Below are 54,282 nucleotides of genomic sequence, written 5' to 3' on the forward strand. Positions count from 1 at the left end.
CCGCCGCGTCGGCCTGCGCGCCGAGGGCCGCGCCCCGGTTCGCGCCGGCGCAGTCCTCGCGACCGACCCGGAGGGGCAGGATATCGTCGGCACCGTGACATCGGGCGGCTTCGGCCCTTCCGTCGATGGACCCGTCGCCATGGGCTATGTCGACGGCAAGGCGGCCGCTCCCGCAACAGAGCTCTATGCGGGCGTGCGCGGCAAATTCCTGCCCGTCACCGTCACCGCCATGCCTTTCGTCAAGAACACCTTCAAGCGCTGATCGGCGCGCACCATTCCCATTCCAGAGAGGAACAAACATGCTGAAATTCACCGAAGAACATGAATGGCTGAAAATCGAGAACGGAGTCGCCACCGTGGGCATCACGACGCATGCCGCCGAACAGCTCGGCGACCTCGTCTTCGTCGAACTGCCCGAAGTCGGCGCGAGTTTCGAGAAGGGCGGCGACGCGGCGACGGTCGAATCCGTGAAGGCGGCTTCCGACGTCTATTGTCCGCTTGACGGAGAGATCGTCGAAATCAACGAGGCGATCACCGCCGATCCCTCGCTCGTCAACAGCGACCCGCAGGGTGCCGGCTGGTTCTTCAAGCTGAAGCTCGCCAATGCGGCCGATGCCGACAGCCTGCTGGACGAAGCCGCCTACAAGGAGCTTGTCGGCTGATGAACCTTCCCAAGGACTTCGCCTTTACCGATTACCAGCCCTACGATTTCGCCAACCGTCGCCATATCGGCCCGTCGCCGAAGGAAATGGAGGCGATGCTGAAGGTGATCGGCTATGACAGCCTCGATGCGCTGATCGACGATACCGTGCCGAAATCGATCCGCCAGACGAAGGCGCTCGAATGGGGTGCGGCGATGACCGAGCGCGAGGCGCTCGACAAGCTGCGCGAGACCGCCAACCGCAACAGGAAGTTCGTCTCGCTGATCGGCCAGGGCTACTATGGCACGATCACGCCGCCGGTCATCCAGCGCAATATCCTGGAAAACCCGGCCTGGTACACCGCGTATACGCCCTATCAGCCGGAAATCAGCCAGGGCCGCCTCGAGGCGCTCCTGAACTACCAGACCATGGTCTGCGACCTGACCGGCCTCGACGTGGCGAATGCCTCGCTGCTCGACGAGGCGACGGCGGCGGCCGAGGCGATGGCCATGGCGCAGCGCGTGGCGAAGTCCAAGGCGACCGCGTTCTTCGTCGACGAGAACTGCCACCCGCAGACGATCGCGCTCCTCAAGACCCGTGCCGAGCCGCTCGGCTGGCAGATCATCGTCGGCGACCCCTTCACCGATCTCGATCCCGTCGACGTCTTCGGCGCGATCTTCCAGTATCCCGGCACCTATGGCCATGTGCGTGACTTCACCGGCCTGAACGCGCGCCTGCACCAGACCGGCGCGATCGCCGTCATGGCGGCCGACCCGCTGGCGCTGGCGCTGCTCAAGTCGCCCGGCGACATGGATGCCGACATCGCCATCGGCTGCACGCAGCGCTTCGGCGTCCCCGTCGGCTATGGCGGGCCGCACGCGGCCTATATGGCGGTGAAGGATGCCTACAAGCGCTCCATGCCGGGCCGCCTCGTCGGCGTCTCCATCGACGCGCGCGGCAACCGTGCCTACCGCCTCTCCCTCCAGACCCGCGAACAGCACATCCGCCGCGAAAAGGCGACGTCGAACATCTGCACCGCGCAGGTGCTGCTCGCCGTCATGGCCTCGATGTATGCCGTCTTCCACGGTCCGCAGGGCCTGAAGGCGATTGCCCAGAGCGTTCACCAGAAGACGGTGCGCCTCGCCAAGGGCCTGGAAAAGCTCGGCTTCACCGTCGAGCCCGACATGTTCTTCGACACGATCACCGTCCATGTCGGCAAGCTGCAGGGCATCATCCTGAAGACGGCGGTGGCGGAAGAGGTGAACCTGCGCAAGATCGGCAACGACCGCATCGGCATCAGCCTCGACGAACGTTCCCGCCCCGTCACGCTGGAGGCCGTCTGGCGCGCCTTCGGCGGCGACTTCGAGGTCTCGGAGTTCGAGCCGGATTACCGCCTGCCGGGCGATCTGCTGCGCACCAGCGAATACCTGACGCATCCGATCTTCCACATGAACCGCGCCGAAACCGAGATGACGCGCTATATCCGCCGCCTCTCCGACCGCGACCTCGCGCTCGACCGCGCGATGATTCCGCTCGGCTCGTGCACGATGAAGCTCAACGCGACGGCGGAAATGCTGCCGATCACCTGGCCGGAGTTTTCCGAAATCCATCCCTTCGTGCCGGCCGACCAGGCGCAGGGATACCGGCATCTCATCGAGGACCTGTCGCAGAAGCTCTGCGACATCACCGGCTACGATGCCGTCTCCATGCAGCCGAATTCCGGTGCGCAGGGCGAATATGCCGGACTGCTGACGATCCGTGCCTATCACCTCGCCAACGGCGACACACATCGCGACGTGTGCCTCATCCCGACCTCCGCGCATGGTACCAACCCGGCTTCCGCGCAGATGGCCGGCATGAAGGTCGTCGTCGTGAAAGTGTCCGAGAACGGCGATATCGATATGGAGGATTTCCGAGCGAAAGCAGAGCAGTACGCGCAAAACCTCTCGTGCTGCATGATCACGTATCCGTCGACCCACGGCGTGTTTGAGGAGAATGTGCGCGAGATTTGCGACATCGTGCACAGCCATGGCGGCCAGGTCTATATCGACGGCGCCAACATGAACGCCATGGTGGGCCTCGCCCGCCCCGGCGATATCGGCGGCGATGTCTCGCATCTCAACCTGCACAAGACCTTCTGCATCCCGCATGGCGGCGGCGGCCCGGGCATGGGACCGATCGGCGTGAAGGCCCATCTGGCGCCCTACCTGCCGGAAAGCCCGCTGACGGGCGAGGCCGGTGCGGTTTCGGCAGCCCCCTTCGGCTCGGCCTCGATCCTGCCGATCTCCTGGAGCTACTGCCTGATGATGGGCGGCGCCGGGCTGACGCAGGCGACGAAGGTGGCGATCCTCAATGCCAACTACATCGCCGCCCGTCTCAAGGGCGCCTATGACGTGCTCTACAAGTCCGCCAAGGGACGTGTGGCGCATGAATGCATCATCGACACGCGCCCGCTGGTCGACAGCGCGGGCGTCACCGTCGATGACGTGGCCAAGCGCCTGATCGATTGCGGCTTCCACGCGCCGACCATGAGCTGGCCCGTTGCGGGCACCCTGATGATCGAGCCGACCGAATCGGAGACGAAGGCCGAGATCGACCGCTTCTGCGATGCGATGCTGGCGATCCGCGAGGAAGCCCGCGCCATCGAGGAAGGCCGGATGGACAGGGCCAACAATCCGCTGAAAAACGCGCCGCACACGGTGGAAGACCTCGTCGGCGAATGGGATCGCCCCTATTCGCGCGAGCAGGCCTGCTATCCGCCGGGCGCCTTCCGCGTCGACAAGTACTGGTCGCCGGTCAACCGCGTCGACAATGTCTATGGCGACCGCAACCTCGTCTGCTCCTGCCCGCCGCTGGAGGACTACGCGGACGCGGCGGAATAGCCCGCCAAACGCATTCGAACCCCGGCCGATCGATCGGCCGGGGTTTTCCGTTTCGGGCAGGGAAAGGTCAGGGCGAGACGGCGACGTCCACCCAGAAACGCGTAAAGCCCTCCGCGAACTCGCGGTAGCCGCTCAGCGTCGAGGGTTTCACGGCATACGCATTGGCGCCGCTTTCATAGGCGCGGTTGATGTCGGTCATACTCGACGAAGAGGACAACATGATGACGGGCGTGACCGCCGTGCGCGGCCGGCTGCGCAGCCGCTTCAGGAGATCGACGCCGCTGGTGCCGGGCATGTTGATGTCGAGCAGGATATAGTCGAAGACCTCGGCATCGAGACGGTCGCTTGCCGCCTTCGCATCCGAGACATGGGTAATATCGAGCGTGCTGCCGGCGTCGCTGAAGGCGCGCAGCACGAAACGCACATCCACGGGATCGTCATCGACGACGATCATCTTCCTCGCCAGGCCTCCCACGATCGTTCCCCCTTGGCTTCGCGGTTTGCGGAAACGTCACGACGAAGCGTGCGCCCGGACCATAGGTCGTGTCAAGGGTGATCAGGCCGTTGTGGCTTTCCGCGATCCGGCGCGCCAGCGCCAGGCCGATGCCGGTGCCCTGGTAGACGGCTTCGTTGCGGTGCAGCCGCTGGAAGACTTCGAAGATGCGGTCGACATGCTGCGGATCGATGCCGATGCCCTCGTCCTCCACGACGAAATCGAGCCCCGCCTCGTTTTCCCGGCAGTAGACGCGCACGACCGGCGCGCATTCGGGGCGGCGGTATTTCAATGCATTGCCGATGAGATTCTGCGCGAGGCGCTTCAGGAGTTCGCGGTCACCCATGACCGCGGGCATGTCGGCGACTTCCACGGTTCCACCGCTTTCCTGCACGTGGCTTTCGAGCAGCGCCAGCGCATCGTGTACCACGCCGGACAGGTCCACCGGCTTGGGCGCGGCGATGCGATAGGCGATCTGCGAATATTCCAGCAGACTGTCGATGATGCGCCGCATGCGCGCCGCGCTCTTGCGCACATGATCGGCATAATGCGGCAGCTCGGCGAATTCCCCGCGATGCAGGTCCTCCGAAATCATCTCCGCGAACATGGAAAGATGGCGCAGCGGCGCCTTGAGATCGTGCGAGACCGTGGCGGTGAACTGGTCGAGCGCCTCGTTCTTGCGGCGCAGCTCGTCCGCCTGCGCTTCCACCCGGGCCTGCTGCCGCTTCGTCTCGGTGATGTCGCGGCCGACCGCCACCACCTCGCAAACGCCGTCGTCGTCGAAGGTCGCCACGGCCGTCCAGAGCATCCAGTCTTGCTGGCCATCGGCGCCCTGCGTGCAGATCTCCCGCGTCCTGACCGGCTGTTCCGGGGTATAGCCGGCGATATCGATCAGGGCGGCCGTCTGCTCGGGCGCACAGGCGACATCGCGCAGGCAGGCCCCGATCAGCGCATCGGCGGTCGCGCCGACATGCTGCGCGTAGCTGTCATTGGCGAAGAGGATGGAAAGGTTGCGGTCGAACCGCACGATCATGTCGGGCAGGATCTGCAGCAGCGAGAAGTACTCGCGCCGCTTTTCCTCCAGCGCCGCCTCCGTGCGCTTGAGCTCCGTCACGTCGATGCGCAGCGCCACGATATCGCCGGTCTCCGCCACATGGCTTTCGGCGCGAAGCCAGCGGTCGTCGCCGAAGCTGAAGACATCGCCGCCGCTGCCCGCGCTGCGGTGGCTGGCCAGACGCTCGCGCACCATCGCCTCGGCCTCCGGCGTGCCCTCGCGGATGCCCGGGAACATGCCGGCGCGAACATTGGCGCGCACGATGCTCTCGAAGGTCGCGCCGACGCGCACGGCCTCGCGCGCCTTGCCGCAGCGCTCGCGATAGGAGCGATTGAACAGGACGAGCCGCTCGTGCCGGTCGAAGATGGCAAAGCCCTCCTCCATCGTGTCGAGCGCGGAGGCGATGCGCTGGCCAAGCAGGATCTGCTCGCCGTGGCTGCCGCCGCTGAGCAGGCTGCGCAGGAGAAGCGCGTAACGCGGGCCGTCCGTCTCGCCGGGCAGCGCAATGACATGGGCCGTGGCTTCGAGCCCGGCATTCCTGTCGACCTTGAAGAGGAAAGGATGGGCGTTCTCCCGCCCGCCGGCTGCATGACGCGCGAGCGTATCGGCAATGGCGGGGTCGTCTATGACGGGCGAGCCCGGCGCGCTTGCATGGCCCGCGACCCGGGCGAAGACGCGGGCGGCCGCATCGTTGCAGGACAGGACGCACGCCTGCGCGTCGACGATCAGAACGGGAAACGGCAAATCCTGGTAAAGTGCGGCGGCAAAATCCATCATCGCCCGCCCTCCTTCGCGCTCAGGCCGGCATCAAGCCCTTCGCCGGCTGCGGGAGCCTAGGCAAAACGGCGGACGAAGAAAAGATGCAGGCAGGGCGTTTTTGCAGGTCAGGCGCGCACGGTTGGCTGGCCGGCGGCCGCCAGCGCGGCAAGGTCGGCGGGCTTCAGCTCGACCGATTCGCCGCAGCCGCAGGCGGAGGTCTGGTTGGGATTGTGGAAGGTGAAACCGGAGCGCAGCGTCGTCACCTCGAAATCCATCTCGGTGCCGAGCAGGTAGAGCACGGCCTCCGGCGCCACCCAGACGCGGGCGCCGTTCTTTTCGATCAGGTCATCCTTGGCATTGGGTTCGGTGACGAGGTCGATGGAATATTCCATGCCTGCGCAGCCACCCTTCTTGATGCCGACGCGAATGCCCGAAGCGCCGTCGCCGGCATTGTCGACAATGGCTTTCACCCGGTCCGCCGCCGCATCCGTGAGGGTCATAACTGCAAAGGCCATGGTCATTTCTCCTTCGGCCTGACGGGTTCAAGGCCCGACGGTTCCGACTCTGAATCTAGTGCCGCCGGCCGCCGCGATCAATAGCGGAGCGCCGCCCGGCCTCGCCCTCAATACCAGCCGACGGCGACCTGCGCCTCTTCCGACATGCGGTCGGGCGTCCACGGCGGATCGAAGGTCATGGAAACCTCGACGCCGGACACGCCTTCGACGGCGCCCACGGCGTTTTCCACCCAGCCCGGCATTTCGCCGGCGACGGGGCAACCCGGCGCCGTCAGCGTCATGTCGATCTTGACCATGCGGTCGTCTTCGATGTCGATCTTGTAGATCAGGCCGAGTTCGAAGATATCGGCCGGGATTTCCGGATCATAGACCGTCTTCAGGGCGGCGATGACATCGTCCGACAGGCGCGCCAACTCATCGGCCGGGATGGCCGAATGCACGATGCCTTCACGGACGTCGATCTTGTCTTCGGTTGCGTCGAGGGACATGTTCCACCTCCTCAGGCGAAGAATTTGCGGGCATGGTCGAGCGCGTCGGCCAGGGCATCGACTTCGGCGCGCGTGTTGTAAAGGCCGAACGATGCCCGGCATGTGGAGGTCACGCCGAAGCGTTTCAAGAGCGGCTGCGCACAATGGGTGCCGGCGCGCACCGCAACCCCTGCCCGGTCGATGACCATGGAGACGTCGTGGGCGTGGATGCCTTCAAGCTCGAAGGAGAAGATCGAGCCCTTGCCGGGCGCCGTGCCGAAGATCTTCAGCGAATTGATCGCGGACAGCCGCTCATGGGCATAGTCGCGCAGATCCGCTTCATGCGCGGAAATCGCAGCGCGGCCGACGCTCTCCATATAGTCGAGCGCATAGCCGAGCCCGATCGCCTGCACGATGGGCGGCGTGCCGGCCTCGAAACGATGCGGCGGGTCGTTGTAGGTGACGATATCCTCGGTGACGTCGACGATCATCTCGCCGCCGCCCTGGAAGGGACGCATCTCCTTCAAGCGGTCCGTCTTGCCGTAGAGCACGCCGATGCCGGACGGGCCGTAGAGCTTGTGGCCGGTCATGACATACCAGTCGCAATCGATGTCGCGCACGTCGACCGGCATGTGCACCGCGCCCTGCGAGCCATCGACCAGGACCGGAATGCCGCGTTCGCGGGCGATACGGCAGATTTCCTTCACCGGCACGATCGTGCCCAGCGCATTGGACATATGCGTGATGGCGATGAGCTTGGTGCGCTCGGTGAGGCACTTCTCGAAGTCTTCGATGTGAAAGGCGCCCGCATCGTCCACCGGCGCCCAGACGAGCTTGGCGCCCTGCCGCTCGCGGATGAAATGCCACGGCACAATGTTGGAGTGGTGCTCCATGATCGACAGCACGATCTCGTCGCCTTCGCCGATCTTCGGCATCCCGTAACCGTAAGCGACGGTGTTGATCGCCTCGGTGGAGGATTTCGTGAAGACGATCTCGTCGACCGAGGAAGCGTTCAGGAAACGGCGAACCTTCTCGCGCGCCGCCTCATAGGCGTCGGTCGCCGCATTCGACAGAAAGTGAAGGCCGCGATGCACGTTGGCATATTCGTTCGAATAGGCGCTGGAGATCGCGTCGATCACCGACTGCGGCTTCTGCGCGGAGGCGCCGTTGTCGAGATAGACCAGCGGCTTGCCATAGACCGTCTTCGACAGGATCGGGAAATCCTTGCGGATCGCCTCGACATCATAGGTCTTTGCCGGCACATGTTCCATCTCGATGATCCTTGCTTAAGCAGTCCCGCAGGCAAGCGACGCCCGCCTGCCGGGATTGCCCAGGGTTACGCGTGCTTTTCGAGCCAGGCGGCGATCACGCCTTCCAGGGCTTCGACCAGCGGCTCGTCTTCCAGCTCCTCGACGATCTCGGCGACGAAGGCGTTGACCAGCATGGCGCGTGCCTTGTTTTCCGGGATGCCGCGCGCCATCAGGTAATAGAGCTGCGTGTGGTCGATATCGATCACGGTCGCGCCGTGGCCGCACTGCACGTCGTCGGCGAAGATTTCCAGCTCCGGCTTGGCCGAGAAGTCGGCCTCGTCGGACAGGAGCAGCGTGTTGCACGACATCTTCGCGTCGGTCTTCTGGGCATCGGGCGCCACACGGATCTGGCCCTGGAAGACGCCCTTGGCGCGATCGAAGATCACGTTGCGGATGACTTCCGTGGAGGTCGTGTTCGGCACGTCGTGGCCGACCGTGAAGGTCACGTCGTTGTGCGTCTCGCCGCCCAGCAGGTTGATGCCGCGCAGCACGAGATCAGAACCCTCGCCCGACACCACGACATGGATTTCCTGCCGCACGAGCTTGCCGCCGGCATTGATCACGTAGAGGCGAAGCTTCGCGTCGGTGCCCAGCGTGATGCGGATCTGGCCGAGATGGGTATCGGCTGCGCCCTGCGCCTGGAGAATGATCCAGGTGACCTCCGCGCCATCCGAAAGCGTGATGTCGCTGACGGTCGTGACGAAAGCGGCGTTCTCGCCGGTCGCCACATGACGCTCGATCACGGTCGCCTTGGAATTGGCGCCGAAGGTCGCCGGGAAACGCGTATGCGTCTGGCCGGCATTCTGCGTCGTCTGGATTTCGACGGGGTTCCCAAGTTCGGCACCGGCAGGAATGTCGAGCACGAAACCGTCGCGCACGAAGGCGCCGTTGAGGCGGCCGATCGTGTCGTCGCCATCGCGGGCGATGAGGCCGGCGGCGGCGGAGCCGTCGATGAGGGCATCCGCAAAGCGGGTCACTGACACGCCATCGGCGGACGCCCGCTTGTCGGCGACGCCGTTGACGACCGACAGCACGTTTGCGCCCTCGACGAGCGGCTCGATCCGGTCGGCGGCGGCCGCCGGATCGAAGGCCGGAACGGCGCGCAGCAGAGCCTTGAGGTCGGTGTAATGCCACGCCTCGATGCGGCGCGTCGGAAGGCCGGCTTCCTTGAAATCGCTGATCAGCACATCGCGCGCCGCCAGCACGGCGCCATCGCCCGGCAGTTCGCCGATGGCCTGGTCATAGGCGGCGCACAGCGCCGTTTCGGCGACGGAAAGCGTCTTGCCTGTCTGCATGTTCATGAGATCACTCCTTCGCCATGCTTCAGGCAGCAGCCCCGATGATGTCGGCATAGCCGTTCGCTTCCAGCTCATGCGCCAGCGTCTTGTCGCCGGACTTGATGACCTGGCCCTTGTAGAGGACATGGACCGTATCGGGCACGATATAGTCGAGCAGGCGCTGGTAGTGGGTGATGACGATAACGGCCCGGTCGGGCGAACGCAGCGCGTTGACGCCGTCGGCCACGATCTTCAGCGCGTCGATGTCGAGGCCGGAATCGGTCTCGTCGAGAACACACAGCTTCGGCTCCAGCAGCGACATCTGCAGGATTTCGGCGCGCTTCTTCTCACCGCCGGAGAAGCCGACATTGAGCGGACGGCGCAGCATTTCCGGCGCAATCTTGAGTTCGGCGGCGGCTTCCTTGACGCGGCGCATGAAGTCCGGCGTCGTCAGCTCGTCCTCGCCGCGCGCCTTGCGCTGCTCGTTCATCGCGACCTTGAGGAACTGCATGGTGGCGACGCCGGGGATTTCGACCGGATACTGGAAGGCCAGGAAGATGCCCTTGGAGGCGCGCTCGGCCGGGTCGAGTTCCAGAATGCTCTCGCCGTTGTAGAGGATGTCGCCCTCGGTGACTTCATAGTCCTCGCGGCCGGACAGGATATAGGAGAGCGTCGACTTGCCGGAGCCGTTCGGCCCCATGATGGCGGCGACTTCGCCGGCCTTCACAGTGAGGTTCAGGCCGCGGATGATCTCGGTGCCGTCTTCGGCGATGCGGGCGTGCAGGTTCTTGATTTCAAGCATGGACATATCCTTTTCGGACGAATTCGTGGTGTGGCGCGCGGATCTCGCGCGCCTGAACTTCAATGAATGGAGGTCAGCCGACCGAGCCTTCCAGCGAAATCCCGATGAGCTTCTGCGCCTCGACGGCGAATTCCATCGGCAATTCCTGGATGACTTCCTTGACAAAGCCGTTGACGATGAGGGCAATGGCCGCTTCCGTCGGGATGCCGCGCTGCAGGCAGTAGAACAGCTGGTCCTCGGAGATCTTCGAGGTGGTCGCTTCGTGCTCGAACTGCGCCGTCGCGTTCTTCGCCTCGATATAGGGCACGGTATGCGCACCGCACTTGTCGCCGATCAGGAGCGAGTCGCACTGGGTGAAGTTGCGCGCGTTCTCCGCCTTGCGGTGGGCCGAAACCTGGCCGCGATAGGTGTTGTTGGAGAAACCGGCGGAAATGCCCTTGGAGACGATGCGGCTCGACGTGTTCTTGCCGAGATGGATCATCTTGGTGCCCGAGTCGATCTGCTGATGGCCGTTGGAAACGGCAATCGAGTAGAACTCGCCGCGCGAGCCATCGCCGCGCAGGATGCAGGACGGGTACTTCCAGGTGATGGCGGAGCCGGTCTCGACCTGCGTCCACGAGATCTTGGAATTCTTGCCCCGGCAATCGCCGCGCTTGGTGACGAAGTTGTAGATGCCGCCCTTGCCGTCCTTGTCGCCCGGATACCAGTTCTGGACGGTGGAATACTTGATTTCGGCATCATCCAGCGCGACCAGCTCGACGACGGCGGCGTGCAGCTGGTTTTCGTCGCGCTGCGGCGCGGTGCAACCTTCGAGATAGGAGACGTAGGCGCCCTCTTCCGCGATGATCAGCGTGCGCTCGAACTGGCCGGTGTTCTTCTCGTTGATGCGGAAATACGTCGACAGCTCCATCGGGCAACGAACACCCTTGGGCACGAAGACGAAGGACCCATCCGTAAAGACGGCTGAGTTGAGCGTCGCATAGAAGTTGTCGGTCGTCGGTACGACGGTGCCGAGATACTTCTTCACGAGATCGGGATACTCACGGATGGCTTCGGAGATCGACATGAAGATCACGCCGGCCTTCTTCAGCTCTTCCTTGAAGGTCGTGACGACCGAGACCGAATCGAAGACGGCATCGACGGCGATCTTCGACGTCTGCACGCCAGCCAGGATTTCCTGTTCACGCAACGGAATACCAAGCTTTTCGTACATCTTCAGAAGTTCCGGATCGACTTCGTCGATGGACTTCGGGCCGGTCTGATTCTTCGGCGCGGCATAATAATGGAGATCGTTGAAGTCGATCTTCGGATAATTGACGCGCGCCCAGGTGGGCTCTTCCAGCGTCAGCCAGCGGCGATAGGCCTCAAGACGCCATTCGAGCATCCATTCCGGCTCGTCCTTCTTCGCCGAGATGAAACGGATGATCTCCTCGGAAAGACCCTTCGGGGCCTTTTCCATTTCGATGTTCGTTTCGAAACCGTATTTGTACTGGTCGACGTCAATCTGACGGACCTGATCGATCGTTTCCTGCACCGCAGGCATGTCGTTCTCCAATCTTGCCGGATCCAAGGTCCGGCAGTTTGTCAACGTGTGGCGGTCTACCGCCGGTTATGTAAGGGCCAAAGGGCGCTTTTCACACCTTTTGGCAAGCAAAAACTTGCGTTCCCGCAAGTTTTGCCTCAGGCGGCACGCCGGCGCGACACGACGCGCGAGAATGCCGCCAGAAAGCGTTCCACATCCGCCATAGTCGAGCCCGGGCCAAGCGACACGCGAAGCCCGCCAAGCGCGGCATCGAACCCCATCGCCGTCAGCACATGGCTCTGGCCGACCTTGCCGGACGAGCAGGCCGAACCGGCCGAAAGCGCGATCCCCTCCAGATCGAAGGCGATCTGGCCGGTTTCGGACTTCAGGCCCGGCAGGCTGAAGAACGAGGTGTTGGCCACACGCTCGACCTCCGCGCCGTGAATGATCACGTCGTTGGTCGCCGCGCGCATGCCCTTTTCAAGCGCATCGCGAAGGCCGGCAATGCGGCTGTTGCGCACGGCCGGCTCATCGGCGGCACTGCGCGCGGCAGCGGCAAAACCGGCAAGCGCCGCCGGGTTCTCCGTGCCGGAGCGATGCCCCTTTTCCTGGCCGCCGCCGCGGATCAGCGGCACCGGCATCAGCACCTCGCCGCGCGAGACGAGCGCGCCAGCGCCCTTGGGACCGCCGAGCTTGTGCGAGGACAGGATCAGGAAATCGGCATCCAGCGCCTCGATATCCACGGGCATGCGGCCGACGGCCTGAACCGCATCGACGACGAGAAGGCCGCCATGGCGCCGAACGATCTCCGCCACGGCCTTCACCGGCTGGACGATGCCGGTCTCGTTGTTGGCAAGCATGACGGCGACCATCGGCAGGCCGCTTGCCTTGTCGTGGTTCTGCAGCAATGTCTCGAGCGCATCGAGATCCACGACACCGGCGGGTGTCACTGGGATGCTCGTCACGGCCTCGCGGGAAAAGCGGCCGCCTTCGCGGATCGCGGGATGCTCGATCTCGCTTGCATAGAGATGGCCGATGGCGAGCGGCGTGCGCCCCATGCGATAATTCGGCGTGAGGACGAGGTTCGCCGCCTCGGTCGCGCCGCTCGTGAAGATGACATGGGCCGGCGCGGCATTGACGAGCGCTGCCACGTCCCGGCGCGCGGCTTCCACGAGCATGCGCAGCGCCCGGCCCTCGCCGTGCACGGAAGACGGATTGCCAACCAGATCGAGCGCCACGACAAAGGCGTCACGCGCCGCCGGCAGCAAGGGCGCCGTCGCGTTCCAGTCCAGATATGTGCGCTCGGTTCTGGTCATTCTTTATCCGTGCCCGGCAATCAAGGTCCATGCGCGTGCATTTTTCTTGAAATTTCCGTCGGGCTTGCCTTATGACACCAAACTCACGGCGCCAACCTGGCGCCCTACAGTTTCGAATGGTTCTAAACTAGGTTCTAGAAAAGCTGACTGCTTTCGTCAAGACTTCAGTTGACAAGAATCCGTTTTCGGACCCGAGCTTGCCGGAGTAAGAATGCCCGAAATCATCTTCAACGGACCCGCCGGTCGCCTTGAAGGCCGTTACCAGCCGTCCAAGCAGAAGAACGCCCCGATCGCCATCGTGCTGCACCCGCATCCGCAGTTCGGCGGCACGATGAACAACCAGATCGTCTACCAGCTGTTCTACATGTTCCAGAAGCGCGGCTTCACGACGCTGCGCTTCAATTTCCGCGGCATCGGCCGCAGCCAGGGCGAATTCGACCATGGCGCGGGCGAGCTGTCGGACGCGGCGTCGGCACTCGACTGGGTGCAGAGCCTGCATCCCGATTCCAAGAGCTGCTGGGTCGCCGGCTATTCCTTCGGTGCGTGGATCGGCATGCAGCTCCTGATGCGCCGCCCGGAAATCGAAGGTTTCATGTCGATCGCCCCGCAGCCGAACACCTACGACTTCTCGTTCCTCGCCCCCTGCCCGTCGTCCGGCCTCATCATCAACGGTGAAGCGGACAAGGTTGCACCGGAAAAGGACGTCAACGGCCTCGTGGAGAAGCTGAAGACGCAGAAGGGCATCCTCATCACGCACAAGACCGTGCCGGGCGCCAACCACTTCTTCAACGGCCAGACAGAAACGCTGATGGCCGAATGCGAGGATTACCTCGACCGCCGCCTCGCCGGCGAACTGACACCGGAACCGGCCGCCAAGCGCATCCGCTAAGCGGCCGACAGGTGCACAGACAAAAGCCCGATGCTTCGCCATCGGGCTTTTTTGTTGGGCGCCTAGTTGGAGGTGCGCACGATTTCCAGGACGACGGAGGGCGGCTCGGCTTCCCGCACGCAATCGCGTCCGGCGCTCTTGGCGGCGTAAAGCGCATCATCCGCCCGGCGCATGGCAAAGCGCGGAAGCTCCCGCTCTCCGAGTTCCGCAACCCCGAAGCTTGCCGTGATGCGCAGATGCGGCGGCAGGCCCGGCACGGGCGAGAGCGCGCGTGTCGCCCGCAATGCCTGCGCAAACAGCATGGCCGCATCCCTGCCGGTATGCGGCAGGAAGAGCGCGAACTCCTCGCCGCCGATGCGTGCGACGAGGGCATCCTTCGGTGCCGCCGCCGCCAGCATCTCGCCGAAGGCCCGCAGCGCGGCGTCGCCGCCCGAGTGGCCGTAGGTGTCGTTGACCGCCTTGAAATGATCGAGATCGCACAGGATCAGGCTGTGCACGCCGCGCTTCGCCATGAGGGCCTGGAACCGGTTGTCGAAACCGCGCCGGTTGAGGAGGCCGGTCAGCGCATCCATCTCGGCATTGACCTTCTCGCGCGACGGTGCGGGGCGTAATGCTAGGCGCTGACCGCGAAGAAAATATTAACCGCGGCCTACAGATTTGTGGAGGACCCCGCCCGTCACCGCGGCCTTCACGCCCGTCGTCGCGGGAAAGGTGAGCGGCAGGCCGGCAAGCGACCGCACCGCCAGATAGGCCCACGCTTCCGCCTCCATACTGTCTCCGTCGAGCCCCAGCGCCTCCGCAGCGACGACCTCGGCCTCCTCCCGTTCGGCAAGCGCGGCAAGGTCCTCCATGATGACCCTGTTCAGCCGGCCGCCGCCGCAGATCACGTAAAGCGCGGGACGTTCCGGCAGATGACGCGCGGAGCGCAGGATCGCCGCCGCCGTGACATGGGCGAGCGTGCGTGCGCCGTCCTCGAGGTTCGCGTCGGTGTCCGACGGCGGGCGGAAATCGTTGCGGTCGAGCGAGCGGCGCACCGGATCGCTGAAGAAGGGAAGATCAAGATAGCGCGCCGCAAGCACGGGATCGATACGGCCCTTGGAAGCGATCGCCCCACCTTCGTCGAAAGCGATGCCGGCGCGCGCTTCGACCCATTGGTCGATCAGCGTATTTCCCGGTCCGGAATCGTAGGCGACGATCTCTCCGCCGCTGCCGATGAAGGTGATGTTGGAGATGCCGCCGATATTGACGAAGACGACGGCCTTGCCGCGCGCATTGGCGTGGCTTGCGGCGAGTGCGGCATGATAGGCCGGAACCAGCGGCGCGCCCTGCCCGCCATGCACCATGTCGTTGGCGCGCATGTCGCAGACGACTGCGATGCCGGTCTCGGCGGCCAGCAGTCCGCCATCGCCGAGCTGCACGGTCAGGCCGTCATCCGGCCGATGCAGCACGGTCTGGCCGTGAAAGCCGATGACATCGATATCGGCGGCGGACAGGTCGTTCTGTGCGAGGAACGCTTTCACGGCCGCGGCATGGCGCAGCGTCAGCTCCCGCTCGACCGCGGCCAGATCGCCCGGCCGGTCCCCGCGATCGCGGATCGCCCTGGCCGTTTCAAGCGCATCCTGCAGGCGAAGGCGGAAGGCGGCGTCATAGGCCTGCGCCATGGCGGGCCCACGCTCCACGCGCCCCTCCCCATCGGTGCGCAACAGAGCGACATCTATGCCGTCGAGGCTCGTTCCGCTCATGAGGCCGATGGCCGTTTTCACTGCTGTCATGCGTCCTCTCCAGACTCACTTTTAAAGTGATTATGCCTGCAAACGATGTTAAACGCCCCGCTGTCCACCGGAAAACGATGTCCGGTCATCACGATTACACCAGAGAGACAGGCCATGTCCGAATTCAAATCCGATTTCCTTCGCACGCTGAAAGAGCGCGGCTTCATTCATCAGATCTCCGATGAAACGGGCCTCGACGACCTTCTCGCCAAGGAAACCGTGACGGCCTATATCGGCTTCGATCCGACGGCGCCCAGTCTCCATGCCGGCGGGCTCATCCAGATCATGATGCTGCACTGGCTCCAGAAGACGGGCCACCGCCCGGTTTCGCTGATGGGCGGCGGCACCGGCATGGTCGGCGATCCCTCCTTCAAGGACGAGGCGCGCCAGCTGATGACCCCGCAGACCATCAACGATAACATCGCCAGCATTAAGAAGGTCTTCTCCAATTACCTCACCTATGGGGACGGCCCGAAAGACGCGTTGATGATCAACAATGCCGACTGGCTGCTCGGCATCAACTACCTCGAATTCCTGCGCGACGTCGGCCGGCACTTCTCGGTCAACCGCATGCTGGCCTTCGACAGCGTGAAGATGCGCCTGGAGCGCGAGCAATCGCTGTCCTTCCTCGAATTCAACTACATGATCCTGCAGGCCTACGATTTCGTCGAGCTGAACAAGCGCCATGACGTGCGCCTCCAGATGGGCGGCTCCGACCAGTGGGGCAACATCATCAACGGCATCGACCTCGGCCACCGCATGGGTTCGCCGCAGCTCTATGCGCTGACCTCGCCGCTTCTGACCACGGCGTCGGGCGCCAAGATGGGCAAGTCGCTTTCGGGCGCCGTGTGGCTGAACCCGGACATGCTGTCGGCCTATGATTTCTGGCAGTACTGGCGCAACACGGAAGATGCCGACGTCTCGCGCTTCCTGAAGCTCTACACGACCCTGCCCATGGACGAGATCGCCCGCCTTTCGGCGCTTGGCGGCTCGGAAATCAACGAGGTCAAGAAGATCCTCGCCACCGAAGTCACGGCGATGCTGCATGGCCGCGAGAATGCCGAGCAGGCGGCCGAGACGGCGCGCAAGACCTTCGAGGAGGGCGCGATCGCCGAGAACCTGCCGTCGATCGACGTTGCCACGGACGAACTCGAGGCCGGGGTCGGCCTGCTCGCGCTGATCGTCAAAGCCGGCCTTGCCGCCACCAACGGCGAGGCGCGCCGCCACGTCCAGGGCGGCGCGGTGCGCATCAACGACACCGCCGTCTCCGACGAGCGCCGTATCGTCGGCACCGCGGATGTTTCCGCCGATGGCGTCATCAAGCTCTCGCTCGGCAAGAAGAAGCACATCCTCGTGCGCCCGGCCTGAGCGCCCACAATCTGAATCACGATCGAGGCCGCCTCCGGGCGGCCTTTTTCATTGGAATTCGAAGATGTTGCGGAAGACGCCCGGGGCGATGATCGACAGCGGGTTGATCGTGAGATTGGGGTGCTCCAGCGAGCCGGCCAGCTTGAAGGTGATGCCGATCAGGCCGCGGTCGTTGCCGTTGCCGAGGATGACGCCGATCAGAGGCAGTTCAGCGAAGAGCCGGTTGAGGCCGTAGGCCGGCATGAAGGTGCCCGTCATGTCGATATTGCCGTTGGCGTCGCGCACGATGCCCTGGAATGTCGCGCCGACCGTTTCGCCTCGCACGACGCCATTCGCCACACTGAGCGCACCGCCGGAGGCACGCACCTGGGCAAAGCCGCGCGAGAACTTCACGGCACTGACATCGATCTCCCGGCGGACCGCCTGGTTGAGGCTGCGGCCGTTTTCCCCGGCCGGTGTCGAGACGAGCGAATGCAGCCGCTCCTCGCCCACCAGCGCGAAGTTGCGGATATCGACCGAACCGAGCCAGCCGTTCGCACCCGTGTCACGCAGGCGTACATTCAGCAGCCCGCCCCGCATATGGCGGTAGACATCGGCAAAGCGCGCAACGGCGCCTGCATCGCCGCTGGTCAGCTGGATCACGTCGACGCCATCGGTTTTCACCACCTGGGCCACGACAGGCGCGCCACCCGATGTCACGCCGGAGAGGTTCAGCCCCGAAATGCGCCCGCCGGCCGTGTTGTAGCTGAACTGCACGTTGGACAGGCTCTCGCCGTTGAAGCCCACGGCACGCGAGAGGCTCGCATCCACGCTGACCGATTGCTTGTCGCGGCCGCTGCCCCCGGTCGCGTTCTTGAGCCGGGCGAGCACCTGGCGCACATCCGCCGCCTCGCCATTGGCGGCGACCCGGTAACCGGACTTCGAGCGGTCGACCTTGATGCGGAAACTGTCATCGGCCGACAGGCGGACGGTCGAGAAATTCGCCGAATCGAGCGAGGCGCCGCGGAAATTCAGCGCACCGGCGACATTGAAGCCGTCACCGGCGAACCGGAAATCCGAAATCTTCGTCACGCCATCGGCCGTGCTGGCGGTCAGCGTCACCTTGCCGCCGATGCCCGCGCCCTTCGTCCAGCCCAGCCAGGGCACGGACACCGCCGCCTTGCCCATGTCGGCCTCGACGCTGCTCGTTCCATCGCCCCCCTGCTCGACGCGGATGTCGACAGGCCCCTCGACGATCTCGTCGAGACCAGGCAGCAGCGAACGGCGATCCTTGTTGCCGATGGTGCCTGACAGTGTCGTCTTGCGCTTGGCGCCGCTGGATTTGTCGACGGGCTCGACCAGCGCGATGTTGAGGCCGACGCCGTCGACATCGCCCTTCGCATCGAGCACCGCCTGCCGCGGATCGATCGTCAGGACACCGTGCAGGTCGGTCACCTTGCGGCCGGCGACCGGCTTGCGCACGTCCACGCCGTCGAGCGTCAGCGCCGCATTCCATTCGGGCGGCGGCGGCTTGTGCGCGGGGATCACGCCGAAATGCGCCTTCACCTTGGCCTTCACCGGGCCGGAGAAATCCTCGGGCACGAAGCCCGTCGCGGGCAAGGCGCGGATCGGGCGATAGGTGACGAGTTCGGCGATGGCATCCGCATCGCCGGAAACGTCGATGTCCATGTCGGCCATCAGCGGCCTGGTGTAGTTGTCCGGCAGGATGAAGGTGCCGCCGGTCAGCGCGACGGATCGGCCCGACGGGAAATAGGCCGTGCCGCCCTTGATGGAGATTTCGGCGCGCGGCCCACGCAGGCGGAACTGGCCGGATGTGTCACGCAGCGGCGGGATTTCCCCCGCCACGTTCATGCGCGCACCCTCGATATCGAAATCGATCTTCAATTCGTCTTCGGTGAGGCGCATCGGCACGCCCGGCGTTCGCTCGCGCCCCTCGGCGAGATAGAACTCGATGCGGCCGTTCGTGACCGTGCCGCCGAAAATGTTCTTGATCACCCAGCTGCGCGCCGTCTTGGCCATCCAGAACGGCCAGAACTGCTTGACGGCAGCCGATTCCAGCTCGCTGGCGATCATCACGAAGCTGATTTCCGGCTGCCGGTCGCCGAAGCGCATGGCAAGCGAGCCCGCCACGTTGCCCTTTTCGCTCGACACCGCCATTTCGTCGAATTGCAGCTTCTTCGTCTTCGTCAGGTAATAGCCGCTCGCCTTCGCGTCGAAGCGGATCGGCGCCTCGGTGGAATCGACCGGACGGCTGATCGCGTTGCTGAAGACGAGATCGATGGCGAAACCCTTGTTCGGCTTGTCGGAGACGCGGTCGAGATCGATGAGGCCGCCGGTGAAGGGGAAATGCGACTGGCCGACGCTCGCATCCTTCGACGCGAGCTCGATCGACCCCTTGTCGAAATTATAGCTCGCCTTGATTGTCGACGGGCGCAGTTCGGCCGGCACGCCGTCGCCATAAACCGTGCCGGCGGCAAGGCCGATGTCCACCACCAGCCGGGGCTTTGCGGCTTCGCCTTCGCGTCCGGCGCTGACGGTGACATCCATGGTGGTGTCGACACCCGCATGAATGTCTCCGTCAGGGGCGTGGCTCAGCAAAAGATTGCCGAAGGCGACGTTGCGGATGACGCCGTCAATCGTGCGCACCGAGCCGCCCTGCGTCGCCGCGGTCAGGTCGATCTCGCCCTCCTTGTCGTTCAGCAGAAACCGGCCGTCGATGGACATGGTGCCGGACGCATCGCGCGAGAACTGGAGATCCGCAATGGACAAGACGACAGGACGCCCGCCCGGTCCCTGGAACGTCGCCCCGAAATCCGACAGGTTGACGGCCTGCATGCCGCTCGAATCGATCAGGCGGTCCATGCCGTCCAGCCGCTCGAACGCCGTTTCGAGATAGTCGGGCACATCGGAAATGCGCAGGTCGTCGAGATCGAGCGGCTTGCTTTCGGGCAGGAGCGCCGCATTGATCATGACGCCATCGACATCGAGCCGCGAAATGGCGACGCGGCCGACGACAAGCGCCGTCGGATCGAGCACCAGGCCGACCGCCTCGGTCGTCGCCATCTCCTTCTGCGACTGCACATCGACGATGCGCACATTCTCCGCCTTCAGGACGAAGCCGCGCAGGCCGGCGACGCGCAGCACCGTGTGATCCACCGAGGCCCGGTAACGCGGCCCCAGCGCATCGTTGAGGGCGGTGACGGCGCGGGCGTTCAGGGTGCTGTCGAAGACGCCCGCCTCCACAAGCGCGACAAGCCCCGCGCCGATGAACAGGACGAGCGCGACCACACCGGCAAGGATACGGCACAGAAAGCCGGTTCGCCCGGTTTCCACGGCGTGCAGGACGATCGGCTCATGGGCCCGCGCGGACGGCAGTTCGTGCAGCGGAACGATATCCTGCTTGCGGAACACAACTTTCTCGCCGCGGATCTCTCCCATGAAGCGTTTGCTTTCCCCTGCCCTGGTTCGCCGTGCTATCCCGTGGAAAGGTGGCGTGCCGTCCGCTCTGCGCTGGACGATTCTGCCCGTCACTATATATGCGGAAAGCCCGGTCCCTGACTCAAAAAGCCGGCCAAAGAAAGGAAATCCCATGGCAGAACTGGCCCCCGGCATGAAAGCCCCCGATTTCACGCTGCCACGCGATGGCGGCGGCACCGTTTCCCTGCAGGATTTTCGCGGCAAGCCCGTCGTGCTGTTCTTCTATCCGAAGGACGACACAAGCGGCTGCACGACGGAGGCGAAGGATTTTACCGCCGCCCGGCCCGATTTCGACGCCGCCGGCGTCGCGCTGATCGGCATGTCGCCCGACCCGGTCAAGAAGCATGATTCGTTCGTCAAGAAGCACGGCCTCGACGTGCCGCTCGCCTCCGACGAAGGGCTGGAGACCTTGCAGGCCTATGGCGTTTGGAAGGAAAAGAGCATGTACGGCCGCGCCTATATGGGGGTCGAACGCACCACGGTTCTGATCGATGCCGAAGGCAAGATCGCCGAGGTCTGGAACAAGGTGAAGGTCCCCGGCCATGTGGCCGCCGTCCTGGACGCTGCCAGGAAGCTTTAAGCGACGCGATCAAGGCCCTGGAATGACTCACACCCCGCACATCGAAAGCCTGCGCGGCGGCGCCACCGCCGCGATCGCCTCGGCCGATCTCGACATGAAGGCGGATCTTGCGCAGGAAACCGCGCGCCGCTGGTTTGCCCGCACGCTCTCGATACGCTCGCCGCGCGATCCGGTCCTGCCCGCGCGGCCGGGCCGGCCGGACAAGCCGGACCTCGTGCCGCCGCGGAACATGGAAAAGCGCTCGCTGCACACCGAGAAGGGCCGCATCGCGCTCCTGCACGCGCTCGCCCATATCGAGCTCAACGCCATCGATCTCGCCCTCGACATCGTCGCGCGCTTCACGACCGAGCGGGTGCCGCATTCCTTCTTCGACGGCTGGATGCAGGTGGCCTTCGAGGAAGCCAAGCATTTCCGGCTGATCCGCGACCGCCTGCGCGAGCTCGGCGCCGACTACGGCGACCTGCCCGCCCATGACGGCCTGTGGCAGGCCGCGCACGACACGCGCAACGACCTGACCGCGCGCCTTGCCGTCGTGCCGCTCATCCTGGAGGCCCGCGGCCTCGACGTGACGCCCACATTGCAGATGAAGATGCGCGAGACCGGCGACCACGCCAGCGCCGATATTCTCGACATCATCTACAACGACGAGAAAGGCCATGTCGCCGTCGGCGCGAAGTGGTTCCGCTTCCTCTGCGCGCGGGAAAAGAAAGACCCTTCCGCCACCTTCCAGCATCTGGTGCGCACCAATTTTCGAAGCCCGCTCAAGGCGCCGTTCAACGATGTCGCGCGTGCAGAGGCGGGGCTGACGCCGTCATTCTACCGCGCCCTCGTTTCCGTAAGCCAGAGCTGATATTTCCGGCCGAAACGAGCCCCACGAAAGGCTTTATTAACCCTAACAGAGTGTAATCCCCGCCAAGAGCACGGCAGCGCGAGTCACCGGATGACGCGCCGGTAGCGTAGCTGAAACGTCTGGGGGTCATCTGTGGCGGAGCGTCCTGAAAACCGCGTCTTCGGAAAACGCGCGCAGCAGCATGTCGTTATCCTGGCGAGCGGCGACAAGATCCGCCACATGACCATCCGTCCCTGGATGGCGGCCGTCACATTCTGTTTTGCCGGCATGTTCACCGTCGGCTATCTCGCCGCCACCTCCTATCTTGTCCTGCGCGACGACCTCATCGGCGCCACGATGGCGCGCCAGGCGCGCATGCAGCACGATTACGAAGACCGCATCTCCGCGCTGCGCGCCCAGGTCGATCGCGTGACCAGCCGCCAGCTCCTCGACCAGCAGGTCGTGGAAGAGAAGGTCGAGAAGCTGATGCAGCAGCAGCTGGCGCTTTCCGCGCGCCATGGCAAGCTCGACGCCCTGCTCAACCGCGCCGAAACCGTGCCCCTGCCCGAAGAAAAGCCGGTGACGGACGGCCGCCGTGCCGACGCCGTCGGCGCGATCAACGCCATCATGGGCAACGTGGCCCCGCAAAAGACCACGCAGCTCGCCTACGCTTCGACCGGCGAATCGGTCGCCGATCGGGCCGACCGCCTCTTCTCGCGCGTCACGCTGTCGCTGAAGGACCTCGAACACGACCAGCTGAACCGGATCCAGTCTCTGACGGCAGGCGCATCAGAAACCGCCGACGCCATCCAGACGATCCTGCGCCGCACCGGCTTCGATGTCACCGAGACGCCCGCCGCCGACGATCAGGCTGCCCAAGAGGGCGCGCAGACCGCCATCGGCGGCCCCTTCGTTGAGCCCGAAACCCTTTCCAATCCCTTCGAGGAATCCATCAACGACCTCGACGATGCGCTCGATCGTCTCGATGCGGCCCGCCGCACGGCGCGCAAGCTGCCCTTCGGCAACCCCTCGCCGGGCAGCAACATCACCAGCCGCTTCGGCAACCGCACCGATCCGTTCCTCGGCCGGCTGGCGCTGCATGCCGGCATCGACTTCCGCGCGAGCACGGGCACGCAGATCCGTTCCAGCGGTGCTGGCACCGTCACCGTTGCCGGCCGCAACGGCGGCTACGGCAACATGGTGGAAATCGATCACGGCGACGGCCTGACCACGCGTTACGCCCATCTTTCCCGCGTTCTCGTCAAGGTCGGCGATCACGTCGAGGCGTCCGACCCGGTCGGCCTTTCGGGCACGACGGGCCGCTCCACCGGCCCGCATCTGCACTACGAAGTGCGCCGCAACGGCAAGGCGATCGACCCGATGCGCTTCCTCACGGCGGGCATGAAGCTGACCACCTACATGGATTGACGAACGCCAGATCCGTTTCCCTTCGTATGACAAATTTGTCGTCCGGCAGCAGCAAATAGGCCGCCGGTTTTGTAGAAAAGCTGATTTCCTTGACTTTCCGGCACTTTCGGCATAAGTGCGCTGCATCCTAGCGGCGCATCGACCGCTACAACTCATTGTGTTCGCGAGAACCGGAACGGAAACTGTTTTTCCTTTGACCACTTTTGCTGATCTTGGCCTGAGCCAGAAAGTCCTGTCCGCCGTCACCGATTCGGGCTACACGATCCCGACCCCGATCCAGGCCGGCGCCATCCCGCCGGCGCTTGCGCGGCGCGACATTCTCGGCATTGCCCAGACAGGCACCGGCAAGACCGCCTCCTTCGTGCTGCCGATGCTGACCCTTCTCGAAAAGGGCCGTGCCCGCGCCCGCATGCCGCGTACGCTGATCCTCGAGCCGACCCGCGAACTGGCCGCACAGGTTGCCGAGAATTTCGAAAAATACGGCAAGAACCACAAGCTGAACGTGGCGCTCCTCATCGGCGGCGTCTCCTTCGACGAGCAGGACCGCAAGCTGGAGCGCGGCGCCGACGTGCTGATCTGCACGCCCGGCCGCCTTCTCGACCATTGCGAGCGCGGCAAGCTGCTGATGACCGGCGTCGAAATCCTCGTCATCGACGAGGCCGACCGCATGCTCGACATGGGCTTCATCCCCGATATCGAGCGCATCGCCAAGCTCATTCCCTTCACGCGCCAGACGCTGTTCTTCTCGGCCACCATGCCGCCGGAAATCCAGAAGCTGGCCGACCGCTTCCTGCAGAACCCGGAGCGCATCGAGGTGGCCCCGCCGTCCTCCACGGCAAAGACCGTGACGCAGCGTTTCGTCGCCACCCACAGCAAGGATTACGAGAAGCGCGCCGTGCTGCGCGATCTCATCCGCGCCCAGGACGATCTCAAGAACGCGATCATCTTCTGCAACCGCAAGGTCGATGTCGCGGACCTCTTCCGCTCGCTGGACCGCCACGGCTTCTCCGTCGGCGCCCTGCACGGCGACATGGACCAGCGGTCGCGCACGACGATGTTGGCGAATTTCAAGGAAAACAAGCTCACGCTACTCGTGGCGTCCGATGTCGCGGCCCGCGGCCTCGACATTCCCGATGTGAGCCACGTCTTCAACTTCGACGTCCCGATCCATGCCGAGGACTATGTCCACCGCATCGGCCGCACCGGCCGTGCCGGCCGCTCGGGCGCCGCCTTCACCCTCGTGTCCAAGCGTGACGGCAAGTTCGTCGACGCCATCGAAAAGCTGATCGACCAGAAGATCGAATGGCTGAACGGCTCGCTCGAGGACCTGCCGCAGCAGGCCGAAAGCGAAGAGCGTGAACGCCCGCGCAACGGCCGTGATCGCGGCGGGCGCGACCGTGACCGCTCGCGCGGCCGTGGCAAGAGTGAAGCCCGTGCCCCGGAACCCCGGGTCGAGGCAATCGAGACCGAAGAAAAGGTGGACGTCGTGAAAGCTGAACGCAAGGCGGACGTACGGCCGCAGAATCCCGCACGCAATCCCCGCGCAGCAAACCACGCCGCGCCGCGCCCGGCCAACGACGACAGCCGTGACCGCCGCAACCGCTATCGCCGCGACGACGATGACGGCCCGACGCCGCTCGGCTTCGGCGACGACGTCCCGGCCTTCATGCTGATTGCCGGCAAGGCCTGATAGCGCCGGATTTGCGCATTCCGGCGCGAAACCACACCTGCTGGATTTCCTGAATGTCCACTCCTGGGATAGACGTGCCGGGCCTCGGTTGCGGCCTGGCTGTTTTGCGTGACGGCAAGCTGCTGCTCTACCGCCGCGTCAAGGCGCCGGAGGCCGGGTGCTGGAACATCGTGGGCGGCAAGGTCGACCACATGGAACGCGCCATCGATGCCGCCCGTCGCGAGGCAGAGGAAGAAACGGGCATCGCGACGCGCACCCTCGATTTTCTCTGCATCTCCGAGCAGATCATCACGCAGGAGCGGCAGCACTGGCTGTCGCTTATCTACGTGACCGACGATTTTTCCGGTGAGCCGCGTGTCATGGAGCCGGAAAAGCTGCCGGAATTCGGCTGGTTCGCGCTCGATGACCTGCCGAGCCCGCTTTCGCGCTTTGCCGCGGATGCAGTGGACGCGCTCATTCGGCGTCAGCCGGCGCGCAACGCCGCCTCGTAGGCGCGCCGCACCCAGATCGCCATCTCGTCGGGATCGTCAAAGGCCGCTTCCGGCACCGACCAGTAGGGCATCTTCACCGGCGTGCCCTTCTTGCCCTCATAGGTCCATTGCCGGCACCCGGCCGCCTCGAATTCGGGCGCGCTGACCGAATCGGCCTTGAGCAGGATCTCGTCGCGAAAATCGATCGCGAGGATGCGGCCCTGATGGTAGATGCCCTTGCCGCCGAACATGCGCCGGATCGTCACCGGCCCGAGCGCCTGGAACATCTCTTCAATCCCGTCGCGATCCAAGTTCCGCTCCTGTTTCTCGCCGCGCCTTATAGCGTATGATAGCCCCGATCCTTGTAGATGAGCGCCGGACGATGGTCGCCGAAGGAAACGCCCATCACCTCGCCGATCAGCACCATATGGGTCGCCATGACCGTGACTTCGACGAGCCGGCAATCGAAGGCCGCCAGCGCATTCTTCAGCACCGGAGCACCCGTCGCAAGCTCCTGCCAGTCGCCAAGGGCGAAACGCTCTTGCGGTGTCATCGCAGGGTCACGGCCGGAAAAGGCGTTGGCGAGATGGATCTGGTCCGCAGCGAGCGCGTTCAGCGCGAAATGGCCGCTCTTCTCGAAGATCGCGTTCTTGGAATTCGAGGCGTTGACGCAGGCAAGCACCATGGCCGGGCTGTCGGAGACCGAGCAGGCGGCGGTGATCGTGACGCCGCGTCTTTCGCCGTCATGCGCGGTCGTGACGATCTGAACATGGCCGGCATAACGGCTCATGGCATCGCGATAACGCGACGGATCCAGCGTCGATCTGTCCAACACGGCATTCTCCTTTGACACTGGAGATACATGGCGAAAATGAACGCAAATGTAACCCCCGAACGCCGAATTTTCCTGTCTCTTTCAGGACAATGGCCGGGTTTGGGACTTTTCCCTTTGACGCCCGAAGCCCGATCCGTACAAAGGAAACGATCGCGATCCATGGGTTGAAGATGAAGAGCGCCGTCCTTGCCAGCGTGTTTGCCGCCGTCGCCTCGCCTGCCTTCGCGGCCGGCCTGACCTTCGCCGTCGTGGCCCCCACGGAAGGCCCGCTCGCCATTCTCGGCCAGCAGGTGCGCGATGGCGCCCGCTTTGCCGCCGCCGCCAATGGCGACACCGTGGTCGAGATCGCGGAAGCCTGCGACGAAACCGATGGCGAAGGCATCGCCGGGCAGATCATCGCCGCGGACGCACGCGCCGCCATCGGCTTCCTCTGCACGGAAGGGCTTGCCGCCGCGCTGCCGGCGCTTGCCGAAGCGAAGATCCCCGCCATCACGCTCTCCGTGCGCTCCGGCATTCTCATGGAAGATGCCCTAAAGAAAAAATGGCCGCTCTTCCGGCTGGCGCCCGGCCCGAAGGCGGAAGCGGAAAAGGCCGTCGAGGTCATCACGCGCCACTGGAAATCGGAACCCTTCGCCCTCATCGACGACGGCACGATCCATGCGCGCGAACTGGTGGAGGCCGTGCGTCTCCAGCTGGAAGAGATCGGCATGAAGGCCACCTTCGTCGATACGTTCCGCCCCGCCCAGGAACAGCAACTGACGCTGGTGCGCCGGCTTGCCAAAACGGGCGTCACCCGTGTCTTCGTCGGCGGCGACCGGACCGATGTCGCCGTGATCGCCCGCGACGCGAAGGCGGAGAAGATCTCGCTCGCCCTGCTGGGCGGCGAAGCGCTCCTGGGCGCCGATCCGCTGGTTCCGATGACGGACGGTGTGCAGGCGATCGCCCTGCCCGATTACCAGACCCTGCCGGAGGGAAGGCCCGTGGCCGCTGCCATGCAGGCCGAGGGCATCGTGGCGGAAGGTTATGTGCTGCCGGCCCATGCCGCCGTAAGCGTGGTGGCTGCGGCCGCGGCCGAAGGCGGCGACCTCATCGAAAAACTCACGGCCGGCAGCTTTGCCACCGCTCTCGGCCCTGTCGCCTTCGGCAGCGATCACGAATTGCGGGACAATCCCTATCGCCTGCTGGTGTGGCGCGACGGCGCCTTCACGCCGGCCGATGCCGAGAAGGAAGGCGAATAGATGCACCCCGGCCCGAAAAACCGCATTACGGATGTCGCGGGCCTCATGGTTGGCAATGCGACGGACCACGCGCTGCGCTCCGGCGTGACGGTCGTGCTCTGCGAAGAGCCGGCAATCGCGGCCGTCCAGGTGCTGGGCGGCGCGCCCGGCACCCGCGAGACGGACCTTCTCGAACCGCACAACACGGTGCAGACGGTCGATGCCGTGGCGCTTTCCGGCGGCTCCGCCTTCGGGCTCGATGCCGCCTCCGGCGTGCAGGCCGGGCTGCGGGAGGCCGGCCGCGGCTTCGCCGTCGGCCCGCACCGCATTCCCATCGTGCCGGCCGCCATCCTGTTCGATCTCATGAACGGCGGTGACAAGGACTGGGGCCGCTACCCGCCCTATCGTGAACTTGGCTATGCGGCGCTGGCCGCCGCGGCGGAGGAGTTCGAGACCGGCAGCGCCGGCGCCGGGACCGGGGCGCTCACCGCCACCTTCAAGGGCGGGCTCGGCTCCGCATCCAGCGTGCTCGACAGCGGTTTCACCGTCGGGGCGCTTGTCGCGGTCAATGCGCTCGGGTCCGCGACGGTCGGCGATAGCAGGCATTTCTGGGCAGCACCCTTCGAGGAGGACGGCGAATTCGGCGGGCTCGGCCTGCCCGCGCCTTTTCCCCCGGAAGCAAGGCTGCCACGGACGAAAATGTCGCGCAACCCGACCGGCACGGAAAACACGACCATCGCCGTCATCGCAACCGACGCCATCCTGACCAAGGCGGAGGCGAAGCGTCTGGCGATCGCCGCCCATGACGGCCTTACCCGCGCGCTGTGGCCGGCGCATACGCCCTTCGACGGCGACCTCGTCTTCGCGCTCGCCACCGGCCGCAGCGGGCGCACACCGGCACCGGAGGATTTCGTCGAGCTGGGCGCGGCCGCCGCCTCGACCATGGCCCGCGCCATCGCGCGCGGCGTGCACGACGCCAAGCCGATGGCGGGCGACGTCATGCCGAGCTGGGCGACGGGCTAATTCGCCCGTTGTTCCCCCCTGCCGGGAATGATATGGCCACGCGCATATCCTGCCCTGTCCTTTTCCGAGGAGCCTGACATGACCCTTCCCATCCGGATCGCGCCCTCCATTCTCGCCGCCGACTACGCCAGGCTCGGCCAGGAAGTGCGCGACGTCGTTGCCGCCGGCGCCGACTGGGTCCATCTCGACATCATGGACGGGCATTTCGTGCCGAACATCTCCTTCGGCCCCGATGTCATCAAGGCGCTGCGCCCGCACACCGACGCCTTCTTCGACTGCCACCTGATGATCTCGCCGGCCGACCCGTATCTCGAGGCCTTCGCCAAGGCGGGCTGCGACAGCATAACCGTGCATGCCGAGGCCGGGCCGCATCTCGACCGCTCGCTGCAGGCGATCCGTGCGCTCGGCAAGCGCGCCGGCGTATCGATCAACCCGGCGACCTCCGAAAGCGTGCTGGACTACCTCCTAGACAAGATCGACCTCATCCTCGTCATGACGGTCAATCCCGGCTTCGGCGGCCAGAAATTCATTCCGGCGATGCAGGAAAAGCTGCGCCGCGTGCGCAAGATGGTCGGCGACCGGCCGATCGACATCCAGGTGGATGGCGGCATCGCGGTCGATACGATCGCCATTCCCGCGGCGGCGGGCGCGAATGTCTTCGTCGCGGGCTCGGCCATCTTCGGCGGCGGCCACATCGACGCCTATCGCAAAACCATCGAGACGCTCCGCGCCAATGCGGAGGGAGCCCGCGATTGAGGATCGTGCGCAACGCCGCGACGGCGCTTGCCGCCTGTCTCCCGATGGCGACGGGCGCCTTGGCCGGGGACTTTTCCACCTTCCAGTCCATCGGCTTCTCGTCCGACGGCAAGGTCTATGCCTTTGAGGAATTCGGCGTTCAGGACGGCTCCGGCTTTCCCTATTCCACGATCTATTTCATCGACACGGAAAAGGACGCCTATCTGCCCGGCACGCCGGTGCGCGTGCGCATCGATGACGAACAGGCCGGGATTTCCAAAGCGCGGGCGGATGCAATGGCCAAGGCCGCACCGATGATCGAGGAGAACAGGCTTCTCGACAATCCCGGCGTGCTCGCCGCGTTCAACCCGATGGGGCAGCTCGGCGTGGACCGCAGCCGCATCGAATACTACCCCTTCGCCATCGAGCCCATGCCCGGTGGAAGCTATGCCCTTGCGCTCGACGAGATCGCGCTGCCGCTGCCGGAAAAATGCCGTGACGTGACGCCCCACGGTGGCAAGGGTTTTCGCCTGCGCCTCGTGCAGGATGACGGGAAGCCCGTCGATCGGACGGTCTACGAGGACAGGCAGGTTCCCGACAGCCGCAACTGCCCGCTGACCTACCAGCTCTCCGGGGCGCTGACCTTCCCTGTGCAAAGCGGCAAGCGGGTGCATGTGGCGCTGGTGCTGGTGCGCAGCGTCGGTTTCGAGGGCGACAACGGCCGGTGGATCGCCGTGCCCTTCCGGCCCTGACATGAAGCAGACGGCATCCGTGACGGGCTGGAGACATTCGGGGGCCGGCCATCCCTTGCCGCCGGTTTTCCCATCGCCGGCTCTCTGTCTCGGCGGGGCGCTGTGCTGGGGCATCGCGATAGCGGCATGCGCCTACGTCTCGCTCGTCATGCACGACCGGCTGCCGTCATTCCACCTCTGGCGACTTCTCGCCATCTATTTCGCCGGCGGCACCGTTGCATGGCCGATCCTGCTGCCGATGGCACGCCTCCTCTCGCGCCGGCGTGGCATCGAGGCCCGCTTTGCGGCCCATTTCGCCCTGCTGAGCGTGGGAACCGTCGCGGTCACGGCATTTGTCTTCGCGCTGGACTACCGCCTGTTCTATGCCCAATGGCACGAACCCTTCGGCACGGTCATCTGGGCCTTCCAGTTCGCATTCACCACGGCGGGCGCGATCTACCAGTTCCTCGTCATGGGCCTGGGGCTTTATCTTCCGGTCGGGCTGCCGGTGCTTGCCGGCGCCAGTCTGTGGCTTGCCCGCTCCATGTCGACCGCCATGCGTTGAGCTTGCCGCCCATCTTTGCTAAAGCGGCGGCAATTCCCACCTTCCCAAGGAAAGTCTAGAGCCGATGATCCCTCGCTATTCCCGACCGGACATGGTCGCCATCTGGTCGCCCGAAACGAAGTTCCGCATCTGGTTCGAGATCGAAGCCTATGCCTGCGATGCGCTGGCAGACCTCGGCGTCATCCCGAAGTCGGCCGCCGAAACGATCTGGGAAAAGGGTGGCAAGGCCGAATTCGACGTCGCCCGCATCGACGAGATCGAGGCCGTCACCAAGCATGACGTCATCGCGTTCCTGACGCACCTTGCCGAGTTCGTCGGTCCCGACAGCCGCTTCGTGCATCAGGGCATGACCTCCTCCGACGTGCTGGACACCACCTTCAACATCCAGCTCGTGCGCGCTGCCGATATCCTGCTGGCCGACATGGACCGCGTTCTGGCGGCGCTGAAGGCCCGCGCCTTCGAGCACAAGGACACGATCCGCATCGGCCGCAGCCACGGCATCCACGCCGAACCCACCACGATGGGCCTGACGCTCGCCCGCTTCTATGCCGAGATGGACCGCAACCGCGCCCGTCTCGTGGCCGCCCGCGCGGAAATCGCGACCGGCGCGATCTCCGGCGCCGTCGGCACCTTCGCCAATATCGATCCGCGCGTCGAGGAGCACGTCTGCGAAAAGCTCGGCCTGGTGCCGGAGCCGGTCTCCACGCAGGTCATCCCGCGTGACCGTCATGCCATGTTCTTCGCCACGCTGGGCGTCATCGCGTCCTCCATCGAGAATGTCGCGATCGAAATCCGCCACATGCAGCGCACGGAAGTCCTGGAAGCCGAAGAGTTCTTCTCGCCCGGCCAGAAGGGTTCGTCGGCCATGCCGCACAAGCGCAACCCGGTTCTCACGGAAAACCTGACGGGTCTGGCCCGCCTCGTGCGCATGGCCGTGACGCCCGCCATGGAGAACGTCGCGCTGTGGCACGAGCGCGATATCTCGCATTCCAGCGTCGAGCGCGGCATCGGCCCGGACACCACCATCACCCTCGATTTCGCGCTGAACCGTCTGGCCGGCGTCATCGAGAAGCTGGTGATCTATCCGGACAACATGCTCAAGAATCTCGACAAGTTCCGCGGCCTTGTTCATTCGCAGCGCGTCCTGCTTGCCCTTACGCAAGCCGGAACCTCGCGCGAGGACGCCTATCGCCTCGTGCAGCGCAATGCCATGAAGGTCTGGGAACAGGGCAAGGACTTCCTCGAGGAGCTTCTGGCCGACGCGGAAGTGCGTGCAGCGCTTTCCGAGGAAGAGATCCGCGAAAAGTTCGATCTCGGCTATCACACCAAGCACGTCGACACGATCTTCCGCCGCGTCTTCGGCACGGTCTGATCGTCCTGACGGGTACGAGAGGGCGATGGCGCAGCACGCGTCATCGCCGCCACCCCTTGAATTCAGCACGCACCGACAGCACATCCGCGCCCATGAAAGTTTCGGAAGCAGACATCCTCATCATTCCCGGCTACACGAATTCGGGCCCGGACCACTGGCAGAGCCGCTGGGAGCAGAAGCTCTCGACGGCGCGGCGCGTCGAGCAGGCGGAATGGACAAAACCGGTGCGCGAGGATTGGGTTCAACGCGTCGTGGAAGAGGTGGCGGCCGCCACGAAGCCCGTCGTGCTCGTCGGCCATTCGCTCGGCGTGACGGCAGCCGTCCACGCCGCGCCGCACTTCGACAACAAGGTCGCAGGCGCCTTCTTCGTCGCACCGCCTGATGTCGCCAACCCCGAAATCCGCCCTAAGCATCTCATGACCTTCGGCCCCTACCCGCGCGATCCGCTGCCCTTTCCGTCCGTCGTCGTAGCAAGCCGCAACGATCCCTTCGGCACCTATGAACATGCCGACGACATCGCCGCCGCCTGGGGATCGCTCCTTCTCGACGCCGGCGAAGCAGGCCACATCAATGCGCAGTCCGGTCACGGCCCCTGGCCGGAGGGTACGATGGTCTTCGCGCAGTTCCTCAGCAAGCTGAAAGCTTAGCAACTCGTCATTAAGAGGAAATTCATAGAAATCCGCCAATCTTGCGCCCCTGAGTTGATAACAGGCGCTTTTTATGGCCAAACCGTCCGGTTCGCCCCCCGATACCGTGCGAAAAACGGATAACGAGCCGTTCTATCGCAGACTTTTTGCGCGTTCCAGTTTCGGATTTGCTGCGCTCGATGCAGAGCGGCGCATCATTGACGCCAATGATGCCCTGCTGCGTGCCTTTGGCATTTCGTCCATTGCGGAACTCCCGACCTTCGACGCCTGTATTTCTGCGTGCGACCGGGCGATCCTGCCCTTCGCCATGCGCAAGGAGCTGACCGAGCAGGCCCCGTGGGAAATCCGCCTGCAACGTCCTGACGGCGATGAATTCTGGGTGCTCGCCTCCTTTATCGAACCGCCTGCCCTGCCCGGTGACGACCTTGCGCCCGACATGATCGTGCAATTCCTGGATGTGGACGAGCGCAAGCGCAATGCTCTTGAACTGACCGAGCGCGAGAGCCGCTGGAACCACGCGCTCGAATCGGCCGGCCAGGGTGTGTGGGATCACGATTTTGCGCGCGACCAGCGCTTCTACTCCCGCCAGTGGTGCACGATACGGGGCCGGCAACCGCACGAGACCTACGATTCCGCTCTCGACGAATGGATCGGCAACGTGCATCCCGATGATCGCGAGCACGTGCTTGCCGCCATCGCCCGGCAGGAAAGCGGCGAGACTTACTTCAGCGCCTTCTCCTACCGCGAACGCCACAAGGACGGCCGCTGGGTCTGGATCGAAAGCCGCGGCGCGGTGGTGGAATACGGACAGGACGGCAAGCCGAGCCGCATCGCCGGCACCGATACCGACATCACCGATCGCAAGGAAGCGGAAGAACGGCTTTCACAGATGTCGCGGCGCCTGGAACTGGCGCTCGACGTCTCGCGCGTCGGCGTGTTCGAGGTCGATCTCAAATCCAATACGGTGAACTGGGACGACCGCATGATCGAGATGTACGACCTGCGGGAAGCGCCCGATATCGGCAGCTGGGAGAGAGCCCTGCATCCCGACGACCGGCATGTGGCGGAGAATGCCGTCGCCAACGGCCTCGCGAACAACGCGGATTTCGCCAATGCATTCCGCATCATCAGGGGCGATGGCGAGATCCGCCATCTGCGCGGCCGCGCCGCCCCTTACACGGACATGGCCGGCGTACCCCGACTCATCGGCGCGAACTGGGACGTGACCGAGGATGTCCAGATCCAGGAAGAACTGAAGCGTGCGAAGGACCTCGCGGAAGCTCGCAACGAGGCGCTGGAGATCGCGCGCGCGCGGATCGAGTACACGTCGCTGCACGATCACCTGACGGGCCTGCCGAACCGGCGTTATCTCGATTCCACGATGGAAGATGCTGCCCGACGGGCGGAGCTGGACGGCAGCCGGCTTGCGGTACTCCATATCGACCTCGACCGCTTCAAGGAGATCAACGACACGCTCGGCCATGACGCCGGCGATCAGATGTTGATACATGCCGCCGGCGTATTGTCAGATCTGAAATCCGCCAGCGATTTCGTCGCCCGCATTGGCGGCGACGAATTCGTCTTTCTTTCCGCAGGGCCGGCGCCACGCAACCTAGCTTCGCTCGCCGAAGCGATCGTCACGGACATGCGCAAACCCGTCACCTTCAACGGGCATATCTGTCGCTTCGGCGCCAGCGTCGGCATCGCCAGCCAATCGGGCGCGGCGATAGATGCACGGCAGTTGCTGGTCAATGCCGACCTCGCGCTCTACCGCGCCAAGAACCGCGGCCGAAGCCGGCATGAATTCTTCACCAGCGATTTCCAGGCGCAGATCATCACCAACAAGCAGACGGCCGACGACATTCTGTCCGGTGTCGAACAGGGCCGCTTCCTGCCCTACTACCAGCCGAAATTCTGCGCCCGCACGCTCGATATCGTCGGCGTGGAAACGCTGGCGCGCTGGAATCATCCGACACGCGGCATCCTGACCCCGGACGCCTTCCTCAAGATCGCGGAAGACCTGGACTGCGTGGCGACGATCGACCGCATCGTGCTCGACAAGTCGCTTGCCGACTTCGCGCAATGGCGGCGGCTCGGCCTTGGGATAGAACAAATCTCGGTCAACGTCTCATCCAAGCGCCTGCACGACCCCGAACTCGCACGCGCGCTCCGCACGCTGGATATCGCGCCGAAATCGCTGTCCTTCGAGCTGCTGGAATCCATCTTCCTGGATGACTGCGACCATGTCGTTCTGGAAAACCTCGCGGAAATCCGCAATCTCGGCATCGACATCGAAATCGACGACTTCGGCACCGGCCACGCCTCCATCGTCAGCCTGATGAAGCTCAGGCCACGCCGCCTCAAGATCGACCGGCAGCTCGTCAAGCCCGTCAGCCGGTCGCCTGCGCAGCGAAAGCTCGTCGGCACGATCATCGAGATCGGCCGTTCGCTGGATATCGAGGTGATTGCGGAGGGTGTCGAGACGCCCGCCCATGTCACCATCATGCGCGACCTCGGCTGCGACAGCCTGCAGGGCTATGCGCTGGCGCGTCCCATGCCGGCAGAGGCGATGCCGGATTTCGTGCGCCGAAAGGACTGGCGGAAACTGGCGGGCGGCGCCCGTGACATGCACGACGCTTCCCCGCACCCCGTCAGCTAGACAGCAAAAAGCCGCCGGGCGAGAGGCGCGGCGGCTTTCAAACGCTGTTTGCGGCCAATCGCTCAGCCGGCTTCGATCTGCGACACGGCGACGGCGAGAAGCTCGACCATCTGCAGGCGGATCTCGTCTTCGCTGCGCGCAACACCGGCTGCGTCGAAGTCGGCCTTGACCTTGCGCACGACATCCTCGTGGCCTGCTTCTTCGAAGTCGGCGGCGACGACCTCCTTGGCATAGGCGTCGGCATCGTCACCGCTCTTGCCCAGCAGGCCGGCAGCCCAGAGGCCGAGCAGCTTGTTGCGGCGTGCTTCCGCCTTGAAGCGAAGCTCCTCATCAAGCGCAAACTTGGCTTCGAAGGCCTTTTCCCGATCGTTGATGCTGGCCATAGATTACTCCCGTCGATTCTTTTGCCCCGTTTGGGCTTCCAAGCCCATAAATCAAAACGCCGGGAAAAGTGCAATGCGAACTTTTGTCCCGCCGTAACTTCACCGAAACGCCGGAAATCGGGGGATCGGGCGGAACGCCGATTGTTAAACTGCGGCATTTCGTTTATGGGAGCGCAAACGAACGACACCCGCGCAGCCCAAGAGCGCCAACAACCGAGATAAAAACCATGAACCGTCGCCGCCGTATCTACGAGGGCAAGGGCAAGATTCTTTATGAGGGTCCCGAGCCGGGCACGCTGATCCAGTTTTTCAAGGACGACGCCACCGCCTTCAACAAGAAGAAGCATGACGTCATCGACGGCAAGGGCGTGCTGAACAACCGGATCTGCGAGTATCTCTTCACGCAGCTGAACAAGATGGGCATTCCGACCCATTTCATCCGCCGCCTCAACATGCGCGAGCAGCTGATCAAGGAAGTCGAGATCATCCCGCTCGAAGTGGTCGTGCGCAACGTGGCCGCCGGCTCGCTGTCCAAGCGCCTCGGCATCGAGGAAGGCACCGTCCTTCCCCGCTCGATCATCGAATTCTACTTCAAGGCCGATGCGCTCGAGGACCCGATGGTCTCCGAGGAACACATCACGGCCTTCGGCTGGGCAAGCCCCCAGGAACTCGACGACATCATGGCGCTCGCCATCCGCGTCAACGACTTCCTGTCCGGCCTCTTCCTCGGCGTCGGCATCCAACTCGTCGATTTCAAGATCGAATGCGGCCGTCTCTACGAAGGCGACATGATGCGCATCATCATCGCCGACGAGATCTCGCCGGACAGCTGCCGTCTCTGGGACATCGCGACCCAGGAAAAGATGGACAAGGACCGTTTTCGCCGGGACATGGGCGGACTTCTGGAAGCCTACCAGGAAGTGGCCCGCCGCCTCGGCGTCATCAATGAGAACGAGCCCGTGCGCGGCACCGGCCCCGTTCTGGTGAAATAACACGCTCCCAAGGATGGAACGATAGACATGATCAAGGCACGCGTAACGGTTACGCTGAAGAACGGTGTTCTCGACCCGCAGGGCAAGGCGATCGAAGGCGCCCTCGGCAGCCTCGGTTTCGACGGCGTCGGCCAGGTCCGCCAGGGCAAGGTCTTCGACCTCGAGCTTGAGACCGCCGACCGCGCCAAGGCTGAAGCCGATCTCAAGGCCATGTGCGAGAAGCTGCTGGCCAACACGGTAATCGAGAATTATACTATCGCCCTCTCTTAATGGTTGAGGAGGCGGCGATGGCTGAAGATGTGACACAGGACCTGCTGCACGAACTGCTTCGTCGTTTGCACACGCGTTTCGACAAGATCGACAACGCCATCAACGAATTGCGAACCGACAATCTTTTCATCCGGGGCCAAATTCACAATCTTCAGGGTGAATTCAACAATATGCGTGCTTCCATGGTTCACATGGACCAGCGTCTCGACCGTATCGAAAACCGCCTCGAATTGCGTGAACTCGCCGAGGCCCAGGCAAGGTTTGAACCACACCCATGAAGTCCGCCGTCGTCCAGCTCCCCGGCCTTAACCGTGACCGCGACATGATCGCGGCGCTGACCAAGATTTCGGGCGTCGCGCCCGTCACCGTCTGGCAGACCGAAACGGACCTGCCGGATGTCGACCTGATCGTCATCCCCGGCGGCTTCTCCTATGGGGATTATCTGCGCTGCGGTGCCATTGCCGCGCGCATGCCCGTCATGCAGGCGATCAAGGCGAAGGCCGAGGCCGGCGTGAAGGTTCTCGGCGTCTGCAACGGCTTCCAGATCCTGCTTGAGGCGGGCCTTCTGCCGGGCGCGCTGATGCGCAACGCCTCGCTGAAATTCGTCTGCCGCGAGGTGAAGCTGGAAGTGGTGAACGCCGATACGGATTTCACCCGCGCCTATGACAAGGGCCAGATCATCCGCTGCCCCGTCGCCCACCACGACGGCAACTATTTCGCAGATGCCGAGACGCTCGCCGCCATCGAAGGCAACGGCCAGGTCGTCTTCCGCTATGCTGACGGTACCAATCCCAACGGCTCGATCAACGACATTGCCGGCGTGATGAACGCCAAGGGCAACGTGCTCGGCCTGATGCCGCATCCGGAAAACCTCATCGAAGCCGCCCATGGCGGCTCGGATGGCCGCGGCCTCTTCGCATCGGTGCTCGACGTAATCGCTGCTTAACCGGTCCTTGTTATCAAGGGCGCATGTTCGCTTTCGAAAGGCTTTCCATGCGCCCTCTTCCGTCCGTCAAGCTCATCCTGCCGCTCGCTCTCGCCGCGGCTCTGGCCGGCTGCCAGACGAAGACGCCGGCGCCGAGGCCAAACGGCGCGGCCCTGCCGACGATGGAGCGCGTTGCGCTCGGCGCCAATGCCTGCTGGTTCAAATCGGGTGATCCGGCCTTCAAGGCCTATCGCCTTGCGCCCGAGCTGAATTCCTTCTCCGGTCGGCCGCGCATTCTTGTCGTCCACCGCAATTCGCCGGAATCGCGCCCGCTGCTCGTCGTGCAGGCTGAAGGCAATCCCGCCAAGCTCGACGCCTTCGGTCCGCTGATGAGCGAGCCGGTCGGCGCCCGCATCGCAACCGACGTCCGGCGTTGGGCGGCCGGCGGCAAAGGCTGCTGAGCCTCAGCTCCAGTAGAACGATTTTGCGACCTCCCGCCGCGCCTCGCTGCGGGAGATGCCGATATCCTCGAGCTGCGCGTCGGTGAGATCGAGGAGTGCATAGCGCGTACGCCGCTTCATGACCCAAATCCGGTAGACACGCACCGTCCGCCGCAAAAGCGAGCGCACCGGAAAGACCGGCGCCCGGATGGCTTGGGAGCGAATTGCATCGATTGTCATCATATTTCTCCTGAACTTGTCACAGGGCGTGTCACAATTGGTGCATTCAGGAAATAATTGACTCCATCGGCGGTGCAATATATGAATTGGCACCATGACAAATTGGCTCCCCAACCTCCAGGCCACGGACGGCCCGCTCTATGTCCGCATTGCCGACCAGATCGAGCAGGCGATCGGCATCGGCGCCCTTCCCGCCGGCAGCAAGCTGCCGCCGCAACGCAACCTCGCCTATGACATCGGCGTCACCATCGGCACCGTCAGCCGCGCTTATGCGATGGTGCGCGAGCGCGGTCTTGTCAGCGGCGAGGTCGGACGCGGGACCTATGTGCTGGGCTCGGGCGACAACGACAGCGCCGCCGCGGTCGATACCGTCAGCGCCCGCCTGATCGGCACCCGGGCGTCGAGCGCACCACCCGGCAAGCTGCGTTTCGACACGACGGCGGCCACCAATGTCGGCCAGTCCTCGGCCATCACGGATATCGTCGCAGCGATCTGCAGGGAACAGCCGAGCGAGATTGCGAGTTATACGCGCAGCTTTCCGGCCGACTGGCTGGAAGCCGGGCGCCGCTGGCTGAAGCACGGCGACTGGCAACCCGGCCATGACAGCATCGTTCCCACGCTCGGCGCCCACGCCGCCGTCATCGCCGCAGTTTCGGTCATCACCGCGCCGGGCGACCGCATCGTCTTCGAACATGTCACCTATTCGCAGGTCAGCCGCGGCACGGCGCTGATCGGCCGCCAGAGCGTACTGGTGGATTCCGATGCCGACGGCGTGCTTCCTGATGACTTCGAGCGGGTCTGCGTCCAGCAGCACCCCAAGCTCGCCTTTCTCATGTCGTCGGCCCAGAACCCGACGCTCGCCACCATGCCGGAAGACCGGCGGCGCGCGATTGCCGCCATCGCCAAGCGGCACAATGTCTTCCTCGTGGAGGACAATCTCTACGGCGGGTCGACGGAGAACGGCCTGCCGCTCATCGCGGAGCTGGCGCCGGACCGCACGTTCCTCGTTGGCGGGCTTTCCAAGAGCGTCGCGGCAGGCGTGCGTGGCGGATGGATCGCCTGCCCGCCGCACCTTGCCCAGCGCGTGCGCATCGCCCACAAGATGGTGAGCGGCGGCCTGCCGTTCCTGCTCGCCGAGCTTGCCGCGCGGCTGGTGCTGTCAGGCACGGCGGAAGCCATTCGGGCGCGGGTTTCCGACGAGGTGATGGCACGCGAGGCGCTCGTCCGCGAGATCTTCGCCGGCCTCGAGTTCAATTCGCATCCGCGCGTGCCCTTCGTCTGGCTCAAGCTGCCCGACCCCTGGCTTTCGGGCACCTTCCGGCAGGCGGCCTTCGCCGAGGACGTGCTCATCGACGACGAGGACGAGTTCAAGGCGGGCCGTTCGGAAAAGACCTTCCACCGGGTGCGGATCGGCATTTCCTCGCCGGAAAACCGGCAGGATGTGGTTGCCGGCCTCACAAGGCTGCGCAGGCTCATCACGTCGGGGCCGAGCGGTTATGACAGCCCGGCCTGAAAGCCGTGCCCGCCTGTGATTCCCGGTCATTTTCCTGTCGCGCTGCACGGCGGCATGGGGTAAAGAGACCCCAATCCTGCCCTCCACGACAAGACGAGCGACGATGACCATTTCGAACACCCGCCCGATCACTCCGGAGCTGATTGCCGCCCATGGGCTGAAGCCGGACGAATACGACCGCATCCTTTCGCTGATCGGCCGCGAACCCACCTTCACCGAGCTCGGCATCTTCTCGGCCATGTGGAACGAGCACTGCTCGTACAAATCCTCCAAGCGCTGGCTGCGCACGCTGCCGACCAAGGGTCCGCGCGTCCTCCAGGGCCCCGGCGAGAATGCCGGCGTCGTCGACATCGATGACGGCGACTGCGTCGTCTTCAAGATGGAGAGCCACAACCACCCGTCCTATATCGAGCCCTATCAGGGCGCGGCGACCGGCGTCGGCGGCATCCTGCGCGACGTCTTCACCATGGGTGCCCGGCCCATCGCCGCCATGAACGCGCTGCGCTTCGGCGAGCCGGATCACCCGAAGACCCGCCACCTCGTTTCCGGCGTCGTCGCCGGCGTGGGCGGATACGGCAATTCCTTCGGCGTGCCGACCGTCGGCGGCGAGGTCGAGTTCGACCCGCGCTACAACGGCAACATCCTCGTCAACGCCTTCGCCGCCGGCCTCGCCAAGTCGAACGCCATCTTCCTGTCGGAAGCCAAGGGTGTGGGCCTGCCGGTCGTCTATCTCGGCGCCAAGACCGGTCGTGACGGCGTGGGCGGTGCGACCATGGCATCCGCCGAATTCGACGAGACGATCGAAGAGAAGCGCCCGACCGTGCAGGTCGGCGATCCCTTCACCGAAAAATGCCTGCTGGAAGCCTGCCTCGAGCTGATGCAGACCGGCGCCGTCATCGCCATCCAGGACATGGGTGCGGCCGGCCTCACCTGCTCGGCCGTGGAAATGGGCGCCAAGGGCGACTTGGGCATCGAACTGAACCTCGATCTGGTTCCGGTCCGCGAARAGCAGATGACKGCMTACGAGATGATGCTGTCGGAAAGCCAGGAGCGCATGCTCATGGTTCTGGAACCCGCCAAGGAAGAGGTCGCCAAGGCGATCTTCGTCAAGTGGGGCCTGGCCTTCGCCATCGTCGGCTACACCACGGACGACCTGCGCTTCCGCATCCTGCACCAGGGCGAGGAAGTGGCGAACCTGCCGATCAAGGACCTCGGCGACCAGGCTCCGGAATACGACCGCCCATGGCGCGAACCCGGCAAGCCCGCGCCGCTGCCGGCCAATCTGGTGGCGGAACCGGAAAACTACGGCGAGGCCGTGCTGAAGCTGGTCGGCTCGCCGAACCAGTCGAGCCGCCGCTGGGTCTACGAGCAATACGACACGCTCATCCAGGGCAATTCCCTGCAGATCCCCGGCGGCGACGCCGGCGTCGTGCGCGTCGAAGGCCATGCCAGCAAGGCGCTTGCCTTCTCCTCCGACGTCACCCCGCGCTACGTCGAGGCCGATCCGTTCGAAGGCGGCAAGCAGGCCGTCGCCGAATGCTGGCGGAATATCACGGCGACCGGCGCCGAACCGCTTGCCTCCACCGACAACCTGAATTTCGGCAATCCCGAAAAGCCGGAGATCATGGGCCAGTTCGTCAAGGCCATCGAAGGCATCGGCGAGGCCTGCCGCGCGCTCGATTTCCCGATCGTCTCCGGCAACGTCTCGCTCTACAACGAGACGAATGGCATCGCGATCCTGCCGACGCCCACCATTGCCGGCGTCGGTCTGCTGCCCGACTGGTCGGTCATGGCCAAGATCGGCGGTGCGAAGGACGGCGACCAGCTGATCCTCATCGGCACCGATGGCAGCCATCTCGGCCAGTCCGTCTACCTGCGCGACGTCGTCGGCAAGATCGACGGCCCCGCCCCGGAAGTGGACCTGCATGCGGAACGCCGCAACGGCGATTTCGTGCGCTCGGCCATCCGCAACGGCCAAGTCACCGCCTGCCACGACATTTCCTCCGGCGGCCTCGCCATCGCGCTCGCCGAAATGGTCATGGCCTCCGGCAAGGGCGTCAAGGTGGACCTGTCGGACGCCAATGGCCCGGCGCATGCCGTTCTGTTCGGCGAAGACCAGGCTCGCTACGTGATCGCGGTCCCCGTCGACCTCGCGAACTTCATCTGCGCCAGCGCGGAAGGCGCGGGCGTACCGTTCCGCCGCCTGGGCACCGTCGGCGGCGACGCACTTGCCGTGGACGGCCTGTTGTCGCTGTCGATTGAGCAATTGCGCAACACCCATGAATCGTGGTTCCCTGACTTCATGGATGGCAACGGCACCGCCGCTGCCGCCGCGGAATAAATAAGGGAGCAGTTTCATGGCCATGTCACCGGGCGATATCGAAGACCTCATCAAATCCGGCATTCCGGGAGCGAAGGTGGTCATCCGCGATCTTGCCGGCGACGGCGACCATTATGCTGCCGAGGTCGTCGCGGAAGCCTTCCGCGGCAAGACCCGCGTGCAGCAGCACCAGATGGTCTATGACGCGCTGAAGGGCAATATGGGCGGCGTGCTGCACGCCCTTGCCCTCCAGACCTCCATTCCGGACTGACGCCATGGCTGGCCTTCTCAACGAACTCGTCAGCGGCGTGGTCGATGCAGCCCTCAAGGAGGTGCTGAAGAAGACCGGCGTGCGCAAGGCCACAACGACCAAACGTACGCGCCGCAAGACCACGACGCGCAAGAAGGCCTCCGGCGGGCTTCTCGGCGATATCATCGAGGCCGCCCTGAAGCCGGCCAAGCGGCCGCGCAAGCAGGTGAGCCGGCGTCGCACGGCCGCCAGCCGCAGCAGCCAGCGCAGCCGCTAGACGCGGCTTGCGCCGCTCCGCAAACAGGGATCTCGGAACGTGACCGCAGACAACGGCTCGGCCACAAGCGGGCAACCCGGCATCCTTTTTGTCGCCCTCGGGTATATCGCCGCCGTCCTGACCGCGACGACGGTGGTGATCGTGCTGCTTTACTTCTGGTCGGGCGCGAGCGACGGCCTGTTTCAGATTTTCGTCGTCGGCCTCGCCTACACCTTCGGCTGCGCCCTTCCCGGCTTCGTCGTCACGGTCGTCCTTGCGCGCGTTCTCCAGGTGAGGGCGTGGCTGTTCTTCGTGATTGCCGGCGGCATCGACGGCCCGTTCTCGCTGGTGTTCATCGACCGCTCGCTGCTGAGCGACGCCCTCGCCGTCATGGTCCTCGCCGGCGGTCTGGCCGGCGGCCTGATCTACTGGCTCGTTGCCTATTATCGCCGCGGTGGCGCGCCTGCCTGAAAAACACGGCATGCATTTTTTGCACGCGGACTTCTGGCAATTGTCACACGAGGTTGTTATCTAGGGCAAATGGTTCATCCCATCGGCCCTTGAAGCCGATTTGCTAGGGAATATGGAAATGAGCGGCATCCACGATTTCATCGACAACGAAGTCAAGACCAACGACGTCGTGCTCTTCATGAAGGGCACCCCGGAATTCCCGCAGTGTGGGTTCTCCGGCCAGGTCGTCCAGGTGCTGGATTATATTGGTGTGGACTACAAGGCGATCAACGTGCTCGCGGACGCCGATATCCGCCAGGGCATCAAGGACTATTCCAACTGGCCGACCATTCCCCAGCTCTATGTGAAGGGCGAATTCCTCGGCGGTTGCGACATCGTGCGCGAAATGTTCCAGGCGGGCGAATTGCAGTCCCACCTTCAGGAACAGGGTATTGCGATCAAGGGTGCTGCCTGACGATATGCGGTCTTCTGACTGCCGATATTGCAAAGGCGCCGCAACCCAGCGGCGCCTTCTCTCATTTTTGGAATGAATTGATATGTCCGGACTTTCCCCCGAAGCCGCCCAGCGCCTGAAAGGCATGGGCAAGATAGAATTCATCGCGCTCATGGCGCTGCTGATGGCGCTGAACGCGCTGGCCATCGACATCATGCTGCCGGGTCTCCAGGAGATCGGCGCCAGCCTCGGCGTCGAGAGCGAGAACCACAGGCAATATGTCATCTCGGCCTACCTGATCGGCTTCGCCTTTGCGCAATTGCTGTACGGCCCGGTCTCCGACCGGTTCGGCCGGCGCATTCCCATGTTCGTGGGCCTCGGGATCTATGTCGTGTCGTCGCTTGCCGCGATCCTCGTTCCGAGCTTCACCGCCCTTCTCGTGCTGCGCTTCGTGCAGGGCATCGGCTCGGCAGCCATGCGCGTCATCACCGTGTCCATCGTGCGCGACATCTTCGGCGGCCGCGCGATGGCCGAGGTCATGTCGCTGATCATGATGGTGTTCATGGTCGTTCCCGTCATGGCGCCGGGCATCGGCCAGGTGGTGATGGTCTTCGGCGACTGGCACCTGATCTTCGTCTTCATGGCCGTGATGGCCGCGGCCGTCTGGGCGTGGATGTATTTCCGCCTGCCGGAAACGCTGCATGAGGACGACGTGCGCCCCTTCACGGTGCGCTCGGTCCTCCAGGGCTTCCGCATCGTCCTGACCGATCGCGTGGCGCTCTGTTACACCCTGGCGAGCACCTTCATCTTCGGGGCGCTCTTCGGCTTCATCAACTCCGCGCAGCAGATCTATGTCGGCATCTACGAACTCGGGGTCTGGTTCCCGGTGGCCTTTGCGGCGGTCGCGGCCTTCATGGCGCTGTCGTCCTTCGTCAATGCCCGCCTCGTCGGTCGCTTCGGCATGCGCCGCCTGTCGCACGGCGCACTCCTCGGCTTCCTCGGCGTGAACGCGCTTTGGCTGGTCCTGACGCTGCTCTGGCCGACGCACCTGCCCTTTGCCCTGTTCCTCGTGCTGTTCGCGCTCGCGATGTTCCAGTTCGGCTGGATCGGCTCGAACTTCAACTCGCTGGCGATGGAACCGCTCGGCCATGTCGCCGGCACCGCCTCCTCCGTGCTCGGCTTCATGGGCACGGCCGGCGGCACGGTGGTGGGCGCCGTCATCGGCCAGTCGTTCAACGGAACCGCCCTGCCGCTCGTGCTCGGCTTCTTCTCGCTTTCCGTAATCGGCCTGGTCTTCGTGCTGATTGCGGAACGAGGCAAGCTCTTCCAGCCGCACAATCAGGCAACCTGACGACAAGCGAAAAATTCACGAACAGGAAAGGCCCGGTCGCGAAAGCCACCGGGCCTTTTTCATTCTGCCTGAAAACAGCTCAGTCGACGAAGACTTCGCGACGCAGCAGTTCCCAGCTGTCCCTGTCCGGCGCGACCAGTAGGCCACCACCGACATGGTGCGGCTCGTAGGGCTTGCCGTCGAAGCGTGCGGCATAAGCGCCGGCTTCCTGTGCGATCAGCGTGCCGGCCAGGTGATCCCAGGGCATCAGCTTGTTGTACATCAGATAATGCAGGTGCCCGCCGGCGAAGGTGCGGTATTCGTGCGCCGCGCAGCGATAGTTCGAAACGAAAGCGACCTTGGCGAGATTGGCCAGCACGCGCGCGCGCCGCTCGCGATCGAAGAAACTCGTCGAGGCCATGCCCGTCATCTCTTCCAGCGGCGCTGCGCCGCGGGCCTTGAGCTTGACGGCCGGGCGGTGGCCGCCGGTCTGCCACGCGCCGCCGCCCTTCTCCGCCATGACGAAATCGTCGCCCATCGGGTCGTAGATGATGCCGCCGACCGTCTGGCCGCCCGAGACGATCGCCGCCATCACGCCGAACATCGGAACGCCGGCAGCGAAGTTGAACGTGCCGTCGATCGGATCCACCACGATGGCGAGATCGGCCTCGGCAAGCTTCGGCAGCAGCGCCGGATCGGCCGCAACCGATTCCTCGCCGACGAACAGCGCACCCGGAAACTGCGCCTCGACCTCGCGCTTGATGAAGCGCTCCGCCGCCTCGTCGGCGATCGTCACGAGGTCGTTCGCATCCGCCTTGGTGTGGACGTCACCCTTTGCGAGCGCGCGGAACCGCGGGCGGATTTCGGCTTCGGCCGCCTGTGCGAGCACGAGCGCGAGGGCATTGATATCAATCGTCGTCATTCTTGTCTTACCGTTTCGAGGGAGGAGAAATCGAAGAGCTTCGGATCGAGCAGATGGGAGGGATTGGCATGGCCGAGCGCACGCAGCATGGCGTCCTTGCGGCCCGGCATGCGCGTCTCGATATCGGCCAGCATCGCCTTCATGGCGTTGCGCTGCAGCCCGTCCTGCGAGCCGCAGAGATCGCAGGGAATGATCGGAAACTGCATGGCGGCGGCAAATTTCGCCAGATCGTCCTCCGCCGCATAGGCGAGCGGACGCAATACCATCAGGTCTCCCTCGTCGTTGAGGAGCTTCGGCGGCATGGTCGCCAGCCGGCCGCCATGGAAGAAGTTCATGAAGAAGGTCTCGAGAATATCCTCGCGATGATGTCCGAGCACCAGCGCGTCGCAGCCCTCCTCGCGGGCGATGCGGTAGAGGTTGCCGCGCCGAAGCCGCGAGCACAACGAGCAATAGGTCGCCCCCGACGGCACCTTGTCCTTCACGATGGAGTACGTGTCGCGATATTCGATGCGATGCGAAACACCGATGGACTTCAGGTATTCCGGCAGGATGTGCTTGGGAAAGTTCGGCTGGCCCTGATCGAGGTTGCAGGCGATCAGTTCGACGGGCAGCAGGCCGCGCCATTGCAAATCCATCAGCAGCGCCAGCAGGCCGTAGCTGTCCTTGCCGCCCGAAAGGCCGATCAGCCAGCGTTTCTGGCCCTTCAGCATGGCGAAATCGTCCATCGCCTGCCGCACCTGACGCAGCAGGCGCTTGCGCAATTTGTTGAAGGACACGCTGGACGGCGCAGTCGAAAAGAGCGGATGACGGCCTTCGTCCGGGGTGTCGTCTTCGGTTTCGGCGAGTGCGAGGGTCATGCGCCTGCAATGCCCCGAACCGCCGGCACAATCAAGCCCCGAAGATCGACCAGCCGGTGCGCGCCGCCAGCATTTCGAGCGCCAGCGATCCGAGAAGCGAATTGCCGTTGTCGTTGAGCCCGGGCGACCAGACGGCGACCGACGCCTTTCCCGGCGCGACGGCCAGGATACCCCCGCCCACGCCGCTCTTGCCCGGCAGGCCGACCCGGTAGGCGAAGTCGCCGGAGCCGTCATAGTGACCGCAGGTCAGCATCAGCGCATTGATGCGCCGCGCCCGAAGGTGCGAGACCACGCGGTGGCCGGTCAGCGGATTGATGCCGCTGTTGGCGAGGAACAGCCCTGCCCGCGCCAGCTGGCGGCAGCTCAGCGCCAGGGCGCACTGGTGGAAATAGACGCCGAGCACCAATTCGGCGGCATGGTCGAGCTTGCCGAAGGAGCGCAGGAAATTGGCCAGCGCGAAATTGCGGAAGCCCGTCGCCTGCTCGGAGCGCGCGACATCCTGATCGACGATGATGTCGTCCTCATCAGCGAGATAGCGCATGAAACGGACGATCTCGCCGATCGCCTCCTTCGGCGTATGCCCGGCCAGCACGAGATCGGTAATGGCGATGGCGCCCGCATTGATGAAGGGATTGCGCGGAATGCCGCCCTCATATTCCAGCTGGACGATGGAGTTGAACGCGGATCCCGAAGGTTCCCGGCCGACGCGTTTCCAGATCGCCTCGCCGTGCTTGCCGAGCGCCAGCGTCAGCGTGAAGACCTTGGAGATGCTCTGGATGGAGAACGGCTCCTGCGCATCGCCGGCCAGATGCACGGCACCGTCGACCGTCACGACGGCCATGCCGAACTTCTTCGGGTCGACATGGGCAAGCTGGGGAATGTAATCGGCGACCCTGCCCTCGCCGCGCCTTGGCGACAGACTGTCATGGATATCGTCGAGGATGGCCTGCAAATCCATCGTGCACTGTCCCCCAAAGAAAAAGCCGCCAATCTCTTGGCGGCTTTTCCGGATTTGGCAAGGTGTCGTTCGCGATTAACGCGAGTAGAATTCGACAACCAGGTGCGGTTCCATGACGACGGCGTAGGGCACGTCGGAGAGAACCGGGACGCGAACGAAGGTCGCGACCATCTTGTTGTGATCGACTTCGATATAGTCGGGAACGTCGCGCTCGGCGAGGCTGACGGACTCAAGGACCGTAACCAGCTGCTTGGACTTGTCCTTGACTTCGATGACGTCGCCCGGCTTGCAACGGTAGGAACCGATGTTGACGCGCACACCGTTGACCTTGACGTGGCCGTGGTTGACGAACTGACGGGCAGCGAAGACCGTCGGAACGAACTTGGCGCGGTAGACGATCGCGTCCAGGCGCGATTCGAGCAGGCCGATCAGGTTTTCCGGGGTGTCGCCCTTGCGGCGTTCGGCTTCAGCGAAGATCGCGCGGAACTGCTTCTCGCGGATGTCGCCATAGTAGCCCTTCAGCTTCTGCTTGGCGCGGAGCTGAACACCGAAGTCCGAAAGCTTGGACTTGCGGCGCTGGCCGTGCTGGCCCGGGCCGTATTCGCGGCGGTTGACCGGGGACTTCGGACGGCCCCAGATGTTTTCGCCCATGCGGCGGTCGATTTTGTACTTGGATGCAGCGCGCTTGCTCATCGCATTTCCTCTAAGTCTTGTTATGGCCTGCCCGTTGCCGGACCGGCTCTAAGGAAACACGCCCTCCTCTGAACCTTGCGGGTTCCGACAGGCTTCTCACGATCGCGACCGGAGAATCCACGGGACATGTCAAATGAAACACCGGACATTTCTGCCCGGCGCTGGCGGGGTTCATTAGGGGAGTTTTACAAAACTGTCAACGAGCAAAGCCCGGAAAATCCGCCTATTCCGCCGCATCTTGGTGGGAATCGGCAAGGTCCGGCCCATTGGCGTCACCCGGCAGCGTCTCGCAGCCGAGATCCGGGAAGGCGACGATGCGGTGGCCGGCGAGATCGCTGTGTACCACGACCAGCCCCTGCTCCTCGAAATAGCCGAGCAGGCGCCGCGCCCGGCGGGCCGAATGCGTGCCGTAGGCGCGCGCGATGCGGGCATCCGACGGGCAGGCAAGGCCGCGCACCGCGGCCTGCGCGACGAGCAGGAAGACGCCCTGGAGATCCTCCGTCACGCTATGCGACAGGTCGAGCGCCCTGCCCCAGACCTCCGTCGCGGCCGTCTCGGCATCGACACCCGAGCGGGCGACGGCCATCTTGCGCCGGAAGGCCGGCAGCGACAGGGGCGCGCCGGGCACGCGGCGAATGCGGCAGCGCACGAGAAAATCCTGGAAGAGCTCGGCATCGGCGCGGAACGCCGCTTCGGGATTGCCGAGGATTTCGGCCAGCGCCTGGTCGAGCAGGCTTTCGCGCTCCTCGGCGGATATCTCCGGCGCCGGCGCCTTCGCCTCCGCCTGAACCGGCTCCGGGCGTGCGCGGGAAAGTTCGGCCAGGATATCCGTCGTCGGCCGCGGCGCGGGCGGCGCGCGGCGAACGAGCGGGCGGGAGAATTCGTCGGGGTCGGGTGTGAAGATCAGGTCTTCGACATCCTGCGGCGCATCCGGCAGCGGCATCAGCTTGGGGCTGGTCGAGCGTGCGGAGGTCTCCACCGCACCGATCGTCACCGGCAGCGGGCGGCGCGACAGCGCCGGCCCAAGCGCCACGAAGGAGCCGCGCGGCAGGTCGCGGAACATTTCCGCCTGCCGGCGATCGAGGCCGAGCAGATCGGCGGCACGCGCCATGTCGATATCGAGGAAGGTGCGGCCCATCAGGAAGTTCGAGGCCTCCGCCGCGACGTTCTTGGCAAGCTTGGCAAGACGCTGCGTGGCGATGACGCCGGCAAGACCGCGCTTGCGGCCGCGGCACATCAGGTTCGTCATCGCGCCGAGCGAGAGTTTTCTGGCTTCTTCGGAGACTTCACCGCTGACCGCGGGCGCGAAAAGCTGCGCCTCGTCGACCACGACGAGCACCGGATACCAGTAGTCCCGGTCGGCATCGAACATCGCGTTGAGAAAGATGCCGGCGGCACGCATCTGCTCGTCGGCCTCCAGGCCTTCGAGCGAGAGCACGCAGGACACGCGATGCTGACGAATGCGGTTGGCGATGCCGACAAGCTCCGCCTCGGTGCGGTGCCCGTCTACGACCACATGGCCGAAGCGGTCCGACAGCGTGACGAAATCCCCCTCGGGGTCGATGATGACCTGCTGCACCCACTGTGCGGATTGTTCGAGCAGGCGGCGCAGAAGATGCGACTTGCCCGATCCGGAATTGCCCTGCACCAGCAGGCGCGTCGCCAAGAGTTCCTCGATATCGAGCTTGGCCGGTGCGCCGCCCTGCACCGTTCCCATGTCGATGCCGACCTTCATCCCGTTCCTCGTTTCTGAAATCTGCGATTCGCCCGGCCGCCACCGGGCAACCGGCAAGCCCTAACACGAAATGCCGACCCGTCACCTCAGGCTTTTGAAAAACCCACAGGGTTCTGGGTCAGGCAGCCTTGTCGTTCAAGGGCAGGACATCGGGTTGCTCACGCCGCATGGCCTCGGCGAGATCGAAATTGGCCTGCATGGCAAGCCATGCGCGCGCCGTGCCGGCGCCGGCGCGCTCGAGACGCACAGCCAGATCGGGACTGATCGCGGCGCGCCCATTGAGCACACGCGACAACGCGACCCGCGACATGCCGAGACGCGCGGCGGCATCCGTCACGGAAAGGCTGAGCGCCAGAATCACATCCTCACGAAGCAACTCTCCAGGATGGGGAGGCATTTTCATCATGACCGCAATCCTCTCAATGGTAATCCTGGTAATCGACCAGCTCGACATCGGTCCCGAAGAAGCGAAACGTTACGCGCCAGTTTCCATTCACCCAAACCGACCAGTGGCCTTTCAGGTCACCCTTGAGCGCATGAAGCCTGAAGCCGGGAAGGTTGACGTCGGCGGTGCCGCTCGCGACATCGAGCAAAGCCAGGATACGAGCGAGCTTTGCCGCGTGGGACGCCTGGATGCCGCGTGTCGAGCCCGACCTGTAGAAGACCTCAAGCCCTTTGTGCCGAAAGCTGATGATCATCGCACAATGTAACGCGTATCGCTACACGATACAAGCCGCATCACACCACGCGCAGGCCGAAACCCTGCATCAGGCGGCGGGTGGAGAAGTCGGGGTTGCCGGAGGTGAAGATGGCGATGTCCTCGCCCGGCGCCAGCGTTTCGAGCGGCGGCACGAGGCGGCGGGCCTGCCGGGCGATGGCTTCTGCCGGGTCGAGCCAGTCGACCGGCCAGGGCGCCAGCTTGCGGAAGAGGTTCGCCATGAAGGGATAGTGCGTGCAGGCCAGCACCACGATATCCGTCTTGCGGCCCATCTCGTCCACGAAGCAGGGAATGATTTCCGCGCGCACCGCCTCGTCCGACAAGGTCTCGCCCCGGATATAGGCCTCGGCCATGCGGGCAAGATTTTCCGAGCCGACGAGACGCACGTCGCATTGCGTGGCAAACGACTGGATCAGGTCGCGGGTATAGGCGCGCTTGACCGTACCGGGTGTGGCAAGCACCGAAACGTGGCCCGAGCGGGTGCGCTCGGCCGCCGGCTTGATGGCCGGCACGGTACCGACGAACTGCATATGCGGGAACGACGCGCGCAAATCCGCGCCGACGAGCGTGAAGGCGGTGTTGCAGGCGATGACGCAGATTTCCGGATCGTGTTCGTGCAGCAGCCTTGCGAAGAGGTCGACGATATGCGCCTTCAGCGCCGGCTCCTCCCAGCCGCCATAGGGAAAGCCCGCATCGTCGGCCACATAGGTGAAATGCCGCTCCGGCATCAGCACGCGCGCCTCGCGCAGCACCGTCAGGCCGCCGATACCGCTGTCGAACATCAGGATCGGTTTGGGACTAGTCGATGTCACGAGGCACCTTGGACCGGCGGTTGCGGGTTCGGTTCGGATTGGCCGCGCCGCGCGGTGATTCGCGGGTGAAGCGGTCGAGGCAGGAAATCACGCCGCGCAGCACCTGGATCTCCGTGCCGGTGAAGGAAGGACGCGTCAGAATGGCGCGCAGGTTCTCCACCAGTTTTGGCTTTTTTTCGGCAGGCCGGAAGTAACCGCGCGCATCCAGCGTTTCCTCGACGTGATCGAACAGGCCCTGGAGCTCTTCCTTCTGGGCCGGACGCTGCGGCAGCGCGCTGAACGGTGTCACCTCGACGGACGAAAGGCCGCTCTTCATCCATTCGTAGCTCATCAGCAGCACGGCCTGGGCGAGATTGAGCGATGCGAAGGCCGGATTGACAGGGAAGGTCACGAGTTCGTCGGCGAGCGCAATCTCCTCGTTGGTGAGGCCCGTGCGCTCGCGGCCGAAGAGAATGCCGGTCTTCTGCCCTGCCCGGAAGCGCGTGCGCAGATCATCGGACGCCACCACCGGCGAACGGACCTCCTTGTAGCCGTAGCGGTCGCGCGCCGTCGTCGCATAGACGAATTCGAGGTCGGCGATCGCGGCTTCCAGCGAGGGGAAGACCGTGGCGGCCGCAATGACGTGATCGGCCTTGCTGGCGGCGGAAATCGCCTTCTCGCTTGGCCAGCCGTCACGCGGATTGACGAGCCGCAGTTCCGCCAGCCCGAAATTCGCCATGGCGCGCGCCACCATGCCGATATTCTCGCCCAGTTGCGGATGAACGAGAATGATCGCCGGTCCCTCGGCGATCAGCGTGCGTTCGCTGTTCGTGCCTGCCATGCCCTATATCCCTAGAAAAACCGGGCCTCAGTGGCACAATTGACCGGAAATGAAAAGCGTTACTGGCCGCCGGCGGCCGCTTCCGCGCCATAGCGCGCCAGTTCGCCCAGCTCTTCCTTGAGGGTCGATTCGTCCTCGCCCTCGCGCACCATCTCGTCGATGACGGGCCGCCCGTCTTCCTCGATCACCTTGAAGACCAGCGTCGTCTTGGCCTGCGAGGGGTCGCGCTCGGGGAAACAATGGGTGTTGTCGAAGGTCACGGTCACGTCGTCCGTGCCGTCCTTGGGCGTGCCCTCGGTGATCGTCAGGTCCTTCAGCGAACAGCCGTCCTGGCCGCTGACGATGGGATCGTAGCCGAAGGGCGAGCCGCCATCGTCATAGGCCGGATATTTCGCGGCCTCGCGGTATTTTGCGACGAGATCCTTGCTGTAGAGCCGCTTCAGGAAATCCTCGTTGAAATAGTCGATGTAGTCGGGCGCCGTCTCGGTATCCTCCTTCATCTCCTTCCAGTTGCTGGCGGTGGCCGCCATCAGCTCCTCAACGGGCGCCTTGAAGGTGGCGGCATGGGCCGAAATCGGGATCAGGACGGCAAGGGCGGCGAGACCGAGGCGCGACATCACACTCTCCATTGGCTGGCTCCATTGGCTGGCGGCAGACGAGGTCGCATGCCCGCGACTCTTCTGAAACGGAATTCTGGCGAAACTTATTCCGCCGCGCGTGGAAAATAAACCGGCTCGCCCCGTGCCCGGCTTTGCCTTCCCGGCCGTGAGTGCTATAGGGCCACTCGGTTCTTTCAAGTCCACGATCCGGGGCGTTCTGCCCCTACAAGCACGAGGCTCCCCATGGCAAAGATCAAGGTCGCCAATCCCGTCGTCGAACTCGATGGCGACGAGATGACGCGTATCATCTGGCAGTTCATCAAGGACAAGCTGATCCATCCCTATCTGGACATCGACCTTGAATACTACGATCTCGGCATGGAAAACCGCGACGCCACCGACGACCAGGTGACGATCGATGCCGCAAATGCCATCAAGAAGCACGGCGTCGGCGTCAAGTGCGCCACCATCACGCCGGACGAGGCCCGCGTCGAGGAATTCAAGCTGAAGAAGATGTGGAAGTCGCCGAACGGCACGATCCGCAACATCCTCGGCGGCGTCATCTTCCGCGAGCCGATCATCGCCAAGAACGTCCCGCGTCTCGTTCCCGGCTGGACCAAGCCGATCATCGTCGGCCGCCATGCCTTCGGCGACCAGTACCGCGCCACCGACTTCAAGTTCCCCGGCAAGGGCAAGCTGACGATGAAGTTCGTCGGCGAAGATGGCAAGGAAATCGAATACGACGTGTTCGACGCGCCGTCCGCCGGCGTCGCCATGGGCATGTACAACCTCGACGATTCGATCACCGAATTCGCCCGCGCGTCGTTCAATTACGGCCTGCAGCGCAAGGTCCCGGTCTATCTCTCGACCAAGAACACCATCCTCAAGGTCTATGACGGCCGCTTCAAGGATATCTTCCAGCAGGTCTTCGACGCCGAATTCGCCGAGAAGTTCAAGGAAGCCAAGATCTGGTACGAACACCGCCTGATCGACGACATGGTCGCTTCGGCGCTGAAATGG

Annotated in this window: 57 protein-coding genes (1 of these 57 cut by a window edge); 31 read left to right on the forward strand and 26 right to left on the reverse strand. The window is 64.4% G+C overall.

Features of this window, described 5'->3' with window-relative positions; all coding sequences use genetic code 11:
* The 3 genes in view from gcvT to gcvP are tightly spaced (at most 37 nt apart) and all read left to right on the forward strand, a layout consistent with a single transcriptional unit that may run on beyond the window.
* A protein-coding gene (gcvT, locus tag B5M41_RS22820; RefSeq protein ID WP_134650768.1) for a glycine cleavage system aminomethyltransferase GcvT crosses the window boundary here: on the forward strand, positions 1–262 show its end. Its footprint begins 878 nt before the window's first position; the window shows 262 of its 1,140 coding nt (coding positions 879–1,140); its start codon lies beyond the left edge, outside the window; its stop codon occupies positions 260–262.
* A gap of 37 nt (positions 263–299) precedes the next feature.
* Complete coding sequence (gene gcvH / locus B5M41_RS22825; protein WP_134650769.1) at positions 300–662, forward strand: glycine cleavage system protein GcvH; 363 nt, start codon at positions 300–302, stop codon at positions 660–662.
* Complete coding sequence (gene gcvP / locus B5M41_RS22830; protein ID WP_134650770.1) at positions 662–3,523, forward strand: aminomethyl-transferring glycine dehydrogenase; 2,862 nt, start codon at positions 662–664, stop codon at positions 3,521–3,523. Before gcvH ends, gcvP begins: the two co-directional genes overlap by 1 nt.
* 67 nt (positions 3,524–3,590) lie before the next feature.
* On the opposite strand, the gene B5M41_RS22835 is transcribed toward gcvP, so the two are convergent.
* The 9 genes from B5M41_RS22835 to B5M41_RS22875 all read right to left on the reverse strand — a co-directional run bounded on the left by B5M41_RS22835 (position 3,591) and on the right by B5M41_RS22875 (position 13,038).
* Positions 3,591–3,977: a response regulator gene (locus B5M41_RS22835; RefSeq protein WP_134650771.1), complete on the reverse strand. Its 387-nt coding sequence runs from the start codon at positions 3,975–3,977 to the stop codon at positions 3,591–3,593.
* Positions 3,961–5,847 carry a sensor histidine kinase gene (locus B5M41_RS22840; protein WP_134650772.1) on the reverse strand — a complete coding sequence of 629 codons (1,887 nt, stop codon included), beginning with the start codon at positions 5,845–5,847 and terminating at the stop codon, positions 3,961–3,963. Before B5M41_RS22840 ends, B5M41_RS22835 begins: the two co-directional genes overlap by 17 nt.
* Positions 5,848–5,954: 107 nt before the next feature.
* Positions 5,955–6,344, reverse strand: a complete 390-nt coding sequence (sufA, locus tag B5M41_RS22845; protein ID WP_134650773.1) for a Fe-S cluster assembly scaffold SufA — start codon at positions 6,342–6,344, stop codon at positions 5,955–5,957.
* Between the two features lie 107 nt (positions 6,345–6,451).
* Positions 6,452–6,832, reverse strand: coding sequence for an SUF system Fe-S cluster assembly protein (locus B5M41_RS22850; RefSeq protein WP_134650774.1), 381 nt, complete (start codon positions 6,830–6,832; stop codon positions 6,452–6,454).
* A gap of 11 nt (positions 6,833–6,843) precedes the next feature.
* The gene (locus tag B5M41_RS22855) at positions 6,844–8,082 is read right to left on the reverse strand and encodes a cysteine desulfurase (RefSeq protein ID WP_134650775.1); all 1,239 of its coding nucleotides are present in this window, start codon (positions 8,080–8,082) and stop codon (positions 6,844–6,846) included.
* Positions 8,083–8,147: 65 nt separating this feature from the next.
* Positions 8,148–9,422 (reverse strand): Fe-S cluster assembly protein SufD, encoded by a 1,275-nt coding sequence (gene sufD, locus B5M41_RS22860; protein WP_134650776.1) that lies wholly within the window; start codon positions 9,420–9,422, stop codon positions 8,148–8,150.
* Between the two features lie 22 nt (positions 9,423–9,444).
* Complete coding sequence (gene sufC, locus B5M41_RS22865; protein WP_119258299.1) at positions 9,445–10,200, reverse strand: Fe-S cluster assembly ATPase SufC; 756 nt, start codon at positions 10,198–10,200, stop codon at positions 9,445–9,447.
* 73 nt (positions 10,201–10,273) lie between these two features.
* Positions 10,274–11,743, reverse strand: coding sequence for a Fe-S cluster assembly protein SufB (gene sufB, locus B5M41_RS22870; protein WP_134650777.1), 1,470 nt, complete (start codon positions 11,741–11,743; stop codon positions 10,274–10,276).
* A gap of 137 nt (positions 11,744–11,880) precedes the next feature.
* Entirely contained in the window at positions 11,881–13,038 is a 1,158-nt protein-coding gene (locus B5M41_RS22875; RefSeq protein WP_134650778.1) for a cysteine desulfurase family protein, read from the reverse strand.
* A 211-nt stretch (positions 13,039–13,249) separates the two neighbouring features.
* Here B5M41_RS22875 and B5M41_RS22880 point away from each other — a divergent pair, with 211 nt between their 5' ends.
* Positions 13,250–13,927 (forward strand): alpha/beta hydrolase, encoded by a 678-nt coding sequence (locus B5M41_RS22880; protein WP_134650779.1) that lies wholly within the window; start codon positions 13,250–13,252, stop codon positions 13,925–13,927.
* A gap of 62 nt (positions 13,928–13,989) precedes the next feature.
* On the opposite strand, the gene B5M41_RS22885 is transcribed toward B5M41_RS22880, so the two are convergent.
* Together B5M41_RS22885 and B5M41_RS22890 are read right to left on the reverse strand one after the other, a co-directional pair.
* Positions 13,990–14,499 (reverse strand): GGDEF domain-containing protein, encoded by a 510-nt coding sequence (locus B5M41_RS22885; RefSeq protein WP_134650780.1) that lies wholly within the window; start codon positions 14,497–14,499, stop codon positions 13,990–13,992.
* Between the two features lie 66 nt (positions 14,500–14,565).
* Positions 14,566–15,699, reverse strand: coding sequence for an anhydro-N-acetylmuramic acid kinase (locus tag B5M41_RS22890; RefSeq protein ID WP_134650781.1), 1,134 nt, complete (start codon positions 15,697–15,699; stop codon positions 14,566–14,568).
* A gap of 114 nt (positions 15,700–15,813) precedes the next feature.
* Here B5M41_RS22890 and tyrS point away from each other — a divergent pair, with 114 nt between their 5' ends.
* Positions 15,814–17,067, forward strand: coding sequence for a tyrosine--tRNA ligase (tyrS, locus tag B5M41_RS22895; RefSeq protein WP_134650782.1), 1,254 nt, complete (start codon positions 15,814–15,816; stop codon positions 17,065–17,067).
* A gap of 48 nt (positions 17,068–17,115) precedes the next feature.
* On the opposite strand, the gene B5M41_RS22900 is transcribed toward tyrS, so the two are convergent.
* Entirely contained in the window at positions 17,116–20,505 is a 3,390-nt protein-coding gene (locus B5M41_RS22900) for a DUF3971 domain-containing protein (protein ID WP_167719315.1), read from the reverse strand.
* A gap of 151 nt (positions 20,506–20,656) precedes the next feature.
* Between B5M41_RS22900 and B5M41_RS22905 the strand changes: the two genes are divergently transcribed.
* From B5M41_RS22905 to B5M41_RS22925, 5 genes are all read left to right on the forward strand, one after another.
* The gene (locus B5M41_RS22905) at positions 20,657–21,124 is read left to right on the forward strand and encodes a peroxiredoxin (protein ID WP_134650784.1); all 468 of its coding nucleotides are present in this window, start codon (positions 20,657–20,659) and stop codon (positions 21,122–21,124) included.
* A 22-nt stretch (positions 21,125–21,146) separates the two neighbouring features.
* Positions 21,147–21,974 carry a ferritin-like domain-containing protein gene (locus B5M41_RS22910; RefSeq protein ID WP_134650785.1) on the forward strand — a complete coding sequence of 276 codons (828 nt, stop codon included), beginning with the start codon at positions 21,147–21,149 and terminating at the stop codon, positions 21,972–21,974.
* A gap of 132 nt (positions 21,975–22,106) precedes the next feature.
* Positions 22,107–23,381, forward strand: a complete 1,275-nt coding sequence (locus tag B5M41_RS22915) for a M23 family metallopeptidase (protein WP_230640302.1) — start codon at positions 22,107–22,109, stop codon at positions 23,379–23,381.
* Positions 23,382–23,574: 193 nt separating this feature from the next.
* The gene (locus tag B5M41_RS22920; protein WP_134650786.1) at positions 23,575–25,071 is read left to right on the forward strand and encodes a DEAD/DEAH box helicase; all 1,497 of its coding nucleotides are present in this window, start codon (positions 23,575–23,577) and stop codon (positions 25,069–25,071) included.
* Between the two features lie 53 nt (positions 25,072–25,124).
* Positions 25,125–25,562 (forward strand): NUDIX hydrolase, encoded by a 438-nt coding sequence (locus B5M41_RS22925; protein WP_134650787.1) that lies wholly within the window; start codon positions 25,125–25,127, stop codon positions 25,560–25,562.
* Here B5M41_RS22925 and B5M41_RS22930 read toward each other — a convergent pair.
* Together B5M41_RS22930 and B5M41_RS22935 are read right to left on the reverse strand one after the other, a co-directional pair.
* Positions 25,535–25,852: a TfoX/Sxy family protein gene (locus tag B5M41_RS22930; protein ID WP_134650788.1), complete on the reverse strand. Its 318-nt coding sequence runs from the start codon at positions 25,850–25,852 to the stop codon at positions 25,535–25,537. The two genes, B5M41_RS22925 and B5M41_RS22930, sit on opposite strands and share 28 nt — an antisense overlap.
* Before the next feature lie 26 nt (positions 25,853–25,878).
* Positions 25,879–26,373, reverse strand: coding sequence for a flavin reductase family protein (locus tag B5M41_RS22935; RefSeq protein WP_413713267.1), 495 nt, complete (start codon positions 26,371–26,373; stop codon positions 25,879–25,881).
* A 173-nt stretch (positions 26,374–26,546) separates the two neighbouring features.
* Here B5M41_RS22935 and B5M41_RS22940 point away from each other — a divergent pair, with 173 nt between their 5' ends.
* The 8 genes from B5M41_RS22940 to B5M41_RS22975 all read left to right on the forward strand — a co-directional run bounded on the left by B5M41_RS22940 (position 26,547) and on the right by B5M41_RS22975 (position 35,325).
* Positions 26,547–27,614, forward strand: a complete 1,068-nt coding sequence (locus B5M41_RS22940; protein WP_134650789.1) for an ABC transporter substrate-binding protein — start codon at positions 26,547–26,549, stop codon at positions 27,612–27,614.
* A complete protein-coding gene (locus B5M41_RS22945) occupies positions 27,615–28,616 on the forward strand; it encodes a P1 family peptidase (RefSeq protein WP_134650790.1) in 1,002 nt (333 codons plus the stop codon).
* A 78-nt stretch (positions 28,617–28,694) separates the two neighbouring features.
* Positions 28,695–29,372, forward strand: coding sequence for a ribulose-phosphate 3-epimerase (gene rpe / locus B5M41_RS22950; protein ID WP_134650791.1), 678 nt, complete (start codon positions 28,695–28,697; stop codon positions 29,370–29,372).
* Positions 29,373–29,377: 5 nt separating this feature from the next.
* Positions 29,378–30,103, forward strand: a complete 726-nt coding sequence (locus B5M41_RS22955) for a DUF2259 domain-containing protein (RefSeq protein WP_230640311.1) — start codon at positions 29,378–29,380, stop codon at positions 30,101–30,103.
* A gap of 1 nt (position 30,104) precedes the next feature.
* Positions 30,105–30,647 carry a hypothetical protein gene (locus B5M41_RS22960; protein ID WP_230640304.1) on the forward strand — a complete coding sequence of 181 codons (543 nt, stop codon included), beginning with the start codon at positions 30,105–30,107 and terminating at the stop codon, positions 30,645–30,647.
* A 64-nt stretch (positions 30,648–30,711) separates the two neighbouring features.
* The gene (purB, locus tag B5M41_RS22965) at positions 30,712–32,019 is read left to right on the forward strand and encodes an adenylosuccinate lyase (protein WP_134650792.1); all 1,308 of its coding nucleotides are present in this window, start codon (positions 30,712–30,714) and stop codon (positions 32,017–32,019) included.
* Positions 32,020–32,111: 92 nt separating this feature from the next.
* Positions 32,112–32,666: an RBBP9/YdeN family alpha/beta hydrolase gene (locus B5M41_RS22970; protein WP_134650793.1), complete on the forward strand. Its 555-nt coding sequence runs from the start codon at positions 32,112–32,114 to the stop codon at positions 32,664–32,666.
* Positions 32,667–32,739: 73 nt separating this feature from the next.
* The gene (locus tag B5M41_RS22975; protein ID WP_134650794.1) at positions 32,740–35,325 is read left to right on the forward strand and encodes a sensor domain-containing protein; all 2,586 of its coding nucleotides are present in this window, start codon (positions 32,740–32,742) and stop codon (positions 35,323–35,325) included.
* A 62-nt stretch (positions 35,326–35,387) separates the two neighbouring features.
* On the opposite strand, the gene B5M41_RS22980 is transcribed toward B5M41_RS22975, so the two are convergent.
* The gene (locus B5M41_RS22980; RefSeq protein ID WP_134650795.1) at positions 35,388–35,708 is read right to left on the reverse strand and encodes a DUF1476 domain-containing protein; all 321 of its coding nucleotides are present in this window, start codon (positions 35,706–35,708) and stop codon (positions 35,388–35,390) included.
* A gap of 227 nt (positions 35,709–35,935) precedes the next feature.
* Here B5M41_RS22980 and purC point away from each other — a divergent pair, with 227 nt between their 5' ends.
* Genes purC through B5M41_RS23005 form a run of 5 tightly spaced genes read left to right on the forward strand, consistent with a single transcriptional unit; the run spans position 35,936 to position 38,356 of the window.
* Positions 35,936–36,700 carry a phosphoribosylaminoimidazolesuccinocarboxamide synthase gene (gene purC / locus B5M41_RS22985; RefSeq protein ID WP_134650796.1) on the forward strand — a complete coding sequence of 255 codons (765 nt, stop codon included), beginning with the start codon at positions 35,936–35,938 and terminating at the stop codon, positions 36,698–36,700.
* 27 nt (positions 36,701–36,727) lie between these two features.
* The gene (gene purS, locus B5M41_RS22990; RefSeq protein ID WP_134650797.1) at positions 36,728–36,970 is read left to right on the forward strand and encodes a phosphoribosylformylglycinamidine synthase subunit PurS; all 243 of its coding nucleotides are present in this window, start codon (positions 36,728–36,730) and stop codon (positions 36,968–36,970) included.
* 17 nt (positions 36,971–36,987) lie between these two features.
* Entirely contained in the window at positions 36,988–37,248 is a 261-nt protein-coding gene (locus B5M41_RS22995) for a hypothetical protein (protein WP_134650798.1), read from the forward strand.
* Positions 37,245–37,916 carry a phosphoribosylformylglycinamidine synthase subunit PurQ gene (purQ, locus tag B5M41_RS23000; RefSeq protein WP_134650799.1) on the forward strand — a complete coding sequence of 224 codons (672 nt, stop codon included), beginning with the start codon at positions 37,245–37,247 and terminating at the stop codon, positions 37,914–37,916. Before B5M41_RS22995 ends, purQ begins: the two co-directional genes overlap by 4 nt.
* Positions 37,917–37,963: 47 nt before the next feature.
* Positions 37,964–38,356 carry a hypothetical protein gene (locus B5M41_RS23005; protein ID WP_134650800.1) on the forward strand — a complete coding sequence of 131 codons (393 nt, stop codon included), beginning with the start codon at positions 37,964–37,966 and terminating at the stop codon, positions 38,354–38,356.
* 3 nt (positions 38,357–38,359) lie between these two features.
* Here the strand turns inward: B5M41_RS23005 and B5M41_RS23010 are convergent, their stop codons facing one another.
* Positions 38,360–38,575 carry a DUF1127 domain-containing protein gene (locus tag B5M41_RS23010; protein ID WP_230640306.1) on the reverse strand — a complete coding sequence of 72 codons (216 nt, stop codon included), beginning with the start codon at positions 38,573–38,575 and terminating at the stop codon, positions 38,360–38,362.
* 94 nt (positions 38,576–38,669) lie between these two features.
* On the opposite strand from B5M41_RS23010, the gene B5M41_RS23015 reads away from it, so the two are divergent.
* The 7 genes from B5M41_RS23015 to B5M41_RS23045 all read left to right on the forward strand — a co-directional run bounded on the left by B5M41_RS23015 (position 38,670) and on the right by B5M41_RS23045 (position 45,169).
* Positions 38,670–40,088 (forward strand): aminotransferase-like domain-containing protein, encoded by a 1,419-nt coding sequence (locus B5M41_RS23015; RefSeq protein ID WP_134650802.1) that lies wholly within the window; start codon positions 38,670–38,672, stop codon positions 40,086–40,088.
* A gap of 103 nt (positions 40,089–40,191) precedes the next feature.
* Positions 40,192–42,429, forward strand: coding sequence for a phosphoribosylformylglycinamidine synthase subunit PurL (gene purL, locus B5M41_RS23020; RefSeq protein ID WP_230640307.1), 2,238 nt, complete (start codon positions 40,192–40,194; stop codon positions 42,427–42,429).
* A 16-nt stretch (positions 42,430–42,445) separates the two neighbouring features.
* On the forward strand, positions 42,446–42,679 hold the full coding sequence (locus tag B5M41_RS23025; RefSeq protein WP_117366205.1) for a BolA/IbaG family iron-sulfur metabolism protein: 234 nt from the start codon (positions 42,446–42,448) through the stop codon (positions 42,677–42,679).
* 4 nt (positions 42,680–42,683) lie between these two features.
* The gene (locus tag B5M41_RS23030) at positions 42,684–42,935 is read left to right on the forward strand and encodes a hypothetical protein (RefSeq protein ID WP_134650804.1); all 252 of its coding nucleotides are present in this window, start codon (positions 42,684–42,686) and stop codon (positions 42,933–42,935) included.
* A 39-nt stretch (positions 42,936–42,974) separates the two neighbouring features.
* Positions 42,975–43,385 carry a hypothetical protein gene (locus tag B5M41_RS23035; RefSeq protein WP_134650805.1) on the forward strand — a complete coding sequence of 137 codons (411 nt, stop codon included), beginning with the start codon at positions 42,975–42,977 and terminating at the stop codon, positions 43,383–43,385.
* Between the two features lie 118 nt (positions 43,386–43,503).
* Entirely contained in the window at positions 43,504–43,839 is a 336-nt protein-coding gene (grxD, locus tag B5M41_RS23040) for a Grx4 family monothiol glutaredoxin (protein WP_134650806.1), read from the forward strand.
* Positions 43,840–43,963: 124 nt separating this feature from the next.
* Positions 43,964–45,169: a multidrug effflux MFS transporter gene (locus B5M41_RS23045; protein WP_134650821.1), complete on the forward strand. Its 1,206-nt coding sequence runs from the start codon at positions 43,964–43,966 to the stop codon at positions 45,167–45,169.
* Positions 45,170–45,248: 79 nt separating this feature from the next.
* On the opposite strand, the gene B5M41_RS23050 is transcribed toward B5M41_RS23045, so the two are convergent.
* The 10 genes from B5M41_RS23050 to B5M41_RS23095 form a co-directional block, all read right to left on the reverse strand.
* Positions 45,249–46,070, reverse strand: coding sequence for an inositol monophosphatase family protein (locus tag B5M41_RS23050; protein WP_134650807.1), 822 nt, complete (start codon positions 46,068–46,070; stop codon positions 45,249–45,251).
* Complete coding sequence (ttcA, locus tag B5M41_RS23055; protein WP_134650808.1) at positions 46,067–46,927, reverse strand: tRNA 2-thiocytidine(32) synthetase TtcA; 861 nt, start codon at positions 46,925–46,927, stop codon at positions 46,067–46,069. Before ttcA ends, B5M41_RS23050 begins: the two co-directional genes overlap by 4 nt.
* A 31-nt stretch (positions 46,928–46,958) precedes the next feature.
* Entirely contained in the window at positions 46,959–47,885 is a 927-nt protein-coding gene (locus B5M41_RS23060; RefSeq protein ID WP_134650809.1) for a glutaminase, read from the reverse strand.
* Positions 47,886–47,960: 75 nt separating this feature from the next.
* Complete coding sequence (rpsD, locus tag B5M41_RS23065) at positions 47,961–48,578, reverse strand: 30S ribosomal protein S4 (protein WP_134650810.1); 618 nt, start codon at positions 48,576–48,578, stop codon at positions 47,961–47,963.
* A 223-nt stretch (positions 48,579–48,801) separates the two neighbouring features.
* Positions 48,802–50,313 (reverse strand): helicase HerA domain-containing protein, encoded by a 1,512-nt coding sequence (locus B5M41_RS23070; protein WP_134650811.1) that lies wholly within the window; start codon positions 50,311–50,313, stop codon positions 48,802–48,804.
* A 118-nt stretch (positions 50,314–50,431) separates the two neighbouring features.
* The gene (locus B5M41_RS23075; RefSeq protein WP_134650812.1) at positions 50,432–50,719 is read right to left on the reverse strand and encodes a HigA family addiction module antitoxin; all 288 of its coding nucleotides are present in this window, start codon (positions 50,717–50,719) and stop codon (positions 50,432–50,434) included.
* Positions 50,720–50,732: 13 nt separating this feature from the next.
* Positions 50,733–51,011: a type II toxin-antitoxin system RelE/ParE family toxin gene (locus B5M41_RS23080; RefSeq protein WP_134650813.1), complete on the reverse strand. Its 279-nt coding sequence runs from the start codon at positions 51,009–51,011 to the stop codon at positions 50,733–50,735.
* A 40-nt stretch (positions 51,012–51,051) separates the two neighbouring features.
* On the reverse strand, positions 51,052–51,843 hold the full coding sequence (gene murI / locus B5M41_RS23085) for a glutamate racemase (RefSeq protein WP_134650814.1): 792 nt from the start codon (positions 51,841–51,843) through the stop codon (positions 51,052–51,054).
* Positions 51,830–52,663, reverse strand: coding sequence for an RNA methyltransferase (locus tag B5M41_RS23090; protein WP_134650815.1), 834 nt, complete (start codon positions 52,661–52,663; stop codon positions 51,830–51,832). The genes murI and B5M41_RS23090 overlap by 14 nt, the downstream gene beginning before the upstream one ends.
* Before the next feature lie 59 nt (positions 52,664–52,722).
* Positions 52,723–53,280: a hypothetical protein gene (locus B5M41_RS23095; RefSeq protein ID WP_134650816.1), complete on the reverse strand. Its 558-nt coding sequence runs from the start codon at positions 53,278–53,280 to the stop codon at positions 52,723–52,725.
* Positions 53,281–53,505: 225 nt separating this feature from the next.
* Here B5M41_RS23095 and B5M41_RS23100 point away from each other — a divergent pair.
* Positions 53,506–54,282 (forward strand): NADP-dependent isocitrate dehydrogenase (locus tag B5M41_RS23100; protein ID WP_230640309.1); only part of this gene is annotated, 777 nt, incomplete at its 3' end.

This window comes from Shinella sumterensis (assembly GCF_004514425.2).
In the GTDB taxonomy this organism is placed as follows: Bacteria; Pseudomonadota; Alphaproteobacteria; order Rhizobiales; family Rhizobiaceae; genus Shinella; species Shinella sumterensis.

Excerpts from the sequence above, each read along its gene's own strand:
- B5M41_RS22875 (WP_134650778.1), bottom strand. The coding sequence starts at position 13,038 with ATGACCAGAACCGAGCGCACATATCTGGACTGGAACGCGACGGCGCCC.
- B5M41_RS22905 (WP_134650784.1), top strand. The coding sequence starts at position 20,657 with ATGGCAGAACTGGCCCCCGGCATGAAAGCCCCCGATTTCACGCTGCCA.
- B5M41_RS23015 (WP_134650802.1), top strand. The coding sequence starts at position 38,670 with ATGACAAATTGGCTCCCCAACCTCCAGGCCACGGACGGCCCGCTCTAT.
- B5M41_RS22970 (WP_134650793.1), top strand. The coding sequence starts at position 32,112 with ATGAAAGTTTCGGAAGCAGACATCCTCATCATTCCCGGCTACACGAAT.
- B5M41_RS22855 (WP_134650775.1), bottom strand. The coding sequence starts at position 8,082 with ATGGAACATGTGCCGGCAAAGACCTATGATGTCGAGGCGATCCGCAAG.
- sufC (WP_119258299.1), bottom strand. The coding sequence starts at position 10,200 with ATGCTTGAAATCAAGAACCTGCACGCCCGCATCGCCGAAGACGGCACC.
- gcvP (WP_134650770.1), top strand. The coding sequence starts at position 662 with ATGAACCTTCCCAAGGACTTCGCCTTTACCGATTACCAGCCCTACGAT.
- ttcA (WP_134650808.1), bottom strand. The coding sequence starts at position 46,927 with ATGACCCTCGCACTCGCCGAAACCGAAGACGACACCCCGGACGAAGGC.
- B5M41_RS23070 (WP_134650811.1), bottom strand. The coding sequence starts at position 50,313 with ATGAAGGTCGGCATCGACATGGGAACGGTGCAGGGCGGCGCACCGGCC.
- B5M41_RS23045 (WP_134650821.1), top strand. The coding sequence starts at position 43,964 with ATGGGCAAGATAGAATTCATCGCGCTCATGGCGCTGCTGATGGCGCTG.
- purB (WP_134650792.1), top strand. The coding sequence starts at position 30,712 with ATGATCCCTCGCTATTCCCGACCGGACATGGTCGCCATCTGGTCGCCC.
- B5M41_RS22840 (WP_134650772.1), bottom strand. The coding sequence starts at position 5,847 with ATGATGGATTTTGCCGCCGCACTTTACCAGGATTTGCCGTTTCCCGTT.
- tyrS (WP_134650782.1), top strand. The coding sequence starts at position 15,814 with ATGTCCGAATTCAAATCCGATTTCCTTCGCACGCTGAAAGAGCGCGGC.
- B5M41_RS23090 (WP_134650815.1), bottom strand. The coding sequence starts at position 52,663 with ATGGCAGGCACGAACAGCGAACGCACGCTGATCGCCGAGGGACCGGCG.
- sufA (WP_134650773.1), bottom strand. The coding sequence starts at position 6,344 with ATGGCCTTTGCAGTTATGACCCTCACGGATGCGGCGGCGGACCGGGTG.
- B5M41_RS23050 (WP_134650807.1), bottom strand. The coding sequence starts at position 46,070 with ATGACGACGATTGATATCAATGCCCTCGCGCTCGTGCTCGCACAGGCG.
- B5M41_RS22885 (WP_134650780.1), bottom strand. The coding sequence starts at position 14,499 with ATGGATGCGCTGACCGGCCTCCTCAACCGGCGCGGTTTCGACAACCGG.
- B5M41_RS22940 (WP_134650789.1), top strand. The coding sequence starts at position 26,547 with ATGAAGAGCGCCGTCCTTGCCAGCGTGTTTGCCGCCGTCGCCTCGCCT.
- B5M41_RS23075 (WP_134650812.1), bottom strand. The coding sequence starts at position 50,719 with ATGATGAAAATGCCTCCCCATCCTGGAGAGTTGCTTCGTGAGGATGTG.
- B5M41_RS22900 (WP_167719315.1), bottom strand. The coding sequence starts at position 20,505 with ATGGGAGAGATCCGCGGCGAGAAAGTTGTGTTCCGCAAGCAGGATATC.
- B5M41_RS22945 (WP_134650790.1), top strand. The coding sequence starts at position 27,615 with ATGCACCCCGGCCCGAAAAACCGCATTACGGATGTCGCGGGCCTCATG.
- purC (WP_134650796.1), top strand. The coding sequence starts at position 35,936 with ATGAACCGTCGCCGCCGTATCTACGAGGGCAAGGGCAAGATTCTTTAT.
- B5M41_RS22890 (WP_134650781.1), bottom strand. The coding sequence starts at position 15,699 with ATGACAGCAGTGAAAACGGCCATCGGCCTCATGAGCGGAACGAGCCTC.
- B5M41_RS22850 (WP_134650774.1), bottom strand. The coding sequence starts at position 6,832 with ATGTCCCTCGACGCAACCGAAGACAAGATCGACGTCCGTGAAGGCATC.
- sufD (WP_134650776.1), bottom strand. The coding sequence starts at position 9,422 with ATGAACATGCAGACAGGCAAGACGCTTTCCGTCGCCGAAACGGCGCTG.
- B5M41_RS23060 (WP_134650809.1), bottom strand. The coding sequence starts at position 47,885 with ATGGATTTGCAGGCCATCCTCGACGATATCCATGACAGTCTGTCGCCA.
- B5M41_RS22980 (WP_134650795.1), bottom strand. The coding sequence starts at position 35,708 with ATGGCCAGCATCAACGATCGGGAAAAGGCCTTCGAAGCCAAGTTTGCG.
- B5M41_RS23030 (WP_134650804.1), top strand. The coding sequence starts at position 42,684 with ATGGCTGGCCTTCTCAACGAACTCGTCAGCGGCGTGGTCGATGCAGCC.
- B5M41_RS22835 (WP_134650771.1), bottom strand. The coding sequence starts at position 3,977 with ATGATCGTCGTCGATGACGATCCCGTGGATGTGCGTTTCGTGCTGCGC.
- B5M41_RS22975 (WP_134650794.1), top strand. The coding sequence starts at position 32,740 with ATGGCCAAACCGTCCGGTTCGCCCCCCGATACCGTGCGAAAAACGGAT.
- B5M41_RS22910 (WP_134650785.1), top strand. The coding sequence starts at position 21,147 with ATGACTCACACCCCGCACATCGAAAGCCTGCGCGGCGGCGCCACCGCC.
- rpe (WP_134650791.1), top strand. The coding sequence starts at position 28,695 with ATGACCCTTCCCATCCGGATCGCGCCCTCCATTCTCGCCGCCGACTAC.
- B5M41_RS23010 (WP_230640306.1), bottom strand. The coding sequence starts at position 38,575 with ATGACAATCGATGCAATTCGCTCCCAAGCCATCCGGGCGCCGGTCTTT.
- B5M41_RS23080 (WP_134650813.1), bottom strand. The coding sequence starts at position 51,011 with ATGATCATCAGCTTTCGGCACAAAGGGCTTGAGGTCTTCTACAGGTCG.
- gcvH (WP_134650769.1), top strand. The coding sequence starts at position 300 with ATGCTGAAATTCACCGAAGAACATGAATGGCTGAAAATCGAGAACGGA.
- B5M41_RS22995 (WP_134650798.1), top strand. The coding sequence starts at position 36,988 with ATGGCTGAAGATGTGACACAGGACCTGCTGCACGAACTGCTTCGTCGT.
- rpsD (WP_134650810.1), bottom strand. The coding sequence starts at position 48,578 with ATGAGCAAGCGCGCTGCATCCAAGTACAAAATCGACCGCCGCATGGGC.
- B5M41_RS23095 (WP_134650816.1), bottom strand. The coding sequence starts at position 53,280 with ATGTCGCGCCTCGGTCTCGCCGCCCTTGCCGTCCTGATCCCGATTTCG.
- purS (WP_134650797.1), top strand. The coding sequence starts at position 36,728 with ATGATCAAGGCACGCGTAACGGTTACGCTGAAGAACGGTGTTCTCGAC.
- purQ (WP_134650799.1), top strand. The coding sequence starts at position 37,245 with ATGAAGTCCGCCGTCGTCCAGCTCCCCGGCCTTAACCGTGACCGCGAC.
- grxD (WP_134650806.1), top strand. The coding sequence starts at position 43,504 with ATGAGCGGCATCCACGATTTCATCGACAACGAAGTCAAGACCAACGAC.
- B5M41_RS22960 (WP_230640304.1), top strand. The coding sequence starts at position 30,105 with ATGAAGCAGACGGCATCCGTGACGGGCTGGAGACATTCGGGGGCCGGC.
- B5M41_RS23005 (WP_134650800.1), top strand. The coding sequence starts at position 37,964 with ATGCGCCCTCTTCCGTCCGTCAAGCTCATCCTGCCGCTCGCTCTCGCC.
- sufB (WP_134650777.1), bottom strand. The coding sequence starts at position 11,743 with ATGCCTGCGGTGCAGGAAACGATCGATCAGGTCCGTCAGATTGACGTC.
- B5M41_RS23025 (WP_117366205.1), top strand. The coding sequence starts at position 42,446 with ATGGCCATGTCACCGGGCGATATCGAAGACCTCATCAAATCCGGCATT.
- B5M41_RS22880 (WP_134650779.1), top strand. The coding sequence starts at position 13,250 with ATGCCCGAAATCATCTTCAACGGACCCGCCGGTCGCCTTGAAGGCCGT.
- B5M41_RS22925 (WP_134650787.1), top strand. The coding sequence starts at position 25,125 with ATGTCCACTCCTGGGATAGACGTGCCGGGCCTCGGTTGCGGCCTGGCT.